Source organism: Shewanella sp. DW31 (genome assembly GCF_015767295.1).
Classification (GTDB): Bacteria; Pseudomonadota; Gammaproteobacteria; order Enterobacterales; family Shewanellaceae; genus Shewanella; species Shewanella oncorhynchi.
The window spans coordinates 115,343-173,013 of the sequence record NZ_JADWMP020000001.1 but is presented as its reverse complement, the minus strand read 5'-3'; the positions used below and the strand labels follow the sequence as shown (position 1 = coordinate 173,013).

Below are 57,671 nucleotides of genomic sequence, written 5' to 3'. Positions count from 1 at the left end.
GCGGACAAGGCATCACGCTCGGTGACACTATGCAAATCGAGAGTAATGAGGCGATACGCTTGAGTGTCGCGTCGGGCTTAGGTTTGTCGGTGATTTCGGCGCATACCTTGCAAGAAGGGCGCGAAAAACCTGCAATTCTAACTGTTACGGGGTTTCCGCTCGAAAGTAACTGGTATCTAGTTGGCCGTAAAGATCGCCGTTTGCCCTATGCCGCCATGCAACTGGTGGACTTTATGGCGGCGCATTTGGTCGAGTGTATCGAGCCAGAATGGGTTGCCACTGATATCAGTGAACTGGCTATGCACTTTAATCATGCACCGCAAACTCGGTCCTAGCATTCTTGAGTTGAGCTTGTATTATGGAATGCTTTATTAAACTAGATCATAGCGTTATGCATTGAGGGTAACGGTTTAACACATCTTGCGCCATTACCCTCAGATTCCATTATAAAGCGATACTCTAGACTTTAAATCGCGTCAGTAGATTGTTCAGTTCAACGGCGAGTCTTGAGAGTTCATGTGCCGAGGCACTGGTTTGCTGTGCCCCCGCAGCACTTTGGCTGGCAAGATCACTAATATTCACAATGTTTTTATCGACCTCACGTGCGACTTTCGCTTGCTCTTCGGCGGCGCTTGCGATGACCATGTTGCTGTTATTCATCGTACTGATTTGGCGATTAATCGTGTTTAATGCATCCCCTGCCAATCTTGCGACTGAGAGTGCCTGTTCAGCCTTTTGGCCGCTGTGCTGCATCGATTGCACAGCCGTTTCGGTGCCGTGCTGGATTTTGTTAATCATGTCTTCAATTTCACGGGTCGAGGACTGAGTGCGATGGGCTAGGGCGCGAACTTCATCAGCAACAACCGCAAAACCACGGCCTGTATCGCCTGCTCGCGCCGCTTCAATGGCTGCGTTTAAGGCCAGTAAATTCGTTTGCTCAGCAATGGCGCGGATCACATCGAGAACTTTGCCTATATCCCTCGCTTGAATCGCTAAGGTTTGAACAACCTGTGAACTTTGCGTTACATCCTGATTCATGTCGATAATGGCTGCGACTGTCTGATCTACCTGTTTTTTACCTAATTCGGTACTGCGGGCTGTTTCTTCAGAGGCTTCTGAAGCGAGCACCGCCGTATTGGCAACTTCATCTACTGCCGAACTCATTTCGGTAATCGCAGTTGCCGCTTGCTGAATTTCATCATTTTGTTGCTGTATGCCGCGGGAAGCATCTTCAGTGACTGAATTGAGTTCTTCGGCAGCGGAGGCGAGCTGGCTAGAGGAGTTTGCTATATGGGATAAAGTGTCGCGCAGGTTTTGCTGCATTTCAGTTAATGATTGCATCAGTTGACTGGTTTCATCTTTACCCTCTGTGCTGATTTTCTGCGTTAAATCCCCCCTTGCGACTGCCACTGAAATGCCTACAGCTTCCTTCATTGGCTGCACGATACTGTGAGTTAAAAATATTGCCACTACAAATGCAGCGATTAAGGAACCCACTATCATAATGCTGTTTAGCCATTTACTCTCGTCGTAGGCTTGTGCAGTTATTTGACCTTGTTCCTTTGCATATTCAGTATTCAAGCTGCCAATGCTAATGAGCGTCTTTGTCATTTTTTCGGCTTGCACTATCATGACATCATCCATGATCCGTTTAGCTTCGGCTGCATCATTCGCCTGTAGCTTGCTGATCATCTCATCTTGATGCTTTAAATACAGATCAAGGCTGCCACTAAATTCTTGATAGAGCTCCTGCTCACCTGGCAGGCTAATTAAAGGCTCATAGTTTTTTTGATCCGTTTTAATACTCTGGCGGATTTGCCTTAATGTATCGAGTCCTTTGTTAAGTTCAGCAGTCGAATTTGCTAATAACAGGCGAAATGTAAACACCCTAGCGCGCATCACATTGAGGTTGATGCTCGACAGACTGACCAGCGTAGGTAGGGTATTATCTTCAATTTCTTCTGCAGTGGATCGCATGGATGACATTGTCTGTAATGACATGATTCCTTGAAGTAGCAACACAAGAGCAAGTAATCCAAACGCAGCAATTAATCGTGAGCCAATCTTAAATTGTCGTAACCACATAAGTTAATCGTCCCTGTATTTAAAAGAGTTCCGTTTAAGGCTGTTCTTAATATTTTCTAGCGAATATTTCGAACTAAGTGTCATGGCGCTTAGTCAGAATCATGAGTCTTTAGTTGGTTGCATAAACTATAGATTATATTTTTGAGCTTTTATGTTGCAGGTTGTAAATTTGATCGATTTAAACCTATAGGCTGTAAATTAGAACAATTGAAACTAAGTTACACCGTACCTTAAAACTCAAGGTTAGCAACAGCTAGAAGCAAATTGAACGTAATGAGTCATTTAGTTGTGTGGATTGAATCGATTATGGCAGATGGGTTTTCTATTTTATGTATTTGATTTTTAATTATTATAATGTTTTTGCTGTACTAGTTTGTCTATGATTGCAGATTTTCAATTTAGGTACTTATTCATCTTTCTAGGCTTGTATCTGCAAATAGCGTATTTGACTTGTTATATTCTGAATGCATGAATTATCTTGTCACTAATTGTTCCTCGAATTTTTATCGTGATGGCTAACTTCTCGCTTATCAATATTAGGCTTTTGGTCTAACTCAACAGAGCGATAAATCGCTAATGTTTTACGGCCATTCACTTCGACTCATTTCTATTAATCGACTGTAGGTGCGGCGGAATTCAAAACTGAGTGCGCCACCTTGATAAAGTTCGCTCAGTGGCACGTCGCAGCTGAGATATAAGCTGACATTTTGATCATATAACTCATCAATTAAGCTGATAAAACGCCGTGCTGGGTCGTCGTTGGCCGCATAGGAGAGTTTGCGCTCGCCCGTGGCTGCGGCTTGGTTATCACCTGTACCGTCCTCTGTGCCGCGGGCACGGATCCAGCCTTTTATTTCGCCGCCTAATTTGGGAACGCCGCTTACCATTAAGATCTTAAATCGGCTGGCTATTTCGATATAATCGAGTTGAGATCTCGGGCCGTCACACAGGACATAAAAATCGAACCAAGCGACTGAGTTGCCTGTTGGTGCTATAGCGGCGCGGATCACTGGAATTTCACGGTTGCAGATGGTGAGGCTAGCATTACTCATTCTGCTATCACTAATGGCAGTAGCGCTTATATAGGGTGTATTTGGCGTTAACCCATTCACTAGCTTGTCAAAAATCTGCTCAAAATCGAGTGTTCCGGTAATGCCTATATTGCGGGAAATCGAGGCGTTAACTTCAGCGCTATCAATGCCAATCTCGTTGTTTAATGAAGCATTGATGGCGTGCATTCTATGGTCTTGGTTGCCATTGAGATGCAGCATTTGAGTGTGTGTTTGCAGTAGTTGGATGCAAGGTAAAAATCTGTGTCTAGCTAGGCCGTTCTCATATAAGCGCTCAATCGGAATATTTGAGGTGGCGACCAGCACCACCCCTTGTTTGAATAGGCATTCAAAGAGCCCAGCGAGTATCATGGCATCGCCAATGTCCGAGACAAAAAACTCATCGAAACACAGCACCTTGCACTCTTTTGCGAGATTTTTAGCTATGAGAGTTAACGGATCTCGTTTACCCGAATGTTCGCGTAATGCTTGGTGAATCCGTGCCATAAATCGGTGAAAATGCAGTCTTAACTTGCCTTCACTCGGCAAACAATCGAAAAACAAATCCATCAGAAACGTTTTGCCCCGACCCACATCGCCCCACAGATACAGACCTTTGATTGCTTGTTTGTTGATAAGGGAAAACTGTGCTGAATGTGGCTGTAGCATCAACTGCTTAAATAGCACATCGAGCGCCAACACCGCCTGTTGCTGCGCGAGATCGTCAATGAGATCTATGCTCACCTTGGCGCGATACGCTTCAAGTGGTGTCACGATTGGGGTTATCGATTGCGAGCTAGCGGAGTTTGAATGTGCCATGTCGGGGTCTCGTTGGCGGTTTGTTTTCGGTGTTTGCTGCTAGTGTGTTCTTTAGCTTTGTTTTAGTGCGATATCAACACTCACCTTTTTGAGGCATCCTGTTACTCATATTCAGGTACTCGGGAGCCATATGGCAAGATGCTCAGGGTAACATAGTCGCTGGCGTGACTTAAGTCCCGCTCAGGGGCTTAGGTTAAATACTAAGCGAAACCAGTGCTTTATTCTCGAGGACTTTTACCATAACATCTTTGTCACAAAAATAATGATATGGAATGAATCCTATGGCGAGTAAGGGCAATGGCATTACGGTTATCAGTGCACAAACCTTGATTGAGGGCGACATTCAGTTAGAGAGCGCGGCATTCATTGCGGGTAAATTGCAGGGCAAGATTAGATCAGCAGGACAAATTAAGATCGAACTTCGCGGCGAGATCTCTGGTGAAGTCAGTTGTCATGAGCTGCGTGTTTGCGGCGTATTTCGCGGAAGAGTCTGTTGTAATAAGTTGATTATTACCAGTTCTGGTGTGGTTGACGGTGAAGTCGCCAGTCATCAGATGGAGATTTACGAAGGTGGGCAGTTTATTGGTCAGCGCATTAAAGGTCCTGAACTCGATGCCTTGCCGGACATGCTACAAGCACTCGCGCCAATAGCTCAACGCTCGGATGCGCATTTATATGCCAGTGAAAGCACTTTACTAAGAGGTGATAATCTGGCGATTCGCCCTTGGCTGTATGTTGCAGTGGCAACTGTCGTCATAGCGTTAGGTTTTAGTTTTGGACCCGAGCAATTGCGTGAGTGGTTACCGAATCTTAGTAACAGCCCGCTGAAAACTGAGGCGTCTCCGGCAATCGAGGGGCTTAAGGCAGTACATGGTATGTCTCCTGAACAACCTGCTACGCCAAAGAGCGCGAATGCCGACAATATGGCGGTGTTACCGGTAGATGATCCTGATCCGCAGATCATGCAGCAGGATTCGGCGATGGAAGATTTACAACAAATGGAACAAGGCCATGAACAGATGACGCAGGGTGATAATGGCGCACCGCCTGCCAGCGACAGTGCGACCAATAAGCTCTAATCTGTCGATCGCGCATTTGAATCTTTTAGAAGGATTATTTGGCTTTAGTTGTCAGTTCGGCCAACCTTGACCCTTTCAAACAGCCACTCTGGTAGCTTGGTTTTTAAGTCAGGAAGAATTCGATCAACATCGCCCCGCAAAATAATCAATGGATTACCACTAAAAGCCGCGTTTGCTAACTGTTGTAGCCTTTCGGGCGTTAGAGCCTGTAATCCTGCATTTAGCTGCTGAACTTCAATTTGAGTTAATCCTGTCGCGACTTGGTGGATATATTGGTTTTCACGTTGAATGCTGTTGTCTTGGCTGAGCAAATCTTCACCGATCAAATAGGTTTTAAGTGCATCGATTTCACCTTGGCTAACACCTTGCGTCTTAACGAGTGTTAGGTGATCGAGTATGCCCACCACAAACGCGCCCGTATGTTCTATGGCTGTACTGCCGTAAAATTTGATGCTGCTGGACAGCGGTGCATTGGCGCACTGGCCGTAGATGCCATAGGTGAGGCCGCGTTTTTCCCGTAAATCATAGTAGAGTCTGCCCGAAAAACTGCGGCCCATGAGTGCGGATAAACTGCGACAGCTTAAGGCGACTTCCTGTGGGTTCAGTTGCTGCTGAGTTGATGCATCACTTAGGACATGATCTATGGCATAACCTAGGCGGACTTGGGTTTGCACGCTGCCCGGCGCATCAATAAGGTAAATCCTCTTGATTTGTTGAGGCTTGACTGTCTCTTGTTTATCCGCTTTCGGCACTGAATTAGGCAATAATGGCCACAGTTTAAGGCTAGCTTGAAGGTCAAATTTAGCGTTATTTACCAAAGAGTTGGGTAGAAAAAGATGCCACTGTGCTTGTGTTACCGCCTGCTGTTGGATTTGTTGTAATTGCCTTAGGCTGAGTGAATCGAACAATGCATTATTATTGATCACTCTATTGTAGGGATGTTCAGGGCCGAGCAGTTTATCGCGCCACACTTTATCTATCTCGGCGCCACTAAAGGCGTTTAAGTGTTTATTGAGCTTGAGTTGACGGCGAATATTGTCGATATCTACGGGGGCGGTTGTCGCATCAACAAAGGCATCTGGCTGCCAAAATTGCAGTAGTAAGCCGTAGATATGGTTAACATCGTCGGGGCAAGTGAGGCTTAAATTAATGCTGTGCAAGCTGACACGCATATTGAAAGTCTCAAGACAGGGATCTGCGCGGCTAATGGCAAGTGCGCGGGCCTTTTCTTGAAAGGCAATCTGTAAAATATCGGGATTATTGAAGGGAACTTGCGGGCTCACAGCCGCTAAACTGACCCTGTTGCTCACACTACTATTCATTTGAACTGAGGCAAGGCGATGTAACTGATAGGGTAAATCCAATTCGGTATGGACTTCATCGGTAAAAATTTCATCCGTTACGGGGATAATGACACCGCTTTTGGGTAAATGATTGTTCAAAGAGCTAGGCAAAGAATGGGCTAAAGAGTTTGGCGTTTCAAAATGGGCCAAACTCGGCGGTTCGCTCGGCGTGAAGACGATTTGCGTCTGCTGGCAGGCGTTTAGTGATAAAGCCACAGCGCAGAACATTAAGCCTTGTAGTTGCTTTGACATTGTCTGAGTCGTCATAATACCGCATCCTCTAAACTGTCACTCATATCGTTAGGCAGCCATTCCAGTAGCGTTTTACCCCAGCGAATATACCAAGGTGGCAGTAGGTCGACTCGGACATAATCTTGGTTGAAATACCGTTTTGCAACGCTTTGGATATCGTCGGCCGTGACTGCGTTGATCCGTTGCCACTGCGCGGTAAAGGGATGGTCTTTATCTTGAGCCGACGTTGCGGAAAGTTTGATAGCTAAGGCCTGTGTGTCATCCAGTTGTTGTAATTGATTGTTTAACCACACTTGTTTAAGTGTGCAAAGACTTGCTTCATCCAGAGCATCTTGCTGCGTTTGTGCCACAAGTCCCAATACTTTTTGCACTAAGGCATCGAGTGAGGTCCGTGCCCGTGGAACCAAGACGATATTCGCTATGCCGTGATTTTCTAACTCAAAGGGCAGGGAGTAGCTGAGCATTTGTTCGGGATTATGCAGACTGAGTTTAGCGAGTGCACTGGTGGTGTTTTGAAATAAATAGCCTTCTAGCAGCCGAATTGCCGCAGCATCTGGGTGATCTTTACCTACTGTATGCCAAGCGAGCAGTAATCCGGGCCAAGGTCCGCGCTCATCCACTAACTCAGCATATACTTGTTTAGGCTGGATTGTTAACTCAGAAAATTCAGGTTCAGCAATCGTTGGCCTAGACCAAGCCGCAAAATTTTGCTCAATCCATTGTCGGGTTTGTGGGCTTAGTTTGCCGACAAGGGAAAGCTGCATCGCATCGGGACGATAATAAGCACGGTGAAAGGCTGTTAGGTTTTCTGGTGTGGCTTGCAAGATATCTTCGCGATTGCCAATAATACCGTGACCGTAGGGAGTACCTTTTACTTGCTCGAGTAAAAACACCATCGCGCTGCGGATATAGGGCTGATTATCTATGGTTTGTGCCATTTCCTGCAGTACGGTTTCCTGCTGATTTTTAACCGTAGTGGCGTTAAGGCTAGGGCGGATAAAGCGATCGGCTTCGAGATATAAGCCCAGTTCTAATGCTTGGTTTGGCAGCGTCACATAGTAGTTGGTGTAGTCAAAATGCGTGCTGGCATTAAAACGTGCACCTAAAGCACTGAACTGCTGAGCATAGGTATCGCCGGGGGCATTTTCACTCCCTTTAAACAACATGTGCTCAAACAGATGGGCGTAACCGCTCTGACCTTGGGCTTCGTTGCGGGCACCTAAATTAAATTGGCTGGCGACTGTGACTGTCTGTTTATCTGTCATGGGCAGTAATCGCACTGTTAGGCCATTTTGTAGCGTATAGGTCTCTATATTCGCTTCGAGCGCATATAAGGCTTGCGCATCTTGCTCGGCGCGGCATTGGGCCTGTAGCGTATGACTGAAAACACTGGCCGAAATGGCGATAAAAAAGGTGATTTGAGTGTTCATAAGTGCGTCCTGCCGAGCTTATTTTTTAATTTGTTAAATGTCTTACTCAAGCTGGATACCATTAACGACAGGCAATTGATACATTTGCAGGTATCGATACAGATTGCACCACTGTCGACGACTGCTCGGATTTCATCGAAATCAGTTGAATAGCATTCAGTTTTTGAAAAGAACTGCTATGATGGCACAGTTCTTTTTCTGGCATAAGTACAAGATATGGTAAGCAGATCTCCGTTCGAATCCTTTCAGTGGAAAAGCGATATTTTTAACTGTGAAAGCACTGATATTGATAATTTCTATCTGCTGCTTGAGCAGGAAATGACCCGTTTGGGCATGGTTGAGAAAACATTGGGTGAAGTGGGTAAATACGATGTTAGCTTGTATCAGTCACCGGCCGCTAAGTCAGGCTTACCTTCTTTATTGATCAGCACAGGATTTCATGGCGAAGAATCTGCAGGCCCATGGGGTTTGTTGCATTTTTTGAGTGAAGCTTCAGCAGACCTATTTGAACGGGTGAACTTGAGTTTATTGCCTCTCGTCAATCCTACTGGATTCAGTCGTGGTCATAGATTTAATAAATACGGCGAAAACCCAAATCGTGGTTTTGTATTTGAGAACGGTAAACCTAAAGCGAATGAACATACATCGGTTGAAGGTAAGCTATTGTTAGAGCACGCACAGTTACTGCTTGCTGCGAGCCGAGACGGTATTTTAACTTGCCATGAAGATGTCTTGAGTCGTGAAGCCTATGTGTATTCTTTTGAGCCAAGCCAAGTGCCTGGACGTTTTAGTCTCGATCTGCGCGATACTTTAGGTGGTTATTTCCCGATTGCGGTAGACGGTGAGATTGATGGGTGTCCTGTTAAGGATGGTTTGATCTTCAATCATTTTGATACGTCTTTTGAAGCTTGTTTAGTACGAAGTGGTGCCCGTGTCGGTGCTTGTACTGAAACGCCTGCGTTGCAAAACTTCGATCAACGCGTATTAGCAAACAGTGCTGCTATGACTCACTTCTTGGCCCTGTGTGCACCTTTATGTGATTGATATGTTAGTCTATTACGTTAGTGAATAGCCTGGCATGACAAAAAAATACCCGCAGATTGCGGGTATTTTTTTAGGTGATATTCGCCAGTGAATTATTGATTAATTCGCATTGGCACACCAGTACGTTCATCGAGTAGCTTCTTGATCACAGAAGAATCAGTGTCAGCTTTAGCGATAAACTTAGCGATCTCTTTTGGCAGAGATATCGCAACGGGCTCATTTGATTCAAACTCCGCCACAGTGCGAGACAATGGTTGATGCACGGCTAAGTAGCGTTTACCGTCTGGCTCTTCGGTTGCTTTAATCGGCTGGTTCACAAATTGTACCCGGGTTCCCACTGGTACAGTCTTGAATAGATGCTCGATATCTTCATGGCGTAAACGCACACAACCTTGGCTCACACGTAAACCAATACCGAAACTCGCGTTAGTACCGTGAATTGCATACAAGTTGCCGATATACAGCGCATACAGTCCCATAGGGTTATCTGGACCGGCTGGCCATACCGCAGGCAGGATTTCACCTTTAGCAGCATATTCTTTACGAATGCGCGGTGTGGGTGTCCAAGTTGGATTCGCACGCTTACGTTGTACAGTGGTCACCCAGTTTTCTGGTGTGTCTTTACCAATTTGGCCAATACCAATAGGCAACACTTCAACAGTCTTTTTGCCTTTTGGATAGTAATACAACCGCATTTCAGCCACGTTGATCACTATGCCTTCACGGGGAGCGTTTGGCAGGATCAATTGCAATGGAATGATCAGTTGGCTACCTGGTTTTGGCAGAAATGGATCCACACCTGGGTTAGCTTCGAGTAGGTTACTGAGACCAAGCTGGTATTTGGCTGCGATATCTTCGAGAGTGTGTTTACCCTCTGGAACCGTATAATACTGGTTCTCGCCAATTAGCCTGCTTTGGGCGGCTGGTAAAGGATATTCCGTTGCTAAAGCGGACAGACTAGGGAAAACCAAAGTCAATAATAAAGCTGTGGTGCGAAGCATACTCATAAGCGGATACTACGATTCCTGTTAATAAAAAAGCGTGTTTAACGCAGCTTTCTCTCTTAAAACGAGAGCGGCAATTTGACGAGCAAAATGCACTGGCGCGCGAAGCTCGCATCCTTCCTTATTTTGGACATTATTTCAACTGAAATATGATTAGTACGGCGTATTTATCGCTTAATTTTTTGTTTTAACGGTTTTCCTTGGCGGCGTCAATTGTCAGTATTTAGTCTTGTCGTTAAAACCTGCTGTACTCAATTGTCTTGTGCATGCCTTCCTGCTTGATGAAAAAATTAACCAATCTAAAACGCGTCTGTTTGAATGGCGAGCATGTATGGCGTTACTGGAACTGAATTGATTTGTTTTGGGAAAACAGTGTGTGGTCCTTTTCTCACAAGGCTATTGCTCATCGGATAAAGTGAGTTTAAATCATCTCATTGGCAAATAAATGGAGTTAAAACAATTAGCTTAAGGATAATGTTCAAATATTCACCCTTTACACGACATTATTTTATCTGACACTAAATTGGTCATGATACCGTTAGTTTATACAGGTTTGTGAGCTGAGTTTTGCTTGAATGATTTGAGTTTACGTTCAGTTTGTTATTTTTAACTATTTGATATTTATTTATTTTAATGCTTATTAAGTCGTGTGGAGATGTTCTGCTATCCTTTAGGTTTTACGTTAGCCTTTATCTAAAGGTTAATAGAAAGTTGTTTTTATGACATTTTTTATGTAGATGATTGAAATTTAATATTTAACGCTCCAATAATTCGATATTTTTGTGCTAATATAAAATCATAAAATTGTGAGTTGAGTCATTTTTAACCTCGGTGATTTGTCTATCGTTTAACTAAACAACCTGTATTAAGGAGGCGTTTGTGGATGCAGATTCCATCAATAGTTTTTTTCTGATTGGCGCCTTGCTTACAGCAGTGAGTGTTTTACTTAGTCCTATGTCTTCCCGTTTGGGCATCCCTATTTTATTGATTTTCCTCGCTGTGGGTATTTTGGCTGGCGAAGATGGCCTTGGTGGAATCCAGTTTGATGATTATTCAACTTCCTATTTAGTCAGTAACTTAGCCTTAGCGATTATTTTACTCGATGGCGGTATGCGCACCCGCGTTGCCAGTTTTAGGGTGGCGCTATGGCCTGCATTATCGTTGGCGACCTTTGGCGTTGCCATTACGACCAGTATTACCGGCATGATGGCCGCATGGTTGTTCGACTTGCATTGGTTGCAAGGTTTGCTGGTGGGCGCGATTGTGGGCTCGACCGATGCCGCTGCGGTATTTTCCCTGCTTAAAGGGCGTAGCCTTAACGAGCGGGTTGGTGCGACCTTAGAAATTGAGTCCGGCAGTAACGATCCTATGGCGGTATTTTTAACCGTAACCTTGATTGCCATTCTTGCCAATGTCGACAGTGAGTTGTCCTTCAGCTTTATGCTTATTAGCTTTATTAAGCAATTTGGTCTGGGGATCTGTTTAGGTTTGGGCGGCGGCTGGATGCTGTGGAAGCTCGTCAATTTAAGCAAGTTAGCTGATGGTCTGTACTCTATTTTAGTTTTAAGCGGTGGTTTGATTATTTATGCAGCGTCCAACAAACTGGGTGGTAGCGGTATTTTGTCGATTTACTTAGTGGGTCTGTTCCTCGGCAATAAGCCAACCCGTGGCCGTCATGCGATTTTGAACGTACTGGATGGTATGACTTGGGTCAGTCAAATCGGCATGTTCCTCGTATTAGGGCTATTGCTTACCCCTTCAGATTTAGTCGATATTATGATCCCAGGTTTTGCTCTGGCATTCGGAATGATTTTATTTGCTCGCCCTGTCGCCGTGTGGATCAGTCTATTGCCATTTAAGAGCTTCAGCAGTCGCGATCGCTGGTTTATTTCTTGGGTGGGGTTACGCGGCGCTGTGCCTATCATCTTAGCAGTATTTCCTATGATGGCGGGCTTACCGGGTGCTCAGTTGTACTTCAACTTAGCCTTCTTCGTTGTATTAGTGTCGTTGCTGGTTCAAGGAGCATCTTTGACCACAGCAGCGCGTTTAGCTAAGGTGGAACTGCCCCCAAAGCCGTTACCCGTTTCGCGCTCGGGAGTTGAAATTTACCCGAGCAGCGAATGGGAAGTGTTTGTCTATCGTTTGAGTGAAAGTAAGTGGTGTATTGGTGAGCCGCTAAAGCGCTTGGCTATGCCAGATGGGACACGGATTGCGGCGGTATTTAGGGATGACACTTTGCTGCATCCATCGGGTAGCACTCGTCTCGAGGCGGGCGATATACTTTGTGTGCTGGGTCAGGAGAAAAGTTTAGAAGCCTTGAGTAACCTCTTTAGCCAAGCGCCAGAAAATAAAGAAGTACAACGATTCTTCGGTGATTTCTTTATTGAAACAGACGTTAAGCTTGCGGATCTCGCGCCTATTTATGGTTTGAGTTTAGATAATCTCGCTGATGATATGACAGTCGCAGACCTTGTGGTATCTCAGCTTGGTGCTAATCCTGTACTTGGGGATCAGTTCCACTGGCAGTCGTTGCATTGGGTGGTGGCGGGGCTGTATGAAGGTAAAGTCACTAACGTAGGTATTCGTTTACCGACTGAGAATGCGCTCTAATCCTATGTGCTAGATGGTCCTTACTATCGGAAGTTACCATAAAAAATGCCAGCTTATTTGCTGGCATTTTTGTATTCAAAAACTGAATGAGTTACTGATATAAAGATTTGTCCGTTGGGTCGGGACGGGTCTTAAAGCGGCGATGTAACCACATATATTGGGCGCGGTTTTTATCTATGATGGATTCGATAATCTTGTTACCGCGAATCGCGTCGGCTAATTCATCTTCGCCGGGGAAATTATCCAGCGGTGGCATCACTTCAATTCGATAGCCTTTATCATCTGTGGTACGTTCCACAAAAAAAGGCAGGACTTTAGCTTTGCCGAGTTTAGCTAACGTGGTGGCACCGGTAATCGTTGCCGCATCTGGCATGGCATAAAATGGGATAAATACCGCGCTTGATCGGCCAAAGTCTTGATCGGCCGTGTACCAAATCACATCGGGATTGCGTAGGCAGCGTATCATTTGGCGCAAGTCGCGTTTAGAAACGAGACCTTTATTCGAGCGTAAACGGCCTTTAACTTGGAGGTATTCCATCACAGGATTGTTGTGTGGGCGATACACTCCCACGCCGGGTTGAAATTGGCCGAAGATACGTGCGCCCATTTCCAGCGGTAAACAATGCACGGCAAAGAGGATGACGCCGTGGCCAGCATCGAGTGTGTTTTGCACGTGTTCTTTGCCTGTAATGCTCATGTGCTGCTGCACTTTTTCATCGGACCACCACCATGCATTGATGGTGTCGAAAATGGCTTTGCCCGTTTCTTCAAAGTTACGCGTGAGTAAATCTTCTCGCTGTGCTTCCGCCATTTCAGGGAAACAGAGGGTCAAGTTACGGCGCGCTGTGTGGGTGCGGCCAGCTGCGAATTTCATTACTAAGCGACCGAATCCCTTCCCCAGCGTCATCTGCCAAGGAAGCGGTAGAAGCTGAGTTAAACGCATCAAAAATACGCCAAACCACATGGGCCAATGCTTAGGATGATATAAAGAAGATGAAAACTCGGCTTTCTCGACCACAAAAATACTCACTACTTTTGAAAATTACTGCTCATTCTAACTCAATTTTTGCTGAAAATTAGGTACAATCACGGTTTAATTTCTGCATAAAGATAAGAGCACTATGAAGGTTTCTCTGCCAGCATTTGAAAAAGCCAGAGTGTTAGTCGTCGGCGATGTGATGTTAGACCGCTATTGGGTTGGCCCTACGGGACGTATCTCCCCTGAAGCCCCCGTACCTGTGGTGAAGATTAATCAAGTCGAAGACAGACCCGGCGGCGCGGCCAACGTGGCGCTCAATATCGCGACATTAGGGGGGCAAGTTCAACTTGCCGGGCTCGTCGGCCAAGATGATACTGCCCATGCCCTAACGCTCGGTGTGCAAACTTTAGGGGTTGAACCCCAATGGTTAAGTATTACTGATAAACCAACCATCACTAAGCTGCGGGTGTTATCACGTAATCAGCAGCTTATCCGCCTCGATTTCGAAGAAGCCTTCGACAAGGCCGATAGCGTGCGTTTATTGAAACAATCCGAGGCCTTACTCGATTCTGTCGATGTCGTGGTGTTGTCCGACTATGCAAAGGGCGCTATCGATCAGCCGCGAGATTTTATTGCATTAGCGCGTTCGAAAGGTGTGATGGTATTAGTCGATCCTAAGGGCAGTGACTTTGGTCGTTATCATGGCGCGTCACTCATTACCCCAAATATGAGCGAGTTTGAAGCAGTTGTTGGCACTGTGACCTCTGAAGCCGATCTGCTAGAAAAAGCCCGTGGCTTACTCAAGCAACATCATTTTGATGCCATTTTAGTGACCCGCTCTGAAAAGGGCATGACCTTAGTGACCGCTAATGCGCCTGAGTTGCACATTCCTACCGTTGCCCGTGAAGTCTATGATGTGACGGGTGCTGGCGATACTGTGATTTCAGCCTTAGCAACCTCATTAGCCGCGGGCGCCGATTTACCGCAAGCTTGTGCGATTGCGAACACCGCCGCAGGCGTTGTGGTCGGTAAACTTGGCACTTCTACCGTGAGCCGCATTGAGCTTATCGAAGCTTTAGCTTTGCACCATGGAGAATCGGGTTTTGGGGTGGTGAGTGAAGATCAACTGGCCTACGCCTTAGAGCAAGCCAAATTGCGCGGTGAACGTGTGGTGATGACTAATGGTTGCTTTGATATTTTACATGCGGGCCACGTGAGCTATCTTAAACAGGCGAAAGCTTTGGGCGATCGTTTGATCGTCGCGGTAAACGATGATGCCTCGGTTAAACGCCTCAAGGGTGAAGGCCGTCCAGTTAATCAGGTTGATCGTCGTATGGCTGTGCTCGCTGGCTTAGCTTCTGTCGATTGGGTTGTGCCTTTTAGTGAAGATACGCCGCAGCGCATCATTACTCGATTGCTGCCAAATCTGCTGGTCAAAGGTGGTGATTATAAGCTTGAGGATATTGCTGGTGGCGCTGAAGTGATTGCCGCCGGTGGCCAAGTTCAAGTGCTGGGCTTTGAGGATGGTATTTCAACCACGGCGATTATACAAAATATCATGGCGAATCAGTGAGCTTAGTCGCTCTGGCATTCGCATCTAGCCTGACTTGGACGCCCATTGCCGATAAGCAGGCTTTGATTTGCCCTTTACCTGAACTTGATACTTGCTTGGCATTATTGCCAGAGCAAGTGTTGGTGCAGCTTCCTGCAACTCTCGAACAATTTAGGCTTGATTTAGGCCGCAGAAGTGCCATGGTCATGCCCGTCGATGACAATAAAATTGCGGGCCTAGTCTTAGTGAATGAGCCGCTGACACCACAAGTACAGTTAGCCAGTGTTGATATGGTGACCTATCAATTACCTTTGCTTGAACAGCCGCAATTAACCCTATGGCATGAGCTTGGTCATTTGGAGAACCTTGCTCTGCAAGGCTCTGTGTTACCGACTCACTTGAGTGCATATCAACATGAATGGCTAGCCGACATTTATTTGGTTTGGCGTATCGCACGGGAGAAAAATGATTTTGCCTTGGCGTGGCAGCAATACCACAGACGTAACCTTGATGCATTAACAAGCCAGAAACATTTGTCGCATTGGAGTTCGCCAATGTTGATACAAGTGTTTCATCGATATGATGTTGCTCAAGTGGCTAAATTTACCGAGTATCGGGACTTTTTAACGAATTTTTACCCTAAAGCCGAGCAATTAGAGCCGAGATTATTAGGTGAGTATTCGAGCTTAATGCAACGCACTTTTGGCGCGAGTGTATTGCAACCCCTTCCTGAATATCTATTTTGGCGAAAAGCCGATCTTGGACACTATCTCCAACCGACGTTCGTTTTACTCATGGGCGAAGAAAAAGCACATAACTGGTTGGTACAAAATTCAATGTTATGAATGTGTTAATTAAATCAGTGGTGAAGCCTGTTTTAAACTGAACCCTAGCTGAACAAAAGTGAAATACGCTGGTTACGGCCCAGTGAACAGCAGTAATCCCTGAGCGGCTTTGGTAAGCTTTCCCCCTAAAAATAAGAGGGGAGACATTACTATGGCTAAGCGCTCGCGAGTACAAACTGAGCAAACCATAAATCAAATTATGGATGAAGCGTTAAGACAAATTTTGACTATCGGCTTTGAGACTATGTCTTATACTACGTTATCTGAAGCAACGGGTATTAGTCGCACAGGTATTAGTCACCATTTTCCACGCAAAAGCGATTTTCTTGTTCGTTTAGATAGTCGTATCGGCAATCTATTTGTTGCTGCGCTGGATTTTTCTAGCCAAGAGGCATTGGAAACATCCTGGATGCAAGCAATGCAGGAAGAACATTACCGTGCAGTATTGAGACTGTTCTTTAGTCTTTGTGGTGGTGCCAACAATGAAATCACCCTCTTTAGAGCGGTGAGTACAGCGCGTCAGCAAGCGATTGCTGAGTTAGGCTTAGCGGGCGATCGCACGATCAACCATTTATTAGGCCGTACAGCTGTGATGTTGCTATCCAATTTTGATGTGGCAAAAGCAGCATAATAGACTGACCAATGAATATAAAAATGGAGCCTGATGGCTCCTTTTTTGTGGGTAAAAATCGTGATTTGTACTGAGGTAAGTCATACCCCAATAGTGTAGGATGACCATTCAATAATGATTTAAGTTAGTGATATTGCCTTTTACTCTTGATTTGACAGGATAAAACATATGGACATGACACCCATTTCTAATGAGGCAGATATGCCTAAACGCGCCATTAAGCTTGATAACACTGAGCTTATCAAAACCAGTTTTTGGGTGAGTCAGATTTTTATAATCATTGCGACTGTTGTTGGCGTGTACTTAGCCGCGCAAGAAGGGTTGTCACAGGCAATTAAATTTGATGCCCTGAGTAATATGCAGAATAACTATCATTTGCGTCATGCCCTATATGACGAAGTGAGTGACAATGTTGAAATCTTGAGCCATTACGCTGACACAGTTGAGACTGTGAGTAGTAATAGTTTAGTGAAAATGCATCCGCAGATGGGATTATTTGTCTGGGATAACATGCGCTATTCTGCCAATGCGCTAGAAACACCGAGTGATATTTTGTCTGATATTCGTCGTTTGTATTTAGAATCTGAGAAGATCATTAACAATATTGAAACCCGTCACTATAGCGTTTCTTACGGTAAGGATCAGTTGCAAAATGTATTGAGTAAAATCAAAGAAGATACTTTGCCAAAACTCAAAACGAATTATGAAACCCTGTCAAAAGGGCTTAAAGATAACGATATTGCCGTCGACTAACGTATCTTGGCTTAGCTCCCCCCAAACATCAGGGGTCATTCTTATCACTGATGTTTGAATCCATTGATGAATTCAGTGTTGCTGACAACACTTCTGCATGATCTGCTTTAGTCCCCATTATTTTATGGCACTTAAGCTAACGATGAATCTAGCCAGATTTTCTCCGTCGGTATTTGTCATCAAAACCTTGTTGAGTTAGCTTAATTCCTGTCGATAGGCTTGAGTTAATTTTTGCTGTTGTAGATAGATGCGAATCGCCAAGAAGGTTAATGCGGCAGCAATCACGGCACTGATTGCGTGGTGAAAGACTAAGTGACTTATCAGGAATGTGGGCAAGTCTTCAAAGCTGTCGATAAGGAAAAGCTTAGTGATTAAGCCGATATAGACGAGAAGATGCAGGGCCGCGCCAGTGATAAAGAGTCGTTTAAATTTATCAATCAGTTTGATATCTAAATTGATATTAAACCATCGACAAAACAGGTACCCACTCAGGCCGATGGTAATCGATATCCAGCCAAGCCCGAGTAATGAGGTTTTGATTAATACGGCAGACAGGATAAACAGCCCAAGCAACATTTATTATTTCCTTAAACCAGCTTTAAATTTAACTTACTGTTTTAGCTTACATTAAGCATATCAGCATTGTGGGCAGATAAGCCTCGCATCATATTGGCGCAGAGACTAGCTTAATAGGCTTAAAAAAATGTGAAAAGAAAGGGAGCCAGTGGCTCCCTTCATTTCTTTAGAATAGTGTTTATCGCCTAAACGATTTTTATTCTGTTGATATTAAATCAAGCTCAAAGTGCCTTTAAAATGGCTTCAACACTGGCCTTAGCATCCCCAAACAACATTTGGGTATTTTCTTTGAAGAACAGTGGGTTTTGCACGCCGGCATAACCTGTGTTCATCGAACGTTTAAAGCCGATCACGTTTTGCGCTTTCCATACTTCCAGCACTGGCATACCTGCGATTGGACTGCCTGGATCTTCCATTGCCGCGGGGTTAACCGTGTCGTTGGCGCCGATAACGAGCACGACATCTGTGTCTTTAAAGTCTTCGTTGATTTCGTCCATTTCGAGCACGATATCGTAGGGGACTTTCGCTTCAGCGAGCAGTACGTTCATATGGCCTGGTAATCGACCAGCAACTGGATGGATACCAAAACGCACTTTCACGCCGCGATCACGTAGTTTTTGGGTGATTTCCGCAACAGGATATTGCGCTTGCGCCACTGCCATACCGTAACCCGGAGTGATGATGACTGAAGTGGCATTTTTCAGCATATCCGCCACATCTTCTGCGTTGGTTTCACGGTATTCACCCATTTCTTCATCGGCAGTCGAGGCCACACCATCTGTGCCAAAGCCGCCCGCGATAACTGAAATAAATGAGCGATTCATGGCCTTACACATGATGTAAGACAGAATCGCACCCGATGAACCCACTAACGCGCCGACCACAATCAAGAGGTCGTTCGACAACATAAAGCCTGCCGCTGCCGCTGCCCAACCTGAGTAGGAGTTCAGCATAGACACAACCACTGGCATATCCGCGCCGCCAATGGATGCCACTAAATGCCAGCCAAAGGCGAAGGCAATCAAGGTCATCAACAGCAGTGCTGGCATAGTGCCGCCTGTCTGTACGAAGTATACCAACAGGGCTAAAGACACTAGCACTGCGACTAGGTTTAGCTTGTGGCGATGTGGCAGCATCAGAGGTTTAGATGAAATCAGTCCGCGTAACTTACAAAAGGCAACGATAGAACCCGTAAAGGTCACCGCACCGATGAAGATCCCGAGGAAGACTTCGACCAAGTGAATGTTAAGCATAGCGCCAGTGAGGTGCTCTTTGCTGGCGGTCTTCACCGCTTCACTTAGCGCATCTTGTACTGCGGCGAGGGTCGTATTGATATCACCACCGACTGCCATCACGACTTGTGATACTTCCTGTGGGTGTAAGTCGATAAAGCTGTTGAAACCCACTAATACCGCGGCCATACCCACAAAGCTGTGCAATATAGCAACCAGTTCAGGCATTTCAGTCATTTCGACTTTTAGTGCTAAACGGATACCAATCGCGCCGCCAATCACCATAGCGATTAAGATCCACGCAATTCCGTTAGTATCGGGGTTGAAAATGGTAGCCAGTAGGGCGATTGCCATACCTAAGATACCGAATAAATTGCCGTGTTTTGCCGTCTCTTGCTTCGACAGTCCCGCGAGACTGAAGATGAAGAGAATGGCGGCAATAATGTAAGCTGCTGTTACCAGTCCTTGAGACACGTTAAACCCCCTTAATCCTTACGGAACATCTTCAGCATGCGCTGAGTGACGGTAAAGCCACCGAAGATGTTAATACTGGCGATCAGCACGGCGATAAACGCCAGTACAGTGACCAAAGTTGAACCCTGACCGATTTGCAGTAGGGCGCCGACCACGATAATGCCAGAAATCGCGTTAGTGACTGACATTAGAGGCGTATGCAGTGAGTGGGATACGTTCCATACCACGTAATAGCCAACAACGCAGGACAGCAAGAATACTGTGAAATGCGACAGGAACTCTGGTGGTGCTACCGATGCCACGGCAGCAAATCCAGCAACGCCTAAGGCGGCGAGCACGTATTTGAGCTTAGATGGTGCCTTCGGAGTGGTATTTTTCGGCTCGATTTTCGCCGCTGGTTTTGCTGGCGCCGCAGAAACAGAAATCGGTGGTGGCGGGAAGGTCACTTCACCTTCTTTAATCACTGTCATATTGCGCATGACTACATCATCAAAGTTGATGCTGGCTGTGCCGTCCTTTTCTTTACACATTAACTTCATCAGGTTGACTAAGTTAGTGCCGTAAAGCTGTGAGGATTGCGCCGGTAGACGACCGGGAAGGTCGGTATAACCAATCACTTTTACGCCGTTAGGAGTAACAAACAGCTCACCCGATTGCGTGTATTCGCAGTTACCACCCGTCGCAGCGGCTAAATCGACGATCACTGAGCCGCTCTTCATGCTATCAACCATGGCTTTGGTGATGAGCTTAGGCGCTGGACGACCAGGGATTAGCGCTGTGGTGATGATGATATCGACTTCTTTGGCTTGTTCGGCAAACAGTGCCATTTCGGCGGCAATAAATTCATCCGACATGGTTTTAGCATAACCGTCCGATGAACCACCTTCCTCGTTACCAAAATCCAGTTTAAGGAATTGGCCGCCCATAGATTCGATTTGCTCGGCCACTTCTAAGCGGGTATCGAAGGCGCGCACTATGGCGCCAAGCGAACCAGCAGTACCAATGGCGGCAAGGCCAGCTACACCAGCACCAATGACTAACACTTTGGCGGGCGGTACTTTACCAGCAGCGGTAATTTGGCCAGTAAAGAAACGGCCAAATTGATGTGCGGCTTCAACAACGGCGCGATATCCACCAATGTTTGCCATAGAGGAGAGGGCATCAAGTGACTGGGCGCGGGAGATGCGTGGCACCATGTCCATTGCCATCACGTTGATCTTGCGTTTAGCTAACTTCGCAACCAGCTCAGGGTTTTGTGCGGGCCAAATAAAGCTGACGATAGTCGTCCCGTCTTTGATTTGTTCAATTTCGGCGTCGCTTGGCGCATTGACCTTAAAGATCAGATCGGCTTGCCAAACGTTTGATGTCACCTTCGCGCCCGCAGCTTCAAAAGCTGCATCATCGAAACTTGACAGTTGACCTGCATTGGCCTCAATAACAACTTCAAAGCCGAGTTTTTTAAGCTGCTCAACGGTGGCTGGGGTCGCGGCGACCCTAGTTTCACCGGCGAGACTTTCTCTCGGTATTCCAATCTGCATGACTACTCCCTGATGGTTTATATAATCGTTCCGCCTGCTGTTCTTCCTTCATCGTACTCAACTGCAAAATCTGTCGTCACCAGCGTTTATTCGGCGGGTGATTCGAGTCAGTTAGGGCATTCAATCTAGGATGGACACTTTTTGTTTTTAAAACAAACTATTCTGTGGGCAACAGAAATTATTGTTCGACAGGCTAATGACCATTGTGGCAATACTTTAGCTTGGCACAAGTGCATATTTCTCAAGCAGGCCGTTTCTGCACTGGTCGGATCAAAAACTTTTAACCAGTGCACACTTTTGTAGCTTAAATTTTGCACTTTGTATATTCCAAAATGGAATTAAAAATCCTATTTTATTCTTTTTTGCTTTTCTTAAACCGCGATAAGCTTGTGGACATTACACTGTCATAGGGCCGTCTCATGTTGTTAAAAGAACTTTCATCGCTGGCTTCGCCATTGTCTCAAGGACAAGTCGATAAGCTAAAACAACTCACTTCTGAGTTAAGTGCTGTGCAATTGGCCTGGGTGAGTGGCTATCTTGCTGCCACAGCCAATGCGGGCCAATTAGCGCCTGCCGCACAGGCGCAAACGGCTCAAACTGTGACTATTCTCTATGGCAGCCAAACGGGTAATGGCCGTGGTGTCGCTAAAGCGCTCGCCGATAAGGCGCAGGCGCAAGGTTATGCGGTCAATCTGGCTTCAATGGGCGAATACAATGTTCGCCAATTAAAGCAAGAAGCTGTGCTTTTATTGGTGGTCAGCACCCATGGTGAAGGTGAAGCGCCGGATGATGCGATTGAATTACACAAGTTTTTAGCATCGAAACGTGCCCCTAAGTTAGACAATCTACATTACTCAGTGCTGGCGCTGGGGGATTCTAGCTATGAATTTTTCTGCCAAACCGGTAAAGACTTCGATGCCCGCCTAGCAGCACTCGGTGCTAAATCACTATTACCTTTAATTGAATGTGATGTGGATTATGAAGCTGCCGCGGGCCAGTGGCACGCCGATGTATTAGAGGCCGTTAAGCCGCTAATCGAAACCTCGTCCGCCAGTGTGGTATCCATCGGCACCGCTAAAGCGATTGGCGAAAGTGAATTTACTAAGCAAAACCCCTATAGCGCCGAAGTGCTTGTGAGCCAAAAAATTACCGGCCGTGGATCAGACCGAGATGTGCGCCATGTTGAAATCGACCTTGGCGACTCAGGCTTAACCTATCAAGCGGGTGATGCCCTTGGTGTGTGGTTTAGTAATAACGAAGTCTTAGTCGATGAAGTCTTAGCGGGTTTGTCATTAGCCGCCGATGAGTTAGTGACCCTTGGTACTGAATCCTTGTCCCTTAAGCAGGCTTTGGTTGATAAGAAAGAATTGACTCAGTTATACCCTGGATTAGTCAAAGCATGGGCCGAATTGAGCGGCAGCGCAGAACTGCTGGCATTGAGCGAAGATAAAGAACAAGTGCGCCACTTTATCCTTAAGCATCAATTTGCCGATTTAGTCACTCAGTATCCGTTATCAAATAACTCAGTAACCTTAAATGCAGCAAAACTGCTTGAGCTACTGCGTCCATTAACGCCAAGACTTTACTCTATCGCCTCAAGTCAAAGCGAAGTCGAAACAGAAGTCCACTTAACTGTGGCCTTAGTGGAAGATGAGCGCCACGGCTCAGCACGTTTTGGCGGCGCGTCACACTTCTTAGCGTCTGCGCAGGAAGGCACGCAAGTTAAGGTTTATGTTGAGTCGAACAAGCATTTCCGTTTACCCGAAAATCCAGAAACACCGGTGATCATGGTAGGCCCTGGTACCGGTGTTGCGCCGTTCCGTGCCTTTATGCAGGAGCGCGTAGCCCAAGGTATTCAAGGCGATAGCTGGTTATTCTTCGGCAATCCTCACTTTGAGCAGGATTTCTTGTATCAAACTGAGTGGCAACAGTATCTGAAAAATGGCGATCTCAGCCGTATCGATGTGGCGTTCTCACGCGATCAAGCTCATAAGATTTATGTGCAGCACCGCATTAAAGAGCAAGGCCAAGCCCTGTGGCAATGGTTGCAAAACGGCGCGCATCTGTACATTTGTGGTGATGCTGAACGTATGGCGAAAGATGTTCACCAAGCCTTGATTGAGGTGGCTGTCGAAGTCGGTGGTTTGAATACCGAAGCTGCCGAAGCCTATTTTGAAACCCTGCGCAGCGATAAACGTTACCAAAAAGACGTGTATTAATCTCAACCGTTGCGCAGATAAGAAACGCATAAGAATAGCCAACGCTGCACACGTGATGATCTGTGCAGCCAGCGAACCGAATTTGAAGAGGCAGTTGCCATGAGTGAGCAAAAGTTAGCGTTAAACGAATACCTAAAGACCGACAGTGATTACCTGCGCGGGACTATCAAAGAAGGTTTAGATTCTTCTGTGACTGGCAGTTTCAGTGACGGCGATCAGCAGCTGATCAAATTCCATGGCTTCTATCAGCAGGATGACCGCGATTTACGTAATGAACGTAAAGAGCAAAAACTCGAACCTTTATATAGTTTTATGTTGCGTGCCCGTGTACCTGGCGGTATTTGTTCTCCGCAGCAATGGTTAGGCGTAGATAAAATTGCCTCGACTTTAACTAGCTCGAACAGCATTCGTTTGACGACCCGCCAAACCTTCCAATACCACGGTATTCCTAAGCGTAACTTGAAGACCATTATTCAAGACTTAGATCGCGAAGCGCTGGATTCGATTGCAGCCTGTGGTGACGTTAACCGTAACGTGATGTGTAACCCCAATCCGGTGGAATCGAAACTGCACGAGCAGGCCTATGCAGTGGCGAAACAACTGTCTGATCATTTATTACCCCACACTCGCGCCTACGCCGAAATCTGGTTAGATGAAGAAAAGTTACTTTCGACTGAAGATGAAACCGTCGAACCTGTGTATGGCAAAACCTATCTGCCACGTAAGTTCAAAATGGCGGTTGCGGTTCCTCCCGATAACGATGTTGACGTTTACACTAACGATTTAGGCTTTATTGCTGTTGCCGAAAACGGCGAGCTAGTTGGCTTTAACTTAACCGCGGGCGGCGGCATGGGCTCGACCCATGGCGAAGTGGAAACCTTCCCACGTCTGGCTGACGACTTTGGTTTTATCAAAACTGAAGACGTGATGAAGTTTGCCGAAGCTGTCATGACAGTGCAACGCGACTGGGGCAATCGCTCTAATCGTAAGCGCTCGCGCCTTAAATACACAATCGTTGACCACGGCTATGAGAAATTTAAAGCCGAAGTTGAAGTACGTGCTGGGGTGAAATTTGAACCTAAGCGTGATGTAGTGATTGGCGATCGCGGCGATCGTTATGGTTGGGTCGAAGGCGTTGACGGTAAGTGGCATTTAACCTTATTTATCGAAAGCGGTCGTATTAAAGATTTACCAGGCCAGACCCTGCAAACGGGGCTGCGTGAAATCGCTAAGATTCACAAGGGCGATTTCCGTATGACCTCGAATCAAAACATGATCATCGCAGGCGTCGCGGCGGAAGATAAAGCCACCATTGAAGGTTTAGCCCGTAAACATGGTCTGCTGGGCCAAGTGTTGACGCAAACCCGCGGTCACTCGATTGCCTGTGTGGCGTTGCCGACGTGTCCATTAGCGATGGCGGAAGCCGAGCGTTATTTCCCTGAGTTTATCGATCATATCGATGCGCTACAGGCAAAACACGGCATCAGCGAGCAAGCGATTGTGGTGCGGATGACGGGTTGTCCTAACGGCTGTGCCCGTCCTTTTGCCGCTGAAATTGGGCTTGTGGGTAAGGCGCCGGGTCGTTATAACTTGTACTTAGGTGCAAGCTTTGAAGGGACTCGTCTGAACAAGATGCACAGAGAAAATATCCAAGAGGCGGACATTCTCGCCGAATTGGATACCCTGTTTGGCCGCTACGCCGTAGAGCGTGATGCAGGCGAAACCTTTGGTAACTTCACCGTCCGCGTGGGTGTAGTGAAGGCGGTGATTGATGCCGCTAAGGATTTTCATGGCTGATCTTGACCAAAAAACCAGTGATAAAGTGCCGACTGTGGTCAGCGCTGCCGAACTCAAGGCATTATTGAGTGCGCCTAAGGCAGAGCAAGCGATAGAGCTTGAACGTATTAATCAGTTCTTAGGTGGATTAAGCGCACAAGAGCGAGTGCTATGGGGCTTAACTTATTTGCCCGGTAATCATGCGCTGTCCTCAAGTTTTGGGATCCAAGCCGCTGTAATGCTGCATATGGTGAGTCAGGCACAGGCGAATATTCCGGTTATTCTCACGGATACGGGTTATTTATTCCCTGAGACTTATCAGTTTATCGACGAGCTGACAGAGCGTTTATCACTGAATTTAAAAGTGTACCAAGCAGTGATGACATCGGCATGGCAAGAGGCGCGCTTTGGCCAGTTGTGGGAGCAAGGGGTAAACGGACTAGAGCAATACAACCGGTTAAACAAAGTTGAGCCTATGCAACGCGCTTTAGCCGAGCTTGAGGTAGGCACTTGGTTTGCAGGGCTGAGACGCAGCCAAGCCAGTACCCGTGAGGCGTTGCCGATACTGGCGATTCATGGCACGCGCTTTAAGTTACTGCCGATTATCGAGTGGTCGAATAAAGATGTGCACCTCTATCTGACTCAATTTGATTTGCCGTACCATCCACTTTGGGACCAAGGCTATGTTTCTGTGGGGGATACCCATTCGAGTAAACCACTCGAATTAGGTATGACAGAGGAAGAAACTCGCTTTAATGGCCTACAACGTGAGTGTGGTTTGCACTACGATATCTAGTCATTTTATTGATTTTAAATATTAAACGCCTCAACTTAGTTTGGGGCGTTTTTTTATCATTTTAAGGTAGGTGGGGTTTGGGGTGAATTTAATACTCTGGATTGCCGAGGAAGTTAAGTGATGTCATTTAAGCATCATTTAACTAAGATAGATTGATATTCATAGAGTTAGTTTGCATTCATTTTTAAATGCTAAAAATGTTGTACATTTTTACTCACAGAGTTATGCACATTGGTTAAGCCTGCGCTATATTTTGAAGTTCCCGTAGATGGTTTTGAAGCGTTTTACTGCGTTAATTGACATGATTCATGTCTTTTATGAGGTTAAGTTGTTGTATATCGGTATTTATGGGCTGGGTTTGCTGTGTATCGATATGGCTTAATTGGATGCAGTGAAAGCGTTGAAAACCTGACTCGCACCTGCGAGTATCAAGCAGTTTGATTGACTTGCTAGCTCTCGTTAATCAGCCATCATTACCTCGGTCAGCTGTCGTCAAAGCTGCCGAGGTCAAGTTAAGTCGACTCCAGTCAATCTTCAATAGTGATTTGTTCTTGTTATGGTTATTTCTCAACCTATCTTTGATTATCGAGTAAGATATCCTTGGTGTTTCCTCTATTCTCGTAGCATGATCAGCTTGCAACTCGCGTAAAGCTTTAGAATATTTTCTGTAAGCCTAGGTTGCCCCAAAGAATCCTTGCAATGGGATGGCTTGACTGGATAGATGAGAAACAAGAAATGAGAGTGTGTGGATGAGATGGTATAAATGACGACCCCTTTATATGCGATGCGAGATCATGTCAGGCGTCCAAGTGTTAATAAGTCGAGTGACCCAGCACCTCAGAGACGAAAGCGTGGTTTTCGTCGTTTATTGTCTTGGTTATTTAAGGGATTAGTTTGGGCATTTATTTGCTCAATTTTATTAGTGATCCTACTACGATTCGTCGATCCTCCTATGTGGACTTGGCGTATCGAGCGTGCCTTATTTCCACCTGCACCTATCGGTGAGATCAGGCATCAATGGCGCGATTTAGCGCAAATTTCTCCCGAATTACAATTGGCTGTGATTGCTGCGGAAGATCAACGTTTTGTTGAGCATACTGGATTCGATTTAGCCGCGATAAGTTCGGCACTGAAATACAACCAAAAAGGCACTAAAGTCCGTGGGGCAAGTACCTTAAGTCAGCAGGCGGCGAAAAACCTTTTTATGTGGTCGAGTCGCAGTTTCTTTCGTAAGGGATTGGAAGCTTGGTTTACGTTATTGATGGAGTTGACTTGGGATAAGTCGCGTATTCTTGAAGTGTATTTAAATATTGTAGAATTTGGCCCAGGCATTTATGGCGCCGAAGCGGCATCAAAGCATTATTTTGGAAAGTCAGCGGCAAAACTTACCCAATACGAGGCCTCATTACTCGCAGCCATTTTACCCAATCCTTGGCGCTATAAGGTGTCTCCACCGTCATCCTATGTGCAGCAGCGCTCAGCTTGGATCCGTAAGCAAATGCGTCAGCTAGGTGACGTCACGCTTAAAAAAGTCCACGAAGCACGATGACGCTCTGGTGAGTTAGTTTGAGTGAGATGATCTTAATTTGTCATTGAGTTCTTTGCTTAATCGTCGATGACTTTGAGATGTTTTATTACCGAATTGAAATAAGATTGGAGTTATGTTTAATAAACGTTAATTCTAATGCGTTTTTAATGCTGCGAACTCCTATCCTGTTCGCTTCTGTGTCGGTTTAATGTTAAATTATCGGGAAAATTTTATACCTTAGTTTCGCTTAGCCTAAGCATTTTAAACTGGGTTTGTATTGCGTAGGGCTGAGTCGTTGCGTTTTCTGATTTTGCATTATCTGCGTAAGGGATATGTAAGAGCGGATAAATATTTAAATACCTAAGGTGAGTTCTTTAGGTATTGTTTTCATAAAATTGAATGTCATTAAATGGAGTTTCTTAAATGAAAAAGATTGTGATTGCCGCGGCAATTATTGCAGCAGGTGCTGGTGGTTATTGGTATATGCAGAATGGCGCGGGTTCTAGTGCCTCTGCTAATCCTTTGCTCGACTATGTGCCTGCCGATACGCCGATATTTTCGGGCCAGTTAAAACCCTTCCCGTTAAAAGCGTATTTACAGTCTATTTCTGGAAATTATCAGCAATATCCAAGTAACACGCTTGATGAACTCGGTGTGCAGGATAGCCCTATGGGCAAGTTCTTCGTTAGCATTTATCAGCAGTATATGGATGGGATGAAAGATCCTGCCTTACTGTTAAAAACCTTCGGTTTCCCCGATGAAGTTAAACCTTATATTTATACTTTAGGTGCTTTGCCAGTATTAAAGATTGATGTTAATCAGGCCGAAGCATTTTGGGCTGTATTAGATAAAGCCGAAAAAGACAGTGGTGTAACCCACGAAATGCGTAAAGTGGGCGATGTTGATTATCGCGCTTATGCACTATCGGATGAAAGCTCAGCAGAGAAAGCAGAACTGCTATTTGCCCAGAAAGATGGCATATTAACGATGACTTTCAGCACCTCTATTACCGAGCCTGAGTTATTAGAAATGGCATTTGGTATTAAGAAGGCGCCGCAGTCATTAGCCGCTTCTGGCATATTAGAAGATATTATTAAGACCCATGGTTTTAAAGATGACAGTATTAGCTTTATTAACCATGTGGAAATTGTAAAGGCATTGACCTCTGCAGATAGCAATATGCTAGCTAAGCAACTGACTCAATTTTTTGCTGATGAAAGTGCGGGTGAAGATCCATTAGCTCAAATCAGAACACCAGAATGTCGTACCGAACTGACCGCGATTGCCGCTAACTGGCCGCGTACTGTTGCTGGTTTAACGGCGTTTTCTGTGACTGAAAAAGAAAGCCATATGGCGGCTTCATTTGTTGTCGAAACGAAGAATCAACCTATTCTTGCGGCAATGCAAAAGATGCGTGGTTTTATTCCATCGCATCTGGCGGATATCGACAGCACTATCTTCTCCATGGGTATAGGTTTAGATATCAATGAAATTACCCCTTCATTAACGGCTATTTGGGATGATCTGCAAAAGCCACAACTGACCTGTGCACCATTGGCAGAGTTGCAGGCTGAGTTGAGCCAACAGAGCCCAGCTATGCTAGGCATGTTCACTGGCATGGCTAACGGTGTGAAAGGCATGAGCGTTTCATTGCTCGATTTTAAAATGAGCACACAAGATCAAGAGCCTAAGTTAGAAAGCTTAGATGCTTTAGTCAGCCTCAGCGCCGAAAACCCATCCATGTTGTTTAATATGGTCAAACCTTTCGCCCCTATGCTGGCTGAAGTGCAATTAGCCGATAACGGCGATGCTACTGATTTATCTCCAATATTGATGTTGCCTCCAGAGTTAGGTGTTAAGCCAATGCTGGCGATTAAAGGCCAACATTTAGTGGTGTATAGCGGTGATAAAGGCTTGGCTTTAGCCAACAAATTAGCAGGCGAGAAACTGTCAGCTAATGGCATGTACAGCTTGTCTGCTGATTACGGCAAGATGTTTACGCCAGTGCTTACACTGTTAGAAATGAGCGGTGAGCCGATCCCTGAAGAAATGCAAATGCTTAAAGATTACAACATGCGAGTTCAAATGAGCTTCGATGTGAATAAGCAAGGCTTGGTCATAGGTTCAGTCGCCAATTCTAAAGCGACTGAAAAGAAGTAATGCGTTAGTAAACTCATATTTGTTTGAAATGAGCCAGCAGATTGCTGGCTCTTTTTTTGGCTTAATTTAGCTTAGCTTGAGCCAACTTAGTGTGCTGTGCTGGCAGAACAAGTTGCGCTTTGGGCTTGGCGGAGCGCATTAAACTAACGAGCCCTTGCCATTGAATATCACTGTTCTGAGGGAGCAAAATATCCGGTTCAGTCCCAATACCGGACAGGAGTCTCCCCTGTGCATCATAGGTTAACGAACTGCTGAATCTTATGTTTAATCCACTGTTTGGCAGTTTGAAATGATACTGACGTGCAAAGTCGCCTGAGGTTTTTTCACCAATCAAATTTGCCCTAGACCAAGATTTAGTACGATAGGCAATCCACTCGCATTCTTGGCGACAATGGGGACTCACGAGTAGCGCTAAGCGATTTCGCCCTTCAGGAGCCACCGCAGGCTTAGTGCGAACATACCAAGGGCTGAATTTCTCTTTATCGACAGAGGGTAAGTTACGGGTGAGAGATTTGAGCCTAGGAGGACTGTACTCTAACGCATCCAGAGGCATAAAATTGAGCGGCTGTAGATAATCATTTCTCAGCTCTGGTGAGCGGCGATAGTGCGCAAATCCCATCACGTTAGGTGCTAAAGTGTTATTTAAATCCGCATCTTGATATCGCGACAGTATAGTCAATAATTTCGGACTAAAGCCACTGGCATCACGTAAATCAATGATCAGTAAGGGATGTGTCATGCCTTTGAGCAGTTCTTGCTGTTGTTCTTTATCTAATTCAAAGGCGTAGAGATCGCTGATCTTAAGTTTGACCGTCGTATTGTTGACCGTCTCTAATTGATTTGGCATGTCTTGAAATTCGGTGCGCTCAAATTGAGATAATTGGTTAATAAACTCGAGCACATTAATATCTTGAGTCTCGTCTTTTTCACTGATAGTTGCTAATTGAACTTGCGGTTTATGGCTTGGCAGGGCGAGAGTCACCTGCTGGCTTTGCAGATCATCATTAATTAGCGTAATGACTACATAGGGCTTTATGCTGAGTCCTAAGTCTTCGCGCAGTAGGTTAAGTTTTTTCAGCCAAGGTAACTGCATTTCTTGACTTTGTTTTGCCGGCTCAGGTAAGTAGGCTTGACTGGTCGCTACCCATTTGCTCATAGGTAAACCATCGATATGAGTGATAAAGGGGAAGTCGTTGTTGACTGGATTATTACCGTTATCCAAGGCTAACCATTGGTCGTTGACTGGCCTTAGCGTTAACGGGAGATCGCCGCTTTGATCGTCGAAGTTATGCACTTGAGCGCCTGGATCTTTGAGGGTATTGAGTAATTTAGTGACTTCAGCAGCAAAGCGATCATTGGGAGTAATATCTTGATACTGTTCAACAATAAGGCTAGCCATAAATTTAAGCTGCGGGTTGGCTTTGTCGGCCGTTAAGGCATAAAACGCTGAGTGTTGCTCGATTTGATCCAATAAGGCATAGAGATCTTGGCGTACCTCTTGTGCATTCAGCACTGGTGCAGCGCTATCTTTTGGCACAGCGAAAAACGCGAGCTTAAGTAAGCTCGCGAAAATAATGACACTGAGTAGCATGACTATGCTGCGGTAGCTAAAACTCATATTCCTCCATGATGTTAAGGCGCGGCTTCAGGGCACAAAAAGGTGTGCGACTATCGGCTTAAATGCCATTCGGATCAATGTAAATCGTCCCGCTGAGCCATAAACTCAGGTCCATCTGAGCAATTTAGCAGCAGGTTTGGTAGATTAGCAGCAAATTATGGTCGTTTTTTGTACTTAGTCACTTTATATACCCAAACAATCTTAAATAGCGGGATCAAGTGGGTATATCTTTCTTAAAGAATATCGTTGAGTGAAATTCCGATACCAATACGTTGATTGTGATAGTTGTAATCGATTAGGCTTTCGCCATAACCATTAAAGTATTGAGTATAAAAGCGTAAGTTGCCGACGATAGGATGACTCCAAGTCAGTTCTGCTGAGCCTCTGTCGATATCTTCTAGATTCGTTTTAACGGTTAAAGTGAATCTATGTTCATCGATACCATAAACGCCAATAAACTCTGCTTTACCTATATAGTCATCAATATTAGGGTTATCGTCGCCGCTGGCTTTATATGGATCTGTTTTTTCATCTTCAGGAATACGCCACCACACTTTGGTGGAGAAGGCGAGTGGGCCTGCATCAAAAATCATAGTGGCATAGAGGCGATTCCAACTGCGGGAAAGTGGCCCTGCTTTACCATTCGATTGATGTACGGCACCAAATCCCCAAAAGGAATTGGTCACACTGCCAATTTTCCAATCGTTATTAAACAGCATAAAGACTTCAGGCTCGTGATTGGTTTCCCTAAACGGTGATGAAGTGTCTTTGTTATAAACCTGCCAATAGGATTGATTGGTGTAAGCAAAAAATAAATGGCCATTATCACCAAACACATTGTACCAAATAGGAAATTTAAAACTGATTTGGAACTTAGCCTCAAACTCATCTAATGAATAGGGGTTGAGTATTGCATCTTCGGTGAAAGGTGCCATGTTGGGATCTGGGCTGTAGGTGACTGGTAAAAGGTAATTCACTTTATGTGGCGTAATCACAAAAGGTAGATCCGCCGTGGCAAGTTCATCTTTTACTCTTCCTTTGACTAATGATTCTTCGGCATTTATGTCCGTACAGGCTAATAGCCCTGCCAATGCAATACCTGAGTAAAGTGGTTTCATCTGCCCTCCTTGATGTGTTTATTTATTTGTCAGTCGTACTCAACAAAGATAGTTATTTCCAGCTTAACATTAGAAAGTGAATTTATGGTTATGGAAAAATCCTGTGTCACTTAATGACAAATCTTGTAGTCAGCCATTTTTAGTCCCATAGAGACATGTTTAGGTAGAATTTTTGGCAATAACATAGTGCCAAAATCATGCACTTAGCGGACAGAAATTATTTTGATGCAATTCGCTTAATCTTATTAAGTCATTTTCATTTCAATGGGTTAACTTGGATTTAGGGCATTTTTGATTTTGAAACCTAAGGTTTTCCCCACTTTAAGTGAGTGGTCACTTATTCTTTTATATCTAAATGATATAAAAACTAATAATTATCTATTTATTATGGAATATAAGACGCGCTATATTTCTACAGACTAAAGTGATCTTGGGGATTCTGATGGAAATTTTCTCTTTACCGGGCCAAGCGGCCAAAGGCAAAGTCTGGCTGGTGGGTGCAGGTCCCGGCGACGTTGAGCTATTGACGTTAAAGGCATGGCGCATCCTTAAAACTGCTGATGCAGTGCTATACGACGCTTTAGTCAGCCAAGATATCCTCGATCTTATTCCCAAAGACGCTGAGAAGATTGCCGTAGGTAAACGTGCGGGCAAGCATAGCGCCGCACAGGACGAGATTAATCAGTTACTTGTCACTAAAGCCTACACTCGTAAAAATGTGGTGCGCCTTAAAGGTGGCGATCCTTTTATTTTCGGCCGCGGGGGCGAAGAGTTACAAACTTTAGTCGAAGCTGGGGTTGAGTTTGAAGTCGTTCCCGGCATTACCGCTGCCAGCGGCACGTCAGCCTATGCGGGAATTCCCCTAACCCACAGAGACCATGCCCAAGGCGTCACTTTTATCACTGGCCATTGTCAGTTAGAGAGTCGCCCTATGGATTGGCAAGGTTATGCTAATCCTAACAATACTTTAGTCGTGTATATGGGGATTCTGAACGCAGGCATTATTCGCCAAGGTCTAGTCGATGCGGGCCGAAGCCCTGAAACACCCGTGGCGATAGTGTCAAAGGCGACCACTAAAGAGCAACGTCGTTTTATCGGCCGTTTAGGTGAGCTTGAACAGCTTGCCGCCGATCCAGAATTACAAATGCCAGCTTTGATGATCATAGGTGAAGTCGTCACGCTGAGTGACGCCTTGCATTGGTTCAAACCTGAAGCGATTGAATCGACTCAGGTCAGCGATGAACAGACTCAATCGGTTAGAGTCTCGGGCGCGTCGATAAGCTAAGCCGCAAACAGTTAAAGCTATTAAGTATTTAAAAATATTAAATAAATTAAGCTAATCCATGCTGTGGTAACACGGCGAATTTAAGGTAACGGAGAATAGTATGGCCGGGCGTGAACTAAGCCACTTACAACAACTGGAAGCAGAGAGCATCCAGATCATTCGTGAAGTTGCAGCCGAATTCGATAATCCTGTGATGTTGTATTCCATCGGGAAAGATTCTTCCGTTATGTTGCACTTAGCGCGTAAAGCCTTTTATCCTGGCAAGATCCCGTTTCCGTTGCTGCATGTCGACACAGGTTGGAAATTCAAAGAGATGATCGCGTTCCGTGATGCGCAGGCAAAGAAATTTGGCTTCGAGTTACTGACACACATTAACCCAGAAGGGTTGGCACAGGGGATTAACCCCTTCGACCATGGCAGTGCGAAACACACTGACATCATGAAAACTCAAGGATTAAAGCAAGCACTTAACCAATATGGTTTCGATGCGGCTTTCGGTGGGGCTCGCCGCGATGAAGAAAAATCCCGCGCCAAAGAGCGCGTGTATTCCTTCCGCGACCGTCACCACAGATGGGACCCTAAAAACCAACGTCCAGAATTATGGCGCACCTATAACGGCGCAGTGAACAAGGGCGAAAGTATTCGCGTGTTCCCATTATCTAACTGGACTGAGCTGGATATTTGGCAATATATTTATCAAGAAAACATTGAGTTAGTGCCTTTGTACTTTGCTGCTAAACGTAAAGTGGTTGAGCGCGGTGGTCAGTTAATCATGGCCGATGACGAGCGGATGAAGTTAGCCGAGGGCGAGCAGATTAAAGAAGAAGTGGTGCGTTTTAGAACCTTAGGTTGCTACCCACTCACGGCCGCCATGTATTCTGAGGCCGACAGTCTAGAAAAGATTATTGAAGAAATGCTGTTAACCCGTTCGAGCGAACGTCAGGGCCGATTGATCGACTCAGATCAAAGCGCCTCTATGGAGCAGAAGAAGCGTCAAGGCTACTTCTAATCTCTACAGGGTTAACCCTATTTCGCGAAGGTGGCGCTAATCAGCGCGACCTTCAGCCAAGCAGATCAAGAGTGAGAATATGATGGACAAAGCGGTCAATAAAACCAATCTCATGGCGGCAGAAATTACCCTCCATGGTGTGAAAGAATATCTAGCCCTGCAGCAGCACAAAGGCTTACTGCGCTTGTTAACCTGTGGCAGTGTCGACGATGGTAAAAGTACCTTAATCGGCCGTCTGTTACACGACAGCGCCCAGATCTATGAAGATCAATTAGCGAGCCTCAAGAGCGACAGTGCCAAGATGGGCACCACAGGTGAAGCCATTGACTTAGCCTTGCTGGTGGATGGCCTACAAGCTGAGCGCGAGCAGGGCATCACTATCGATGTGGCTTATCGTTATTTTTCAAGTGATAAGCGCAAGTTCATCATCGCCGATACACCAGGGCATGAGCAGTACACTCGCAACATGGCAACGGGTGCATCAACCTGTGATTTAGCGGTGATTTTAGTCGATGCCCGCTACGGCGTGCAGACTCAGACTAAGCGCCATGCGTTTATCGCGTCATTACTGGGTATTCGTCACTTTGTTGTGGCCGTGAATAAGATGGATTTGCTTGGGTTTGACGAGCAAGTATTTAACCGTATTCGTGCCGATTTTACGGATTTCGTTAAAGACTTCGGTAATCTCGATATCCACTTTGTGCCGTTATCGGCGCTTAATGGTGACAACGTGGTTGAGCGCAGCACCCAAAGCCCATGGTATCAAGGCGGTACACTGCTTGAACTGCTAGAAACCATTGATACTCAGCGTGAACTCTGCTCATTGCCTGTGCGTTTCCCTGTGCAATATGTGTCGCGCCCTCACTTAGATTTTCGCGGTTTTGCGGGCACGTTAGCCTCTGGCATCATTAATGTTGGCGACGAGTTAGTCGCTTTGCCATCGGGCAAACGCAGCAAGGTTGAACGTATTGTGACCTTCGATGGTGACATACAAGAAGCGGTTGCAGGCCAAGCTGTGACTATCACGCTGGAAGATGAAATTGATATTTCCCGTGGCGATTTACTGGCAAAACCCGATTCTGCGCCAGCCGTCGCTAACGTGATCAGCGCTGATATAGTGTGGATGGATGAAAAGCCATTACAACTCGGTCAGTTATACGACATCAAAGTGGCCGGTAAGAAGACGCAAGCTTCTGTGACTGCTATCGATTATGTGGTTGACGTTAATACCTTAGCACGCAGTGCGACGGACACTCTTGGGTTAAACGCCATTGCGCGTGTGACCTTAGAACTGACCGAAGACATAGTGTTTGATGCATATTCGTTAGTACGCGATACCGGCGGAATGATCTTAATCGACCGCCTGAGTAATGCGACGGTTGCCGCGGTTATGGTGGTGTCGGGTCAACATGTTAACAAGCAAACAGCGTCACAATTTAGTGCCTTTGAAGTCGAGTTTAATGCCTTAGTGCGTAAACACTTCCCCCATTGGCAAGCGATAGATATCACTAAGCTTGGAGCTTAATTTGTGAGTGACTTGTGGCTATTAGCGATTATTTTGTTAGGGCTTGTGGCTGGCTTAATTAGCGGCCGTATCAATCCAGCGGTATTGTTTTTATTTGCATTTTTGCTCTGTTATTTGCTTGGCATGGTTGCGCTCGATACCGCATTAACAAGCTTTACCAATATTGGCTTAGTCACGCTGGTCCTCTTGGTGTTGGCCGCGACAGCATTAGAAAAAACGTCCCTGCTGGGAAAGTTGAGTCAAGTCATAGGCAATAGTTCTTTGCCTATGACAATGGCAAAGCTCGGTTTTTCGACGGCTTTGCTGTCGTCATTTACCAATAACACTGCGGTCGTGGCATCACTGATTGGTGTTGTGCGCCGCAATCAGGCACACGCGCCGGCTAAGTTATTATTGCCGTTAAATTATGCGGCAATTTTAGGTGGCACACTGACCCTGATTGGTACCTCGACCAACTTGATTGTGAACTCCTTTGTAGAAAACGCCGGCTTACCCGCCTTAGGGTTCTTCGAGTTTACGCCAGTTGCAGTGGTGATCGTCGTCGCAGGCATCTTGTTACTGACCTTACTGGCGAACATTCTGCCCGACAGACGGGAAGAATCAGGTGAAGAAGCGCTGCCATATTTGCTCGAAGCCCATGTGGCGAAAGGTTCGTCCTTGGTCGGTCGCAGTGTGGTGGATAATAAACTTAGGGCGCTGAAAAAGTTATATCTAGTTGAATTAGAACGCAGTGGCATTTGTATTTGCCCTGTGCCGCCCCAGTTAGTGTTGCAAGCGGACGACGTGCTGCGCTTTAGTGGCGCGGTGGAATCGGTTGAGTTATTGCACCAATTCGATGGTTTAGATTGGTTTGGTAAACATCAAGCCAAAGGACAAAATTTAGTTGAAGCCGTACTCGCACCGTCATCCAGTTTAGTGGGCAGTTCGTTGAAAGCATCGCGTTTTCGTGAGCAATTTGATGCGGCTGTGATGGCCATTCGCCGCGGAAATCATCCGCTGAAGGGCGGACTCGGTGACATTATTCTGCAACCCGGTGATGTGTTGTTATTGACACCAGGTGATGGTTTTAGCAATAGCGCAAAGCTGAGTTCAGAGTTTGCGGCGATTAGCGGCTTAGATTTGAATGTGCGTCTAGACAGTCGTCGTGGTCGTTGGGTATTGCTGGGCTTTGCGGCAACGATCATCCTGAGTGTCACTGGCATATTACCCTTGGCTAAGGGTTTAGTGATATTGCTGCTCAGTTATTTTGCCATAGGCGCAGTCACGCTGGCTGAGCTTAAACGCCGTTTCCCATTGGAATTAGTGGTGATCGTGGGGAGTGCATTAGGGCTTGCCAACTTGATGATGAGTACAGGCCTTGCGAACAGTTTAGCCCAAGGATTACTCTCAGTTATTAACGGTTATGGGGTATTTGGCGCTTTTGTCGGCGTGTATTTAATGACCTTATTGCTGACTGAACTGGTGACCAATAACGCAGCGGCGGCGCTGGCGTTCCCTATCGCTTACGCGATTGCGCTTAATTACGGTGTCGATGCAAGGCCCTTTATTATGGCCGTTGTCTTTGGTGCCAGCGCGAGCTTTATTTCACCCTACGGCTATCAGACCAATTTGATGGTATTTAATGCGGGTAATTATCGCTTCAGTGACTTTGTCCGCCTTGGATTGCCGTTATCTGTGCTGTATTCCCTGATAGTGATATTTATGGTGCCGATCATCTTTCCATTTTAGTGATTAGCTTGAGTTTATTGCCCTTATGTTAGCGGTTAGTCAACATGGGGATTGAGGAGTTTTTATGACAAATATCGTGTGGCATCAACATCCTGTAGACCAAGCCGCCAGAGCCGAGCAGAAAGGCCAAAACCCAGTACTACTTTGGTTTACCGGACTTTCTGGCGCGGGCAAGTCAACACTGGCGGGTGCATTAGAGCGGGCGTTATTTGAGGCGGGATTCCACACTTATTTGCTCGATGGTGATAATGTGCGCCATGGCCTGTGTAAAGATTTAGGGTTTACGGTTGAAGACCGTGATGAGAACCTGCGTCGTGTGGGCGAAGTGGCTAAATTGATGGTGGATGCGGGGCTTGTGGTATTGTCAGCATTTATATCACCGACCCGTGAAGAACGTGATGGTATTCGTGCCCGTTTTCCTGCGGGGCAGTTTATTGAAGTGCATGTAGCTACGCCTTTGAGTGTGTGCGAGCAGCGTGACCCTAAGGGGTTATATGTGAAAGCGCGCAGTGGCGAGATTAGCAATTTCACTGGTATTTCATCACCCTATGAAGCGCCATTGGCCGCCGAGTTAACCATAGATACCAGCAAAGGCGATTTAGTGACTCAAGTACGCGCCTTAATTGATTATCTGACGGCAATCAATGTTATCAATGCCGATAAGGCAAAAGCGCTAGCTTAACATTTAGCCCTTATCTTGCTTAAAAGGAGCCTTTAGGCTCCTTTGTTATTCCCGGGCTTTACCGCCTATACCATTGATTCATAATTTTTTATGGCGTGAGCATTATTCTATTTTAAAGTCTTTAGCAAATAAGAGCTGCAGAGCCTTCAAGTATTCTTGATCCGGCTTAGGTTGCACGAGTTGGGCGAGTTCATCACCAATCGGTGTTAAGCGATAATAGCTAAAAAGCAGATTACCGCTCTTGGGCGTAAGCTTCATTTGTATGCCTTGTAGGGCAAATTGAATCGGTGTTTTGTTATTGAGTAGGCCGGTTTCGAACTCACTGCTGTGAAGTATTCCCGCATCGACTAAGGTCAAAATACTGGAATAAGGTAGCCCAAACTGGGATAAGCCTAAATTGACTGAGGTGCTTTTACGGAAATACTGGCCAATCCCACCCGACAAGCGGTAGCCACTGATGAGTTTTAGGCGCTGCTCGTTATTTACTTTCGCCGCCATGCCAAGGGCTTTTTCAAGAATTTGTGCTTCCCTGTGAGTCAGTTGCTTGAGCAGCGCTAGGGTACGTAGACTGAAGTTTCCCGGATTGACTATCTCGCTCGACAATATCCGAGCCCACAAATCTTGCATCTTACGGTTATGGATTTGTTCCGCCATCAAGAAAAATTGATGGCTCCAATCGGGATCAAGATCGACCCCAGTGACATCTGAGTGGGTATAACTGAGGGCTAAGGCAAAAATGGTTTCCACATTGGCCTGATATTCGCTCGATAACTTGCGTGCTCTATGTTGAGCTCGCTCGGCAATTGAGGCGTTCGCAGGGCGATATTCTTGCTCACTGGCGAGCCCTAATTGGCGACCAAGTAGCAGGGCTTTTTTGCGAGCGGATACCTCGGATGCTGACTCGCCTTCTTCTGCCAACAGTAAAATATCTGAATCCTTCATCGCGTTATTAATCCTTGAGCCTACACTGTGGTTGAGGTGAGGGTTTAGTGAACTCTTACATTCGGTTGTAGCTTACTTTAGATGATCATCTCTTTAGTTTGAGCATCTCGTTAAGCCAATTCTTTGGTTCGTTATTATGCCGTTTTATTTAACGACTTTAGCGATTGATTTCGCACTTTTAGTTGGCCAAGACCATAAGGTTTCATTACCCGGTTCAGGATGGCGCGGAACATTCAGCGCTAGTATTAACGAACATACGGCAAAGCCCGCCCCTATGTAAAATACAAAGGCGGGATCGGTTAACCATAATAAGCCCAAAAGCACAGGAATAATCACAGCCGCTATGTGGTTTATGGTGAAACTGACCGACATAGTGGCGGCAATGTCTTTGCTGTCGGCGATTTTTTGAAAATAGGTTTTCATCGCAATTGCCATCGCAAACAGTAAATGATCGATGACGTAGAGTGCTGCCGCCATATGGGCTTGTTCGACTAGGGCATAGCTGATAAAGACTAAGATGAGTCCAATATATTCCGCAGTAAGCGCATTACGCTCACCAATACGTCCAATCAAACGACCAATTGCAGGCGCAAACAGTAGATTAACGGCATAGTTGATTAAGAACAGCGCAGTGATTTCACTGACGCTATAACCAAACTTTTCAACCATCATAAAGCCCGCAAATACCATAAAGATTTGCCGCCTCGCACCTGAAAAAAAGGTGAGCAGGTAATAGAGCCAATAGCGTTTACGCAGTATGATTTTTTTGTGTTGTATTTCCGTTGTCTCAAACTTGGGGTAATACCATGTTATGGTTAGCACAATGATGAGACCTAATACGCCTATAATCAAATACATATGCAGGTAGTCCAGCTTCAACCAAGTCATTACTAGCCAAATGCTGGCATAACCGACTAAAGCGGCCGCCGAACGCCACGCCAGTGCTTTACCCATAAATCCAGCCGCGTCTTTTTTATCGACCCATTGCAGCGTTAGCGATTGGTTGATGGTTTCAAAATAGTGAAACCCGACAGACATCAACACAGTCGTTAGATACAGGCCTATGACCTGAGGAAAGAAACCTGTTACCGCTACGCCGATACATAAAATGGCGAGCGAGAGCAGGGCGAAGGCTTGTTCTCGAATGAGCAGCAGCACAAAAATTGCCGTAAAAGCCAAGAAGCCGGGGATTTCGCGCAGGCTTTGTAACATGCCGATTTCAGCACCAGTGAATTGGGCTTTCTCAATCACGAAGTTGTTGAGCAATGCCTGCCAAACGGCAAACACGAGTGACATAACAAAGGTCATCCACAGCAAGAGTGCTTTAGGATCTTTTGCTTGAATAGCTTTCATGGATAAGGGACTCAGGCGATAAGTGTTCAAATGCTAATGCTTTTTTCTTAGGTTGGCTATATAAGGTGTGACTTATCCCTTTCAATTTTGTAACAATGTTTAGGCGAATTAACTCCCTAGGTTACAAAGACGCTAAAGCGAGAATATAGCTAAGGCGTTATTTTTGTGAGGCAGTTAAAACTACCGCATATACTTGGGGTGTTTGGCGCTAAGCCCGTGATCTATTTCATGTAAATTGGCGGGTAAATCACCTAGTATGAAATATCTTAATTGTCATTTTACTTTTGCATACCAAGTTAAATTCCACTGGAATGCCAATGACTCTGGGTGTCCATTGCTACTTTTAGCGCATTTAGTCTGAGCGTTGTGATGTCATTTGATATGCCGAACGGGCATAGAGAGTCGAAATTAAGTCGCCTGCACCGTCTTTTCTAGGCCGCTTATTGTTATTTTGCTTGGGATTAATCGAGGCTAAATTGAAAAGAATTCTTATCATTTACTCTAGTGTTCACGGCCAAACCCAAAAGATTGCTAAAAAGCTCGCACAGCAGTTAATGGCTTTGGGTAATGAAGTGGTTACTGCCGATATCAAGGCCGCTCCAGTGCTCACTGAGTTCGACAAAATCATCATAGGCGCCAGTATTCGCCATGGTAAACATAACCCAAGTTTGTACGAGTTTATTGAAAAGCATCAAGCCGTATTGACGGATAAGGTCAGTGGTTTTTTCTCTGTCAGCTTAGTGGCACGTAAACCCGAGAAAAACACCCCAGAGACCAATCCTTACATGCAGGCATTTTTAAGTAAAACCACTTGGCGGCCACAGTTGTTGCGCGTTTTTGGGGGTAACCTGAATTACCAAGGTTATAACGCCTTAGATAGAAATATCATCCGTTTCATCATGTGGTTAACGAAAGGACCAACGGATCCAGTTACCAATGTGGAATACACGGATTGGCAGAAAGTGGCTGAATTTGGTGAGCAGATCCACAGCGCTTAAGCTTGATATCAAATTTCGGTGCTTCATTTAGCCCTATTCTATTCGCGCCCAGCAAGCTGTACGTATGCCTTAGTCACAAGGGCAAAGGAGCATTAAATATGATCAGTATGATGACTAAACTTCGCTCCTTATGCCGAGTCATTATGGCGCAACTGCATGTGTGGATTGTCGTGTTGACTATTTTACTCGTGTGTTCCAGTCCGTGGATTTTTATGGGCCGACGGATACCCGATAACGCCAGTTTTTGGGATTATTTGCATGTATATTTAGGTTTAGCGTGCACTGTGCTTGGGATTCTTTTCTTACTCAGCAATACCTTGCGTGGCAAGTGGCACCAATACTTTGGCTGGTTGGCGGGCGATTGGGCGCAGTTAAAGCAAGATATTGTTGGACTTGCTAAAGGCAAATTCCCCGTGGCTGGTGGCAAAGGGCTGTTTAGTGCCATAGAAGGTATCGGCATGCTGTTGCTGGTGGCTACAGGGGTTACGGGCCTAGTTTGGTTTATCGTTCAAGGGACGCCAACAGCACTGGCATGGCGTGGTTATCATCAAGTCTTTGCGCAGGCTTTTATTGGTTTCTTGATCCTACATCTCGTCTTGGCTGCGAGCCATGTTCTTGATTTTATTCGGCAATAAACTTCAGAACTCATATTGAGCGCTTATATCGATAGCTTGGATTGAACACGTATAAAAATGGCCTCCTAATTTGGTGGCCATTTTTTATTCCAACGACTGTCTTTAATTAGCTAAGACGTTGCTGACGGGTCACACCAATTGCGGCGGCGAAGACTAGAAATAACCAGCCTAGACTGCCACCCGATGAGGTTTTAGCGGGGGCGGCATCTTTCTCAACAGCAAGGTAGTTAATTAACCCAATTAACTCATCTAAGGTTTTGATGCTGTTTAAATTTACCGCATATTTATCGTTCACGATAAAGGCGGGTACGCTGTCGATTTTGAATTCATTCTGCTGGGTGCGCCACAGGGAAAGCTTTTCATTAGTGCTTTTGCTATCGGCTAATTCATCGTATTTAGCAGCATCGACACCAAATTGGGCGAAGACTTTTTTGATGTCATCACGGCTGTTAATTTGCGGCTCGTGCTGATGGCCAGGTGCACTGTGATCGTGGCCGTTTGCGCCCTCTGCACCTTGGATTGCGGTAAACATGGCATGGGTTAAGGCGTCTTTGTTATCAACGCTTTGGATCACGGCTAATGAACGCATCACTTCGGTGCCAATGTCGCTATTCATAAAGTCGACATGCTTATTGTCGAAACTTATCTGTTTGTTGAGGTTTGCCTTGATATCAGGCAAATAGTTGGTTTCCATATTGAAGCAGTTATGGCAATAAAATGAATAGAATTCAGTGAGTTTTGGTTCGCTGCTAGGCGCTTTGGTCGAGATTTGAGTGTAATGTGTGCCTTCAACAAAATTGGCGGCAAAGGTGCTCAATGGTGCAATCGCTAAGGTTACAGCCAAGGCTAATTGTTTAATCATAGTTTCCTCAAATTCGGTGGGATTGAATTCACAATGTCAGTCGTTGTTATCGTTGATATTCAACGGTCAACATTAGAGATAGAGTGAGCTTCAACCTAGGAGTTAAGCTAGCCCAAATGGCAGCGTTGACACATAGGTTCAGGTTAAATGGAAAGGCTTAATTATGACTGAATTGGCATGAAGCTAGTAGGCTAAATCTGTGATCTCAATGGAAGTTTTACCTTAGATTTGGCAGGACTGCAGACAGGATCGCATCGCTAAGTCGGTGCATGTTGATTAAAGCCCCGTTCTGCATCATCACTGGCTAAATTCTTACGCAATATCCCTAAGCGACTGCCAAGCTTCGCACACCTCGCGAAAACGCGCCGCATCGCCATCGGGTCTGTCTGGGTGCCATTTGAGTGCTAAACGACGCCATTGCTTGCGGATATCACGGGCGGTAGCACTCTCGTCTAATTCGAAAACTCGCAGCGCGTTACCTTTGTTCATCAGATTGATATTTAAGCCAATATAGCTCTTATAATTGCTCCAGAATGCCTCAAGTAATTCTCGTACTACGTTTTCGCTGGTGTCGTAGTTATTCCAATCGAGGTAATACTCACGCAGGGAAGTATCTTGCATTATCAGCAGGTTAACGTTTGATGGTACTAAGCGGAAGATTTGAATTTCCATGGCTTTGACTTGCAGCCATTGCTTGGGCAGTAATATTTCTTGCAGCTCAAACAGGGCGTTCATCAGCAGGAAGTTACGTTTGAATAAATCGTTACCCGGATTTTCATCAAGCTGGTGGATCAGCCCTTGGGTTTGTAATTCAGTGGCTAAGTGATGGATTTTCCAACTTTGATTTGAAGCTTGTAAAACCGTAAGCAACGGCCAAATCAGTGGGTTATCGCCCTTAGTGTTTGCAACTCGAATCGATTGAGATTCTTCAGTGAGTGAGGGTTTGGCAAATAACATACTGACTGTCCCATCCTAAATTGTGAGTGTTACCAATGCGCCGATAAAACCGCTGTTCTGCAACAAAGATGACTCGAAAGGCGACGATAAATGATCATTCACGAAGTTGAGCCGCAAACTATGCCACAGAGCCAAAGTGTAGGCAAAGATGAATTTTAGAGCAATACCGTGATGGTTGACTCCTACTTTAGATGGTTTCTCGGTGTAAATAAGCCGTTAACAGCAGTGAGGTTTTAGGGGAAGGTAGTTAAGAGAGGGCTAGCTTTAGACATGATGCCCTTGTTTATATCACATAAAATCAAGGGCATGCTTATTTTTCACATAGAGTGAAGGACTAGATCTCGGTGAAGATCACTTCTTGATCTAAGCGAGACTTAGGCAATTTAGCGTTGAAATCATTTTCTGAGTGATAACCCAAGGCGACAACCACGCAGGCACATAGACCTTGCTCTCTTAAGCCTAGGACTTGATTCATTTTAGTGGCATCAAAACCTTCGATCGGACACGCATCAATATCTAATACACTTGCACCGAGCATTAAAGTGCCAAGTGCTAAGTAGACTTGTTTTTCCATCCAATGCTGGGCATCTTTCAGCTCAAATTTATGCATATTCGCGAAGAAAGAACGGCCATTATGTTGGCCTTGCTTGGCTTCTTCATTAGCAAAACGGCCATCCTTCGCTTCTTGCTCGAGCACTTGCAGTAAGTGTGCTTCATCTAATTGAGCACGAGCACAGAGTACGAGTACATGGGAAGCATCGAGAATTTTTTGGGTATTAAACGCATAGTTTTCGGTCGCTTGGGCAACTAACGCTTTACCTTCCGCCGTACTCGCTAACACAAAATGCCAAGGCTGTGAGTTAGTCGATGATGGGCTGTACTGCAATAAAGTTTTGATTTCTGCTATTTTATCCGCAGGAATCGTCTTAGTTGGATCAAAGGCCTTAGTGGTGTAGCGCTTTTTGGCGAAGAAACTTAAATCACTCATGTAACGGCTCCAAATCATTAAGGAATACAAATTCAATGGCAGCATTTTAAGCAGGTTTAAGTAAAAAACAATGTGATCAAGGCAGGTATTAGTTTCAAAAAAAATTTGAAACTGGGTGTAGGACAAGTGATGAAAATAATTGAAACATAAAGAAGCTTAATTGAAGTGCTAGATAGGGATTCTGCGAATTTATTGCTAAGTTACTGACAATATTAAATATTCACCATGACAATTGGCTCAAATTCATTACTGAGTTTGGCAAGCTATTTCATGGCCCAGTGGGAGCGCAGCAAGAACTGACCGATTACTGCGAACATTTAGAAAAGCGACGACGGCACTTTGCGACAAGCTGTCAGCACTTTCACAGCAACTAACTGTAATCCTGCTTAACCAAACCAATCACTGCCCATTTGTTTTATAGGGTGGGTTAGTATGTCTTAAATGCACCAATTTTTTAATAAGTTAGCTCATTTTTATGACTCAGCTTTAGCCCTTCAACTTTTGATGACTCTAATTTAAGTAATTTTAGCTCGTACAAGTTGTAGACAAACCAAAAGTGCATTATGTTGTTGATCTAAAATGGATGGCCGAATTTTTTTAGATTTTTTGGGGTGACTTGATGACTGATTTGCTTCAACTGTTAGCATTGGAAATGCAGGATATCGACTTCCGATTCAAAAAATCGAGCATTGAGGGTAAGGGCACACCCCAAGAGGTATCGGATAGAAGGGAATCGGTTGTTAAAAAGCTGCTCGAAAAGTACTTCCCTTTTCCATTTCGGATTGCTAAAGGCAACGTTATAGACAGCTTTGGAATGCGTAGTGCTTCAATCGATTGCTTAGTCCTTAATCCAGACCATCCCTATACGGTAAGTGACGATGATCGGTTTTCAGTGATACTGGCTGATGGCGTGGACTACGCAATTGAAGTAAAGCCCGACTTAACAAGTAAAAGCGAAATTGAGCGGTCGTTGCACCAAATTCATACGGTCAAAGAGTTGACGCGAGTAAGACATGGCATGCTAGGTCGTGCTGCTGCACCATACGTAAAGAAGATCCCTTGTATCGTCTTTTCTAACACTGCATATGCCAATCTTGAGTTGCTTACACAAACAATTGTGGAATATTACGAAGGTAAAGGTATTAAAAGGCAAAATCAGTTTGATCTTATTGTCATCAACAATCGCGCGATCTTGGTGAATATGAGAAAGAACTCCTATTTTTTTCCTGCGAACAACTCCTTAGGCGAAGGTATATATATTCTTCAGTCTGGCAGCAATACACTCGCGGCACTCTTGTTGTATCTAAACTCCTTACCATTGTCAGCACCAAGAATGAGCTCAAGTGTGCTGTCGCATTACATTAAGAGTGATGACAGCTTGGGATACTTGCAGTGTTACGCACATCTTAATGAACGATTGAATCAGCTCGAAATTGCGAGCAATTAATACAGTCTGGCGTTGGCAATGGTTGCGAAGGTCAAGATCGCCTAACAAGAATTTAAGGTTTTAAGATACTTTTTCTGTCTATTTAGGTGGAGTTAGTTCTATTGCACTAACACGCTTTTTGTAGCGTATGTCCGGTGTCTTTTAAATCTACAGGTTATGCTAAAGCCAAAAAGGTGAGTCGTGGTGATTTGCGAGACGACCGTCCGCCCCATGGACGGGGCGGTCGAGCATCCACGGATGGACTGGCTGCGAGTCGATGAGCGAATGCCATGGCTCACCCATCCGTAGGAGCCAGCATTTAAGTTACCAAGTAACAAATCATTTAGTCGTACTAACCCTCTATTTTTTTAAGCGCTTCTGTCCAAAATTGCGTTACGTATCTCTTTTAAATCTACAGGTAACGCTAGTGCTAAAAAGGCAAGCCAGAGAGTTATGCAAGATGGCAATCCGCCCCTGCCTCCAATGATGAATTTAACTTAAGCTGCTTAAGCTAGCGCAGTACCTTGCTTAAAAACGCTTGGGTACGGGCTTCTTTCGGGTGAGTGAATAGCTCATCGGGTGGGCTAGATTCGACCACATAACCGCCGTCCATAAAGATCACTCGATCGGATACATCCCGTGCGAACCCCATTTCGTGGGTGACAATTACCATGGTCATGCCCTTTAGCGCTAAATCCTTCATCACGTCTAATACATCCCCGACCATTTCGGGATCGAGTGCCGATGTTGGCTCATCGAACAGCATCAAGTCTGGTTCCATGGCCAATGCGCGGGCAATGGCGACCCTTTGCTTTTGGCCGCCCGATAAACTGGCGGGGTAGGCATTGGCTTTGTCACTTAAACCAACCTGTGCCAGTAGGTCGAGGGCTTTGGTCTCGGCTTGATTTGGCGTCATTAGTTTTAGACTAATGGGCGCTAAGGTGATGTTTTGGATGACGGTTTTATGGGGGAACAGGTTAAAGTTTTGAAACACCATGCCCACTTTTTGCCGCAGTTTATCTACGCAGGCGTTTGGCGCTGTGATCAATTGACCTTCAATCTCAATATCGCCTTGGCTTGGCTGCTCTAACAGATTGATACAGCGCAAAAAGGTACTCTTGCCACTGCCGCTTGGACCGATCACGCTCACCACTTCGCCCTGACGAATATGCTCGCTAATGCCCTTGAGCACTTGGTTATCGCCGAAGTTTTTATGCAGGTTGGTTATTTTAATCACTTTGTTTCAACCTCTTTTCAAATTTCGACAGCACAAACGTGAAGCTGTAGGTCAGGAATAGGTAAATAAGGGCACAGGTAAATAAGGGCACACTGTCCTCGAAGGTACGGCTACGGATGATTTCACCGGCGCGCATAAGGTCAACACCACCGATAAAGCCAATGACAGCGGTTTCCTTGAGGAGCACGATAAATTCATTACCAAGTGCGGGGAGAATATTCTTAATCGCTTGGGGCAGAATAATCGACTTCATGGTCATTGCTTGGGACAAGCCAAGTGAACGGGCCGCTTCGGTTTGACCTTTATCAACGGCTTGAATCCCTGCGCGGATTATCTCAGAAATATACGCGCCGCTATTGAGACCAAAAGCGATAATGGCGGCAGTGATCTTATCGACATCTAAGGCAGAAAGCACGATGAAGTAAAGGATCACTAATTGCACAACTACTGGGGTGCCACGGATCACGCCGACATAAAGATTGGCGGGGAAGCGGATATACCACTTAGACGACATCTTCATAAAGGTGGTGCCAATGCCTAACACTGCGCCTAATAACATGGCGAAGAAAGTGACGATTAATGTCACTTTCAAACCATTTAATATCAGCAGTATGCCTATCATGCCATCTTCGCCAATCGGGCTAAACAGCGAGGTATTAATTGCGTCTATCATGCTGATATCACTTTATATGGGCAGAAACGAGCGTCTGATATTGGCCGTCAGCTTTCATGTTAGCCAGTGTTTTATTGATGCTCGCCAGCAGTTCAGGCTGCTCTTTCGACACGGCGAAACCATAAAACTCAGCAGGAAAATCCAGTTTAATCATCTTTAATTCAGGATTTTTAGCCAGATAGTTAGCGGCAGGTTCGCTGTCGAATAACACTAAATCTACCTTTGAATTTTTAAGCTCCATAATGGCTTCGAAACCCGTATTAAAGGCGGTGATATTTTGGGTGTATTTCTTCGACATTATGTCAGCAGTTGTGCCTAACTGCACCGCAAAGTGTTTGCCTTTAATATCTTCAAGCGTATGAATGCTATCATTATCTTTGTTGACGAGTACCACTTGAGTCGCTTCGTAGTAAGGCTCAGAGAAGTTTACGTTGGCCTGACGTTCAGCGGTAATTGTCATACCTGAGGCGATAAAATCAATCTTGCCTGAATTGAGTGCGACGATCAGTGAATCGAACTTCATGTTTTCGACTTTGAGTGTCTTGCCCGCGTCTTTAGCGATTTGCTTGGCCAGATCGATATCAAAGCCTTTAATTTCATCGCCACTTTGGCCGCCAACATATTCAAAAGGAGGGAAGGCGGCATTGGTGCCAACGACTAACACGTCATCGCTTTTTCCGCATCCAGCTAACAACAAGGTGGCAGTTAAGGTCAGGCCGCCTAATAACATGGACTTTTTCATTTAAGACTCTCTTGTTCGATTTCACTATCAGTGTGGCGACTATAGGCAGATGAGCATTAAGTGTCAATAATTATGCTTTTAATTTGATTAAAAATTCATTTCTATTTTGCAGTTTTCAGTCGCAAGATTGAGGGGCGCTGCTTTCCTGTACAAATTTGTGTGTAAGTTGTTTTTTCTGGGTTGAATTATTGTGCTTTGGTCTGTAACTATTGTTACTGTTAGGTTTTTGGCTATCTATACTTCTGTGGTGTTTATTAGCGGCTTCTCAATGAGAGTGTCATAATTTGAACTATCGCCTATTATTCTTTGATTAAATTGGCTAGTTTAGCCGCTCTTTAACGGCAACCTTAGTTGGTGTTATTCCTATTTTATGCAGTTTAATCCTCTGGCTGATTTGATTATCAAGCTAGAAACGATGTTTCAGGAGTCAAAAGTGAACTATCTCAACTCAGCATTAGTGTGCTTAGCCCTGTGCTTATCGAGTGCACTGCAGGCCGAAGAGCAAACTCAGTGGCATTACAGCTTAGGCAGCCATGATTTTGTGGTCGAGGATTCTCACACCTTAGGGGTAAATGCGAGTCTATTGTTAGAACATAAAACCCAAAGCGATATTTTGCTGACGGCGGCGCTGGATGCCTATATAGACGTAGATGTCGATAAACTTGACCCTGACCATATCCCTGTGTGGTTTAAGTCTGCCTATGCCGCGAGCGGTGAACTTTATCGTGTTAATCCCGCGTTTTCATTCGGTTGGCAGTTCGATTTACAGGGAAAGCGTAATACCGTTAGCTCGGTTGAGAAACAAGCTAAGGTATTTCCTGGGCTGACAGCTAACTTTGATGGGCAACAATTACAGGCCCAGTTCAAGGCGGGTGCGGGTTATTACTATCTCGAAATCGATGACGATGTGCCTAGAACTCGAGGTTACGATCGTGGCGATTTTGGGAATGGTACGTTTGCTTATACCTTTATGGGAAGTGTAGGGGCTAATGTGACGCCTAAGCTACATATGCAAGTGGCCGCACAAACCTGGCAAGACGAAGACCAATGGTTAGAGAATCAATATCGCTTTGAGCTGAGTTACCAAACCGATTTTTGGCGGCCTAATAGCGTGTTAATGCTGAGTGCTGAGCACACGCAATACAATTTAGACCACTATGCCAAAGTCGATGTTAACTCGGCTGAGTATTTGCCTATTCTGCCGTGGGATAGCGATACGCTAGTGCGTTTAAGCTTAGTGGTTCCTTGGTAAGAATAGGGTTATTTATGGGTTAAGTGCTTCTCGACTAGGGCGATCATGGCTTGAGCTGCGAAGGACAATACTTGGTCTTTGCGCCAAAAGAGGGATAACTCCCAGCGCAGCTCGTCACTCGCCAGTGGGATATTTACGACGCCGGGTACACTGTAGCGCCGCGCGATGGAGCGCGGTAATACCATAACCCCTGTGCCCGCGGCGACTAAGGCAATCCCGAAATCGGCTTGGCTAACGCGGGTGATGTTTTTAGGGACAAATCCGGCGTGTCGGCAGGCATTGAGCACTAATTGATAGAGAGTGTATTCGGTTTCGAACATCACCTGAGGGTCGGCACTAAGATCGCTAAACGATAATATCTGTCGGGTGGATAACGGATTTTCCTTAGGCAGTACCACTACCATAGGATCGTTAAACACGCGTATGCCGTCATAGCCCTCATCAAAATCAATAATCCCAGTGGCTAGTTCAATTTCGCCCTTTTGGATTGCCGCGGTTTGCTCTACACCGCCACGGACGAGTAAGTGCATCTCTATCTGCGGATATTGCTGGCGATATTTGGCAATAATCGGGGCAAAAATTTCGGCACTCCCTAGAGGAGCCAATCCGAGATTGAGTTCGCCCGCGGTTAAGCTGCGTTGGGCCGTGAGTTCAGCGAGCATGCGTTGTCGGCCAGCGAGTAACTCTTTGCCATGTCGATAAACAACTTCGCCCGCGGGCGTGAGTTTGACTTGGGTGCCGCGTTTACCGCGTTCGAGTAAGACGAGGTCTAGCTCCTCTTCCAATTGGCGTACGGCCTTTGATAGTGCAGGTTGGGTGAGATGGACTTTTTCGCTGGCTTTACCGAAGCCTCCAGCATCGACGATTTCGATAAAATAGCGGATAACTTTGAGGTCCATTAAGGTTCACCTTTAAATGTATTCTTAAAATTCATGCATTACATTCTTAATATTCATTTTTTTTATCAAATAGGCAAGCCTAGAATAGCCCTATAGAAAACTTTGTTCTAACCGAGAGAATCATGTCATTCCCACAAGCCGCAATACGTCAGTGTCGACATTGGGCTTTGTTATTAAGCCAAATCGGCCTCTTCTGTTTACTGTCCTTCGCATGTCACTGGTTCGCCACTTGGGCACATTCTCCTATTCCAGGAAGTGTGATTGGCTTAGGCATACTCTTATGTTTATTAGGTTTTAAACTTATTCCTGAAAATGCCGTGCAACTGGGCGCCGCTTGGTTGATTGGTGAGTTATTGCTGTTTTTCATCCCGCCAGTGATATCCGTTATTAAGTACGAAGGTTTGTTTGAGCAATACGGCACCAATATATTATTCACTTTAGTGATGGGCAGTGTGTGTGTGATGTTTGGTACAGGCTTTGTGGTCGATAGAGTGTTTCGTTTTGAGCGCCAACTGAACATCAAAAAGCAAGCCCGTCGCCACGCTAAGGCAGCTTAGTTATGAATGACTCAAGAGTGGTGGATTTTGTGTTGTCGCAGACGGGATTAGCCCTATTCAGCTTATTGCTGACCATATTCTGTTACTTCGGTGCCAAGCGTCTCTATAAGTACCATAGAGTCTGGTGGTTAGCGCCCATAGTATTAGCGCCAATAGTGATTACCTTATTGGTGTTTAATCTTAAGATCCCGCTGCCAACCTATTTTGAATACACCCATTGGTTGATGGCCATGTTAGCGCCAGCGACTATCGCCTTTGCTTTGCCGATTTATCGTGAGCGTAACTTGATCCGCCAGTATCCGCTGACGATTGGTTTAGGTGTAACGGCCGGATTGTTTCTGGGGATGATGTCTTCTTGGCTGCTGGTGAAGTTTGTGCCTTTACCGGTGGAATTGTCTAAGAGTTTGCTGGTGCGTTCGGTGTCGACTCCCTTTGCGATGGAAGCGACCAGTGCCTTTGGCGGCGTGCCTGAGTTGACGGCTATGATGGTGTTAATTACAGGCGTTATTGGCATCTTGGTGTGCGATCCCTTATTTAAATTTATGCGTATTCGTACTTCGTTAGGTAAAGGTGTTGCTCTAGGGGCATCTGCCCATGGTGCTGGCGCCGCAAAAGCCAATGAAATCGGCAAGCAAGAGGGCGTTATCGCCAGTTTGACTATGATTTTTATTGGTATCGCTATGGTATTAGGCGCACCCGTTTTTGCATTGATTTTTATCTAGGCTTTGAATGCTATCGTGTGAGTTTTATGGCTTGAATTTACACACCTCAATTTCGGCAAATTTGCCTCTTCGAGCGCTAACTCCTTCTCGGTTATGCGCTTTTTTTTTGAGCTTACCTTCATAAAATGTGGCATGCTGTACCAAGTTGAAATACATAGTATTAATGGTGATACCTATGTCTAGTAAGTCAGACAAACAACCAAACACGCAATACAGCGTGAGTTTACGCCCGATTATTGAAAGTGATCTTGAAGCTATTTTTGTGCATCAAAGCGATCCCATTGCTAACCAGCTTGCTCAATTTCCTCCTCGGGATCGAGAAGCATTTTTTAAACATTGGCATCAAAATATTCTGGGACAAGTAAATGTATTGCCAAGGGCGATAGTGGTCGATGGCAAGTTTGTGGGCAATATTGGGCATTGGCAAAGTGATGGACAAGCGCTTATAGGGTATTGGATTGACCGTGAATATTGGGGCAAAGGTATCGCGACACAGACCTTAGCGCAATTTTTGCCTTTAGTCAGTTTAAGACCCCTCTTTGCCCATGTGGCTAAACATAATTTAGCTTCACAGCGAGTGCTGCTCAGACACGGCTTTGTGCTGACAGACCAACTGATACAAGAGTGTGAAGATACTGAAGCTTTACTCGAATTTGTCTTACGCTAGCGGATAAGATGCTATAACGCGACATTTTAGGGCGTATGTTAACGCTTTCATTCGCCTAAAATGACGTATTTAGATGCTTGAAACCACTGTTGTACAGGGACTTTTGTTAAAAGTGCAAAAAGTCGCCCATTATTTTCATTTTAAATTATTCTACTGAAAAAAGCCTCTTTCTAAGATTTTGTCTCTACTGTAATTGAAAAGCCTAGATCTAGATGCTTTATTGCTCTGAATTGGTGACAGGTTAAGCTGGTTTTATATAAAAAAATTGAGAAGAAAGTGCTGATCTTACTGATAAAAGTCTAATTGCATTCTATTTCTTTCACTGTAGAACTCCTATACTTAGCCAAAACCTGTGCCATAGCACAATCGATCCCTTATCTATTCAGTGAAATCTATATGAAGATCCGTTTTCTGCTCAGTAGTTTTATTCTTGCGTGCAGCAGTCTCACCGTTGCCACGACAGCGCATTCAGCCGATTCGGCCTCTGTCGCATATAAAAGCACCAAAACTCAATCGACAGCAAAAACGAAGCAAGCACCATTAAAGCAAGAAATTGCAGGACGTAGTGCGATAGTCGTGGACTTAAAAACCAATGAAGTGCTTTATTCCAATAATCCTAATGCAGTAATGTCAATTGCATCTGTCACTAAGTTGATGACAGCTATGGTGGTGCTGGATGCAAAGTTACCTATGGAGCAAAAGCTTGCGGTAAACATCCGGGATACCAAAGAAATGAAAGGTGTTTATTCTCGAGTTCGTATCGGCAGTGAAATCAGCCGTAAAGAAATGTTATTGCTAACCTTAATGTCATCAGAAAACCGTGCAGCTGCAAGTCTTGCACATCATTATCCCGGTGGTCATAAAGCTTTTATTAAGGCGATGAATGCCAAAGCAAAAGCGCTGGGAATGAAAAATACCCGCTATGTTGAACCTACAGGTTTATCCTATAAAAACGTTTCGAGTGCCAGTGATCTGATTGTATTACTCAAGGCCAGTGAAAAGTATCCTATGCTAGGCCAGCTGAGTTCGACCGAGAAGAAGACGGTTACCTTTGCCAACCCAAGATACAGTTTAGATTTTCGTAATACCAATCGTTTGGTTTATAAAGATAACTGGGATATTCATCTAACCAAAACAGGCTTTACGAATGCAGCAGGGCACTGCCTTGTGATGCGTACTGAAATGGCAAAACGCCAAGTGGCATTTGTCGTGCTCGATGCTTACGGCAAATATACTCATATTGCGGATGCTAACCGTTTACGTAACTGGCTAGAGACTGGCAAAGTCACTCCTATTCCTGCTGAAGCTAAGCAATACAAGAAACAACGTAGCCAGCAGCAATTAGCTAAGTTGAGTGAGACCTAGTTTCTCGGTTGCAGCTTTATAAAAGTACAAACATAAAGGCCAGATGAGCAATCAATCTGGCCTTTATGTTTTAACGCTTTGAGTTTCTACTCAATTTTGGTAAATTTATGATGGATTTGAGCGTACCATAGTCGTTATTTTATGTTCTCAAGGATGACATTCGTGTGGATGTATTTTTAAAAAAAATTCAACTTATCTATTTTCCCTTCTTATTTCTCAGCCTGTTATTTGTTTCTGGTTACAGTTTTGTCCATTGGCTGTTGTTGGTTAACCTTGAGTTTTTTAGCCTAGATGAAGATATCGTTAATTTGTGGCTGCCGCAGATACTGTCTTGGTTATTGTCGATCATTTATATCCGACCTAGGCTAAAACGACTCAAGTTTGTTAAAGATAATTCGCGCTTTTTCTATTTATTGATCGCGGTGCAATTAATGGCTGTTCCTTGCATTGTTGCGCAGGAATATCTCAAGACTGCCACGGGGAGGTTAACGCAATTAGCATCGATACAAGAATTGTATCTCCATAAAAATACTCAGTATTATCAGTTGCAGCAATCTTATATAGATAAGACGCAAATTGGTTTGCAGCGAAGCCTAGAGGTTACAGGTAAACATAGTCGTCACTTAAATATGGCGCTGTATATCGCTATGCCGATTTTTGCAGAGCGTGCAGACAGTTGGCATGCTAATGCCCTCGCTTGGTATGGTAAAGTTTATCAGCAGGAGATCAGTAATCGACTTGAACCCAATGAGAAAGAAGCGCAATTCAAAGCATTTTTGGCTAAATCCCTAAATGAGTTCAATGAGTTGGACCCCCAGAGTTTTGTTTACCTTGAACGATTAGCCCCATCCTCTCTTCGTTCAGAGTTGCTCAGCGCCGCACAAAAAAGTCCGCTTTATCAAGCTGAACATCAAACGATTTTTATGCCCAAATTTGAACCATTTGAGGCTCGTAATGGCCATAAGTTAGTGTGGATTTTTATCTGGTTTGTTGTTGGCGCTTTAGTCTGGTTTGTACTCTTATTGCGGGTCAATCTGGATGAGAAAAGCGTAAAGCCGAGACGCAAATAAATCACGCTCGGCCTTGGATTTAATAAAGTTTAGGCATGTTCAAACATTAAGAACAAGTAAACGATAAACAAGACTATATGAGTCGCGCCATGCAATGCATTGGTGCGACCGCTACTAAAGCTGACCTTACAGACCATTAAACTGGTGATTAACAGCACCATGTCGGCGGGTGACAGGCCTAAATGGACTTCTTGATCTATCACGCTGCCAATAATTAATACCGCAGGGACTGTGAGTGCTATCGTCGCGAGCACTGAGCCAAAATACAGATTCATCGCCCGCTGTAATTGATTGTTTAACGCGGCCTTAAAGCCTCCCACTGCTTCGGGAGATAAAATCAAGCAGGCCACAATAAAGCCCCCTAATGCCTGTGGAGCGCCTAGGGTTGCTACGCTGTAATTGATGGGCATAGCTAAGGTTTTTGCCAGCAAAATGACCACGAGCAAGTAGCCAATTAATAGAATCGTATGGTAAGCATTACTGCGCAGTATGCCGTGGTGTTCCTCATGGTCTTCATGATCGGCATCGACAAAGAAATGGCTGTGGCTCTTCGTCTGTACCACTAAAAAGACGCCATAGAGCAGAATTGAAATAATGATCAGCATCCAAGACATGGCTTTAGACATGCCGCCAATAGTGCCACCTTCGGTAAAATTAGGCAGTACTAAACAGAGTAGGGCGAGGGGAATAATCGCCACGAGATAGGATTTTACGCCATCTAAATTGAAATGCTGGGTATGGTAACGCCAGCCGCCAAGTAATAATGTAAAGCCCACTAAGCCATTGATGATCAACATGACGACGGCGAACATAGTGTCGCGCGCCATGACAGGGTTGGGTTCTCCGGTCAGCATCACGGAGGAGATCATCACCACTTCGAGTGAAATGACCGATAAAGTTAAGATTAAGGTGCCATAGGGATCGCCAAGCTTAATCGCTAGTGCATCTGAGTGGCGTACCACAGAGAAAATAGCCCAAGTCACTACACCCAATAGGGCGAGTGAAACGGGAATATAGGTCGAGAGGGCGGTGCCATCGGCGAGTAGGCTATCGCCACCGGTTTTAAAGAATACTAAGGTCAGTATTCCCAGTAGCAGGGCTAACTCGTCTTTCATAAATGTCTTCATAGGCAATTTGTCCTAAACGAAAAAAAAGGCCGTTAGTATAGACACTGGTTATGGCACACTTTGCATGAAACTTCCTTTAGATTTGGAGTTAAGGATAAATGTTTGAACTAGATCGCTTTTTAATCTAAAACCCCATTTTTAAGCTAGCCATGGTGTTCTGTTTTAATCAGCTTGCCGAGTTGATCATAATGATTCCAATCCCCTGATTCTCGATCGCTGAGATAACTGCCTTCAGTGCGTTTTTCACCATTAGGCCAAAAACTTTGCCATAGACCTTCCTTGCGATCCCTAAGATAAGTGCCTTGTTCGGCTAACTTGCCATTGTTGTGGTAATAGCTGGCATCGCCTTCTTTTTGGCCTTTCACCCAGGTTTCAACGAGTTCTGGCTTACCGTTCTGGTGATATTGTTTAACTTGACCATCAAGCGACCCCTTAGCATAAATTGCCTCTAATTTGAGTT

Annotated in this window: 49 protein-coding genes and 1 pseudogene (2 of these 50 running past the window's edge); 28 read left to right on the top strand and 22 right to left on the bottom strand. The window is 45.2% G+C overall.

Annotated elements, in window-relative coordinates; genetic code table 11:
• Window positions 1-335: the 3' portion of a LysR family transcriptional regulator gene (locus GWI56_RS00710; protein WP_198571853.1), read on the top strand. The gene continues 664 nt to the left of window position 1, outside the view; 335 of the gene's 999 nt are visible here — the last part of the coding sequence; its start codon lies beyond the left edge, outside the window; the stop codon is at window positions 333-335.
• Between the two features lie 124 nt (window positions 336-459).
• On the opposite strand, the gene GWI56_RS00705 is transcribed toward GWI56_RS00710, so the two are convergent.
• Together GWI56_RS00705 and zapE are read right to left on the bottom strand one after the other, a co-directional pair.
• Window positions 460-2,085, bottom strand: coding sequence for a methyl-accepting chemotaxis protein (locus GWI56_RS00705; protein WP_198571852.1), 1,626 nt, complete (start codon window positions 2,083-2,085; stop codon window positions 460-462).
• Window positions 2,086-2,666: 581 nt separating this feature from the next.
• Window positions 2,667-3,953, bottom strand: coding sequence for a cell division protein ZapE (zapE, locus tag GWI56_RS00700; protein WP_198571851.1), 1,287 nt, complete (start codon window positions 3,951-3,953; stop codon window positions 2,667-2,669).
• 281 nt (window positions 3,954-4,234) lie between these two features.
• On the opposite strand from zapE, the gene GWI56_RS00695 reads away from it, so the two are divergent.
• The gene (locus GWI56_RS00695; protein WP_198572027.1) at window positions 4,235-5,032 is read left to right on the top strand and encodes a polymer-forming cytoskeletal protein; all 798 of its coding nucleotides are present in this window, start codon (window positions 4,235-4,237) and stop codon (window positions 5,030-5,032) included.
• 44 nt (window positions 5,033-5,076) lie between these two features.
• On the opposite strand, the gene GWI56_RS00690 is transcribed toward GWI56_RS00695, so the two are convergent.
• Together GWI56_RS00690 and GWI56_RS00685 are read right to left on the bottom strand one after the other, a co-directional pair.
• Window positions 5,077-6,642, bottom strand: coding sequence for an insulinase family protein (locus GWI56_RS00690; protein WP_242068324.1), 1,566 nt, complete (start codon window positions 6,640-6,642; stop codon window positions 5,077-5,079).
• On the bottom strand, window positions 6,639-8,057 hold the full coding sequence (locus tag GWI56_RS00685; RefSeq protein ID WP_198571850.1) for a pitrilysin family protein: 1,419 nt from the start codon (window positions 8,055-8,057) through the stop codon (window positions 6,639-6,641). The genes GWI56_RS00690 and GWI56_RS00685 overlap by 4 nt, the downstream gene beginning before the upstream one ends.
• 216 nt (window positions 8,058-8,273) lie before the next feature.
• Here GWI56_RS00685 and GWI56_RS00680 point away from each other — a divergent pair, with 216 nt between their 5' ends.
• Complete coding sequence (locus tag GWI56_RS00680; protein WP_105251567.1) at window positions 8,274-9,101, top strand: M14 family metallocarboxypeptidase; 828 nt, start codon at window positions 8,274-8,276, stop codon at window positions 9,099-9,101.
• Between the two features lie 92 nt (window positions 9,102-9,193).
• On the opposite strand, the gene GWI56_RS00675 is transcribed toward GWI56_RS00680, so the two are convergent.
• Window positions 9,194-10,108, bottom strand: coding sequence for a L,D-transpeptidase family protein (locus GWI56_RS00675; RefSeq protein ID WP_105251568.1), 915 nt, complete (start codon window positions 10,106-10,108; stop codon window positions 9,194-9,196).
• A gap of 876 nt (window positions 10,109-10,984) precedes the next feature.
• Here GWI56_RS00675 and GWI56_RS00670 point away from each other — a divergent pair.
• The gene (locus GWI56_RS00670) at window positions 10,985-12,715 is read left to right on the top strand and encodes a potassium/proton antiporter (RefSeq protein ID WP_105251569.1); all 1,731 of its coding nucleotides are present in this window, start codon (window positions 10,985-10,987) and stop codon (window positions 12,713-12,715) included.
• A 91-nt stretch (window positions 12,716-12,806) separates the two neighbouring features.
• Here GWI56_RS00670 and GWI56_RS00665 read toward each other — a convergent pair whose 3' ends face one another.
• Window positions 12,807-13,733 (bottom strand): LpxL/LpxP family Kdo(2)-lipid IV(A) lauroyl/palmitoleoyl acyltransferase, encoded by a 927-nt coding sequence (locus tag GWI56_RS00665; protein WP_198571849.1) that lies wholly within the window; start codon window positions 13,731-13,733, stop codon window positions 12,807-12,809.
• A gap of 103 nt (window positions 13,734-13,836) precedes the next feature.
• On the opposite strand from GWI56_RS00665, the gene hldE reads away from it, so the two are divergent.
• The 4 genes from hldE (at window position 13,837) to GWI56_RS00645 (ending at window position 17,475) form a co-directional block, all read left to right on the top strand.
• Window positions 13,837-15,267, top strand: a complete 1,431-nt coding sequence (gene hldE, locus GWI56_RS00660) for a bifunctional D-glycero-beta-D-manno-heptose-7-phosphate kinase/D-glycero-beta-D-manno-heptose 1-phosphate adenylyltransferase HldE (RefSeq protein ID WP_113939015.1) — start codon at window positions 13,837-13,839, stop codon at window positions 15,265-15,267.
• Entirely contained in the window at window positions 15,264-16,091 is an 828-nt protein-coding gene (locus tag GWI56_RS00655; RefSeq protein WP_198571848.1) for a hypothetical protein, read from the top strand. Before hldE ends, GWI56_RS00655 begins: the two co-directional genes overlap by 4 nt.
• 151 nt (window positions 16,092-16,242) lie before the next feature.
• Window positions 16,243-16,722: a TetR family transcriptional regulator gene (locus tag GWI56_RS00650; protein ID WP_006082899.1), complete on the top strand. Its 480-nt coding sequence runs from the start codon at window positions 16,243-16,245 to the stop codon at window positions 16,720-16,722.
• Between the two features lie 168 nt (window positions 16,723-16,890).
• Window positions 16,891-17,475 (top strand): hypothetical protein, encoded by a 585-nt coding sequence (locus GWI56_RS00645; RefSeq protein ID WP_198571847.1) that lies wholly within the window; start codon window positions 16,891-16,893, stop codon window positions 17,473-17,475.
• Window positions 17,476-17,670: 195 nt separating this feature from the next.
• Here GWI56_RS00645 and GWI56_RS00640 read toward each other — a convergent pair whose 3' ends face one another.
• The 3 genes from GWI56_RS00640 to GWI56_RS00630 all read right to left on the bottom strand — a co-directional run bounded on the left by GWI56_RS00640 (window position 17,671) and on the right by GWI56_RS00630 (window position 21,295).
• The gene (locus tag GWI56_RS00640; protein WP_105251574.1) at window positions 17,671-18,051 is read right to left on the bottom strand and encodes a hypothetical protein; all 381 of its coding nucleotides are present in this window, start codon (window positions 18,049-18,051) and stop codon (window positions 17,671-17,673) included.
• Window positions 18,052-18,272: 221 nt separating this feature from the next.
• Window positions 18,273-19,757 carry a Re/Si-specific NAD(P)(+) transhydrogenase subunit beta gene (gene pntB, locus GWI56_RS00635; RefSeq protein ID WP_198571846.1) on the bottom strand — a complete coding sequence of 495 codons (1,485 nt, stop codon included), beginning with the start codon at window positions 19,755-19,757 and terminating at the stop codon, window positions 18,273-18,275.
• An 11-nt stretch (window positions 19,758-19,768) separates the two neighbouring features.
• The gene (locus GWI56_RS00630; RefSeq protein ID WP_198571845.1) at window positions 19,769-21,295 is read right to left on the bottom strand and encodes a Re/Si-specific NAD(P)(+) transhydrogenase subunit alpha; all 1,527 of its coding nucleotides are present in this window, start codon (window positions 21,293-21,295) and stop codon (window positions 19,769-19,771) included.
• Window positions 21,296-21,714: 419 nt separating this feature from the next.
• On the opposite strand from GWI56_RS00630, the gene GWI56_RS00625 reads away from it, so the two are divergent.
• The 5 genes from GWI56_RS00625 (at window position 21,715) to GWI56_RS00605 (ending at window position 29,774) form a co-directional block, all read left to right on the top strand.
• Entirely contained in the window at window positions 21,715-23,514 is a 1,800-nt protein-coding gene (locus GWI56_RS00625) for an assimilatory sulfite reductase (NADPH) flavoprotein subunit (protein ID WP_198571844.1), read from the top strand.
• Window positions 23,515-23,613: 99 nt separating this feature from the next.
• Window positions 23,614-25,311: an assimilatory sulfite reductase (NADPH) hemoprotein subunit gene (cysI, locus tag GWI56_RS00620; RefSeq protein WP_105251579.1), complete on the top strand. Its 1,698-nt coding sequence runs from the start codon at window positions 23,614-23,616 to the stop codon at window positions 25,309-25,311.
• Window positions 25,304-26,086: a phosphoadenylyl-sulfate reductase gene (locus tag GWI56_RS00615; protein WP_198571843.1), complete on the top strand. Its 783-nt coding sequence runs from the start codon at window positions 25,304-25,306 to the stop codon at window positions 26,084-26,086. Before cysI ends, GWI56_RS00615 begins: the two co-directional genes overlap by 8 nt.
• Window positions 26,087-26,849: 763 nt before the next feature.
• Window positions 26,850-27,635 (top strand): monofunctional biosynthetic peptidoglycan transglycosylase, encoded by a 786-nt coding sequence (gene mtgA / locus GWI56_RS00610; protein WP_198571842.1) that lies wholly within the window; start codon window positions 26,850-26,852, stop codon window positions 27,633-27,635.
• 402 nt (window positions 27,636-28,037) lie between these two features.
• Complete coding sequence (locus GWI56_RS00605; protein ID WP_105251582.1) at window positions 28,038-29,774, top strand: hypothetical protein; 1,737 nt, start codon at window positions 28,038-28,040, stop codon at window positions 29,772-29,774.
• A gap of 61 nt (window positions 29,775-29,835) precedes the next feature.
• Here the strand turns inward: GWI56_RS00605 and GWI56_RS00600 are convergent, their stop codons facing one another.
• On the bottom strand, window positions 29,836-31,392 hold the full coding sequence (locus tag GWI56_RS00600; RefSeq protein WP_198571841.1) for a S41 family peptidase: 1,557 nt from the start codon (window positions 31,390-31,392) through the stop codon (window positions 29,836-29,838).
• 233 nt (window positions 31,393-31,625) lie between these two features.
• Window positions 31,626-32,510: a phospholipase A gene (locus tag GWI56_RS00595; protein WP_113939007.1), complete on the bottom strand. Its 885-nt coding sequence runs from the start codon at window positions 32,508-32,510 to the stop codon at window positions 31,626-31,628.
• Between the two features lie 442 nt (window positions 32,511-32,952).
• Here GWI56_RS00595 and cobA point away from each other — a divergent pair, with 442 nt between their 5' ends.
• The 5 genes from cobA to cysC all read left to right on the top strand — a co-directional run bounded on the left by cobA (window position 32,953) and on the right by cysC (window position 38,739).
• On the top strand, window positions 32,953-33,795 hold the full coding sequence (gene cobA / locus GWI56_RS00590) for a uroporphyrinogen-III C-methyltransferase (RefSeq protein WP_198571840.1): 843 nt from the start codon (window positions 32,953-32,955) through the stop codon (window positions 33,793-33,795).
• Window positions 33,796-33,895: 100 nt separating this feature from the next.
• The gene (cysD, locus tag GWI56_RS00585) at window positions 33,896-34,804 is read left to right on the top strand and encodes a sulfate adenylyltransferase subunit CysD (RefSeq protein WP_105251586.1); all 909 of its coding nucleotides are present in this window, start codon (window positions 33,896-33,898) and stop codon (window positions 34,802-34,804) included.
• A gap of 82 nt (window positions 34,805-34,886) precedes the next feature.
• A complete protein-coding gene (cysN, locus tag GWI56_RS00580) occupies window positions 34,887-36,329 on the top strand; it encodes a sulfate adenylyltransferase subunit CysN (protein ID WP_198572025.1) in 1,443 nt (480 codons plus the stop codon).
• A 3-nt stretch (window positions 36,330-36,332) separates the two neighbouring features.
• Window positions 36,333-38,057: an SLC13 family permease gene (locus tag GWI56_RS00575; RefSeq protein ID WP_198571839.1), complete on the top strand. Its 1,725-nt coding sequence runs from the start codon at window positions 36,333-36,335 to the stop codon at window positions 38,055-38,057.
• 64 nt (window positions 38,058-38,121) lie between these two features.
• A complete protein-coding gene (gene cysC / locus GWI56_RS00570) occupies window positions 38,122-38,739 on the top strand; it encodes an adenylyl-sulfate kinase (RefSeq protein ID WP_105251589.1) in 618 nt (205 codons plus the stop codon).
• A 102-nt stretch (window positions 38,740-38,841) separates the two neighbouring features.
• Here cysC and GWI56_RS00565 read toward each other — a convergent pair whose 3' ends face one another.
• Window positions 38,842-39,681, bottom strand: a complete 840-nt coding sequence (locus tag GWI56_RS00565) for a TIGR03899 family protein (protein ID WP_198571838.1) — start codon at window positions 39,679-39,681, stop codon at window positions 38,842-38,844.
• Between the two features lie 144 nt (window positions 39,682-39,825).
• Entirely contained in the window at window positions 39,826-41,034 is a 1,209-nt protein-coding gene (locus tag GWI56_RS00560) for an MFS transporter (protein WP_198571837.1), read from the bottom strand.
• Window positions 41,035-41,510: 476 nt separating this feature from the next.
• Here GWI56_RS00560 and hemG point away from each other — a divergent pair, with 476 nt between their 5' ends.
• Window positions 41,511-42,032 (top strand): menaquinone-dependent protoporphyrinogen IX dehydrogenase, encoded by a 522-nt coding sequence (gene hemG, locus GWI56_RS00555; protein WP_198571836.1) that lies wholly within the window; start codon window positions 41,511-41,513, stop codon window positions 42,030-42,032.
• A 107-nt stretch (window positions 42,033-42,139) separates the two neighbouring features.
• Window positions 42,140-42,667, top strand: coding sequence for a cytochrome b/b6 domain-containing protein (locus GWI56_RS00550; RefSeq protein WP_198572024.1), 528 nt, complete (start codon window positions 42,140-42,142; stop codon window positions 42,665-42,667).
• A gap of 106 nt (window positions 42,668-42,773) precedes the next feature.
• Here GWI56_RS00550 and GWI56_RS00545 read toward each other — a convergent pair whose 3' ends face one another.
• The 3 genes from GWI56_RS00545 to GWI56_RS00535 all read right to left on the bottom strand — a co-directional run bounded on the left by GWI56_RS00545 (window position 42,774) and on the right by GWI56_RS00535 (window position 45,474).
• Entirely contained in the window at window positions 42,774-43,529 is a 756-nt protein-coding gene (locus tag GWI56_RS00545; RefSeq protein ID WP_105251591.1) for a DsbA family protein, read from the bottom strand.
• Between the two features lie 312 nt (window positions 43,530-43,841).
• Entirely contained in the window at window positions 43,842-44,486 is a 645-nt protein-coding gene (locus tag GWI56_RS00540; protein WP_131524261.1) for a DNA-J related domain-containing protein, read from the bottom strand.
• Window positions 44,487-44,820: 334 nt separating this feature from the next.
• Entirely contained in the window at window positions 44,821-45,474 is a 654-nt protein-coding gene (locus tag GWI56_RS00535; protein ID WP_028761757.1) for an oxygen-insensitive NAD(P)H-dependent nitroreductase NfsB, read from the bottom strand.
• Between the two features lie 194 nt (window positions 45,475-45,668).
• On the opposite strand from GWI56_RS00535, the pseudogene GWI56_RS00530 reads away from it, so the two are divergent.
• Together GWI56_RS00530 and GWI56_RS00525 are read left to right on the top strand one after the other, a co-directional pair.
• Window positions 45,669-45,848: pseudogene (locus tag GWI56_RS00530) on the top strand (transposase); the annotation flags it as partial.
• Window positions 45,849-46,093: 245 nt separating this feature from the next.
• Window positions 46,094-46,921 (top strand): DUF6602 domain-containing protein, encoded by an 828-nt coding sequence (locus GWI56_RS00525; protein ID WP_198571835.1) that lies wholly within the window; start codon window positions 46,094-46,096, stop codon window positions 46,919-46,921.
• Between the two features lie 490 nt (window positions 46,922-47,411).
• On the opposite strand, the gene GWI56_RS00520 is transcribed toward GWI56_RS00525, so the two are convergent.
• The 3 genes from GWI56_RS00520 to GWI56_RS00510 are packed head-to-tail and all read right to left on the bottom strand — an operon-like array spanning window position 47,412 to window position 49,552.
• Window positions 47,412-48,137 carry an amino acid ABC transporter ATP-binding protein gene (locus GWI56_RS00520; protein ID WP_198571834.1) on the bottom strand — a complete coding sequence of 242 codons (726 nt, stop codon included), beginning with the start codon at window positions 48,135-48,137 and terminating at the stop codon, window positions 47,412-47,414.
• The gene (locus GWI56_RS00515; RefSeq protein ID WP_006085903.1) at window positions 48,130-48,810 is read right to left on the bottom strand and encodes an amino acid ABC transporter permease; all 681 of its coding nucleotides are present in this window, start codon (window positions 48,808-48,810) and stop codon (window positions 48,130-48,132) included. The genes GWI56_RS00520 and GWI56_RS00515 overlap by 8 nt, the downstream gene beginning before the upstream one ends.
• A gap of 7 nt (window positions 48,811-48,817) precedes the next feature.
• Window positions 48,818-49,552 (bottom strand): basic amino acid ABC transporter substrate-binding protein, encoded by a 735-nt coding sequence (locus tag GWI56_RS00510; protein ID WP_011847627.1) that lies wholly within the window; start codon window positions 49,550-49,552, stop codon window positions 48,818-48,820.
• A 370-nt stretch (window positions 49,553-49,922) separates the two neighbouring features.
• On the opposite strand from GWI56_RS00510, the gene GWI56_RS00505 reads away from it, so the two are divergent.
• The gene (locus GWI56_RS00505; protein ID WP_198571833.1) at window positions 49,923-50,804 is read left to right on the top strand and encodes a hypothetical protein; all 882 of its coding nucleotides are present in this window, start codon (window positions 49,923-49,925) and stop codon (window positions 50,802-50,804) included.
• A gap of 8 nt (window positions 50,805-50,812) precedes the next feature.
• On the opposite strand, the gene GWI56_RS00500 is transcribed toward GWI56_RS00505, so the two are convergent.
• Entirely contained in the window at window positions 50,813-51,703 is an 891-nt protein-coding gene (locus GWI56_RS00500; protein ID WP_131525583.1) for a LysR family transcriptional regulator, read from the bottom strand.
• A gap of 122 nt (window positions 51,704-51,825) precedes the next feature.
• Here GWI56_RS00500 and GWI56_RS00495 point away from each other — a divergent pair, with 122 nt between their 5' ends.
• The 5 genes from GWI56_RS00495 to GWI56_RS00475 all read left to right on the top strand — a co-directional run bounded on the left by GWI56_RS00495 (window position 51,826) and on the right by GWI56_RS00475 (window position 56,084).
• Window positions 51,826-52,260, top strand: coding sequence for a CidA/LrgA family protein (locus GWI56_RS00495; protein WP_198571832.1), 435 nt, complete (start codon window positions 51,826-51,828; stop codon window positions 52,258-52,260).
• A gap of 2 nt (window positions 52,261-52,262) precedes the next feature.
• A complete protein-coding gene (locus GWI56_RS00490) occupies window positions 52,263-52,982 on the top strand; it encodes an LrgB family protein (RefSeq protein ID WP_198571831.1) in 720 nt (239 codons plus the stop codon).
• 175 nt (window positions 52,983-53,157) lie between these two features.
• Window positions 53,158-53,649, top strand: coding sequence for a GNAT family N-acetyltransferase (locus GWI56_RS00485; RefSeq protein WP_198571830.1), 492 nt, complete (start codon window positions 53,158-53,160; stop codon window positions 53,647-53,649).
• Between the two features lie 396 nt (window positions 53,650-54,045).
• Window positions 54,046-55,014 (top strand): D-alanyl-D-alanine endopeptidase, encoded by a 969-nt coding sequence (gene pbpG, locus GWI56_RS00480; protein ID WP_105251600.1) that lies wholly within the window; start codon window positions 54,046-54,048, stop codon window positions 55,012-55,014.
• Between the two features lie 164 nt (window positions 55,015-55,178).
• Entirely contained in the window at window positions 55,179-56,084 is a 906-nt protein-coding gene (locus tag GWI56_RS00475; RefSeq protein WP_242068323.1) for a hypothetical protein, read from the top strand.
• A 29-nt stretch (window positions 56,085-56,113) separates the two neighbouring features.
• Here the strand turns inward: GWI56_RS00475 and GWI56_RS00470 are convergent, their stop codons facing one another.
• Together GWI56_RS00470 and GWI56_RS00465 are read right to left on the bottom strand one after the other, a co-directional pair.
• Window positions 56,114-57,211: a calcium:proton antiporter gene (locus GWI56_RS00470; protein ID WP_025008445.1), complete on the bottom strand. Its 1,098-nt coding sequence runs from the start codon at window positions 57,209-57,211 to the stop codon at window positions 56,114-56,116.
• A gap of 143 nt (window positions 57,212-57,354) precedes the next feature.
• Window positions 57,355-57,671, bottom strand: the end of a protein-coding gene (locus GWI56_RS00465; RefSeq protein WP_198571829.1) for a toxin-antitoxin system YwqK family antitoxin. Its footprint extends 1,996 nt past the window's final position; 317 of the gene's 2,313 nt are visible here — the last part of the coding sequence; the start codon falls outside the window, past its right edge — the gene reads right to left on this strand; its stop codon occupies window positions 57,355-57,357.

Coding starts and splice junctions, on each gene's coding strand:
- GWI56_RS00705 (WP_198571852.1), bottom strand. CDS start 2,085: ATGTGGTTACGACAATTTAAGATTGGCTCACGATTAATTGCTGCGTTT.
- zapE (WP_198571851.1), bottom strand. CDS start 3,953: ATGGCACATTCAAACTCCGCTAGCTCGCAATCGATAACCCCAATCGTG.
- GWI56_RS00695 (WP_198572027.1), top strand. CDS start 4,235: ATGGCGAGTAAGGGCAATGGCATTACGGTTATCAGTGCACAAACCTTG.
- GWI56_RS00690 (WP_242068324.1), bottom strand. CDS start 6,642: ATGACGACTCAGACAATGTCAAAGCAACTACAAGGCTTAATGTTCTGC.
- GWI56_RS00685 (WP_198571850.1), bottom strand. CDS start 8,057: ATGAACACTCAAATCACCTTTTTTATCGCCATTTCGGCCAGTGTTTTC.
- GWI56_RS00680 (WP_105251567.1), top strand. CDS start 8,274: ATGGTAAGCAGATCTCCGTTCGAATCCTTTCAGTGGAAAAGCGATATT.
- GWI56_RS00675 (WP_105251568.1), bottom strand. CDS start 10,108: ATGAGTATGCTTCGCACCACAGCTTTATTATTGACTTTGGTTTTCCCT.
- hldE (WP_113939015.1), top strand. CDS start 13,837: ATGAAGGTTTCTCTGCCAGCATTTGAAAAAGCCAGAGTGTTAGTCGTC.
- GWI56_RS00650 (WP_006082899.1), top strand. CDS start 16,243: ATGGCTAAGCGCTCGCGAGTACAAACTGAGCAAACCATAAATCAAATT.
- GWI56_RS00645 (WP_198571847.1), top strand. CDS start 16,891: ATGGACATGACACCCATTTCTAATGAGGCAGATATGCCTAAACGCGCC.
- GWI56_RS00640 (WP_105251574.1), bottom strand. CDS start 18,051: ATGTTGCTTGGGCTGTTTATCCTGTCTGCCGTATTAATCAAAACCTCA.
- GWI56_RS00630 (WP_198571845.1), bottom strand. CDS start 21,295: ATGCAGATTGGAATACCGAGAGAAAGTCTCGCCGGTGAAACTAGGGTC.
- GWI56_RS00625 (WP_198571844.1), top strand. CDS start 21,715: ATGTTGTTAAAAGAACTTTCATCGCTGGCTTCGCCATTGTCTCAAGGA.
- cysI (WP_105251579.1), top strand. CDS start 23,614: ATGAGTGAGCAAAAGTTAGCGTTAAACGAATACCTAAAGACCGACAGT.
- GWI56_RS00615 (WP_198571843.1), top strand. CDS start 25,304: ATGGCTGATCTTGACCAAAAAACCAGTGATAAAGTGCCGACTGTGGTC.
- mtgA (WP_198571842.1), top strand. CDS start 26,850: ATGACGACCCCTTTATATGCGATGCGAGATCATGTCAGGCGTCCAAGT.
- GWI56_RS00605 (WP_105251582.1), top strand. CDS start 28,038: ATGAAAAAGATTGTGATTGCCGCGGCAATTATTGCAGCAGGTGCTGGT.
- GWI56_RS00600 (WP_198571841.1), bottom strand. CDS start 31,392: ATGAGTTTTAGCTACCGCAGCATAGTCATGCTACTCAGTGTCATTATT.
- GWI56_RS00595 (WP_113939007.1), bottom strand. CDS start 32,510: ATGAAACCACTTTACTCAGGTATTGCATTGGCAGGGCTATTAGCCTGT.
- cobA (WP_198571840.1), top strand. CDS start 32,953: ATGGAAATTTTCTCTTTACCGGGCCAAGCGGCCAAAGGCAAAGTCTGG.
- cysD (WP_105251586.1), top strand. CDS start 33,896: ATGGCCGGGCGTGAACTAAGCCACTTACAACAACTGGAAGCAGAGAGC.
- cysN (WP_198572025.1), top strand. CDS start 34,887: ATGGACAAAGCGGTCAATAAAACCAATCTCATGGCGGCAGAAATTACC.
- cysC (WP_105251589.1), top strand. CDS start 38,122: ATGACAAATATCGTGTGGCATCAACATCCTGTAGACCAAGCCGCCAGA.
- GWI56_RS00565 (WP_198571838.1), bottom strand. CDS start 39,681: ATGAAGGATTCAGATATTTTACTGTTGGCAGAAGAAGGCGAGTCAGCA.
- GWI56_RS00560 (WP_198571837.1), bottom strand. CDS start 41,034: ATGAAAGCTATTCAAGCAAAAGATCCTAAAGCACTCTTGCTGTGGATG.
- GWI56_RS00550 (WP_198572024.1), top strand. CDS start 42,140: ATGATGACTAAACTTCGCTCCTTATGCCGAGTCATTATGGCGCAACTG.
- GWI56_RS00545 (WP_105251591.1), bottom strand. CDS start 43,529: ATGATTAAACAATTAGCCTTGGCTGTAACCTTAGCGATTGCACCATTG.
- GWI56_RS00540 (WP_131524261.1), bottom strand. CDS start 44,486: ATGTTATTTGCCAAACCCTCACTCACTGAAGAATCTCAATCGATTCGA.
- GWI56_RS00535 (WP_028761757.1), bottom strand. CDS start 45,474: ATGAGTGATTTAAGTTTCTTCGCCAAAAAGCGCTACACCACTAAGGCC.
- GWI56_RS00525 (WP_198571835.1), top strand. CDS start 46,094: ATGACTGATTTGCTTCAACTGTTAGCATTGGAAATGCAGGATATCGAC.
- GWI56_RS00515 (WP_006085903.1), bottom strand. CDS start 48,810: ATGATAGACGCAATTAATACCTCGCTGTTTAGCCCGATTGGCGAAGAT.
- GWI56_RS00510 (WP_011847627.1), bottom strand. CDS start 49,552: ATGAAAAAGTCCATGTTATTAGGCGGCCTGACCTTAACTGCCACCTTG.
- GWI56_RS00505 (WP_198571833.1), top strand. CDS start 49,923: ATGCAGTTTAATCCTCTGGCTGATTTGATTATCAAGCTAGAAACGATG.
- GWI56_RS00500 (WP_131525583.1), bottom strand. CDS start 51,703: ATGGACCTCAAAGTTATCCGCTATTTTATCGAAATCGTCGATGCTGGA.
- GWI56_RS00495 (WP_198571832.1), top strand. CDS start 51,826: ATGTCATTCCCACAAGCCGCAATACGTCAGTGTCGACATTGGGCTTTG.
- GWI56_RS00490 (WP_198571831.1), top strand. CDS start 52,263: ATGAATGACTCAAGAGTGGTGGATTTTGTGTTGTCGCAGACGGGATTA.
- GWI56_RS00485 (WP_198571830.1), top strand. CDS start 53,158: ATGTCTAGTAAGTCAGACAAACAACCAAACACGCAATACAGCGTGAGT.
- pbpG (WP_105251600.1), top strand. CDS start 54,046: ATGAAGATCCGTTTTCTGCTCAGTAGTTTTATTCTTGCGTGCAGCAGT.
- GWI56_RS00470 (WP_025008445.1), bottom strand. CDS start 57,211: ATGAAGACATTTATGAAAGACGAGTTAGCCCTGCTACTGGGAATACTG.